General features: G+C 43.3%; 50 protein-coding genes (2 of these 50 only partly in view). 42 read left to right on the plus strand and 8 right to left on the minus strand.

Translation table 11 applies throughout. The annotated features are described in order from the left end of the window. From ABIE27_RS03640 to glsA, 6 genes are all read left to right on the plus strand, one after another. Window positions 1-739: the 3' portion of a sensor histidine kinase gene (locus ABIE27_RS03640; RefSeq protein ID WP_123062830.1), read on the plus strand. Its footprint begins 914 nt before the window's first position; only the last 739 of its 1,653 coding nucleotides appear in the window; the start codon falls outside the window, past its left edge; it ends in the stop codon at window positions 737-739. Between the two features lie 55 nt (window positions 740-794). Continuing rightward, window positions 795-1,706: a LytR/AlgR family response regulator transcription factor gene (locus ABIE27_RS03645; protein ID WP_123062829.1), complete on the plus strand. Its 912-nt coding sequence runs from the start codon at window positions 795-797 to the stop codon at window positions 1,704-1,706. 153 nt (window positions 1,707-1,859) lie between these two features. After that, the gene (locus ABIE27_RS03650) at window positions 1,860-3,164 is read left to right on the plus strand and encodes an L-lactate MFS transporter (protein WP_429349915.1); all 1,305 of its coding nucleotides are present in this window, start codon (window positions 1,860-1,862) and stop codon (window positions 3,162-3,164) included. 277 nt (window positions 3,165-3,441) lie between these two features. Then, complete coding sequence (locus ABIE27_RS03655) at window positions 3,442-3,924, plus strand: GNAT family N-acetyltransferase (protein WP_123062342.1); 483 nt, start codon at window positions 3,442-3,444, stop codon at window positions 3,922-3,924. 190 nt (window positions 3,925-4,114) lie between these two features. Further along, window positions 4,115-5,293 carry an LOG family protein gene (locus ABIE27_RS03660; RefSeq protein WP_123062341.1) on the plus strand — a complete coding sequence of 393 codons (1,179 nt, stop codon included), beginning with the start codon at window positions 4,115-4,117 and terminating at the stop codon, window positions 5,291-5,293. Window positions 5,294-5,562: 269 nt separating this feature from the next. Next, the gene (glsA, locus tag ABIE27_RS03665; protein ID WP_123062340.1) at window positions 5,563-6,504 is read left to right on the plus strand and encodes a glutaminase A; all 942 of its coding nucleotides are present in this window, start codon (window positions 5,563-5,565) and stop codon (window positions 6,502-6,504) included. A gap of 285 nt (window positions 6,505-6,789) precedes the next feature. Here the strand turns inward: glsA and ABIE27_RS03670 are convergent, their stop codons facing one another. Next, window positions 6,790-7,143, minus strand: coding sequence for a YolD-like family protein (locus ABIE27_RS03670; RefSeq protein ID WP_123062339.1), 354 nt, complete (start codon window positions 7,141-7,143; stop codon window positions 6,790-6,792). After that, entirely contained in the window at window positions 7,140-8,384 is a 1,245-nt protein-coding gene (locus tag ABIE27_RS03675) for a DNA polymerase IV (RefSeq protein WP_123062338.1), read from the minus strand. The genes ABIE27_RS03670 and ABIE27_RS03675 overlap by 4 nt, the downstream gene beginning before the upstream one ends. A gap of 588 nt (window positions 8,385-8,972) precedes the next feature. Between ABIE27_RS03675 and ABIE27_RS03680 the strand changes: the two genes are divergently transcribed. The 8 genes from ABIE27_RS03680 (at window position 8,973) to ABIE27_RS03715 (ending at window position 18,199) form a co-directional block, all read left to right on the plus strand. Then, window positions 8,973-9,212, plus strand: coding sequence for a hypothetical protein (locus ABIE27_RS03680; protein WP_429349916.1), 240 nt, complete (start codon window positions 8,973-8,975; stop codon window positions 9,210-9,212). A gap of 41 nt (window positions 9,213-9,253) precedes the next feature. Next, window positions 9,254-11,479 (plus strand): hypothetical protein, encoded by a 2,226-nt coding sequence (locus tag ABIE27_RS03685; protein WP_429349917.1) that lies wholly within the window; start codon window positions 9,254-9,256, stop codon window positions 11,477-11,479. A 103-nt stretch (window positions 11,480-11,582) separates the two neighbouring features. Continuing rightward, a complete protein-coding gene (locus ABIE27_RS03690) occupies window positions 11,583-12,797 on the plus strand; it encodes a HEAT repeat domain-containing protein (RefSeq protein WP_123062336.1) in 1,215 nt (404 codons plus the stop codon). Window positions 12,798-12,819: 22 nt separating this feature from the next. Then, window positions 12,820-14,220, plus strand: a complete 1,401-nt coding sequence (locus ABIE27_RS03695; protein ID WP_192895038.1) for a glycosyltransferase family 2 protein — start codon at window positions 12,820-12,822, stop codon at window positions 14,218-14,220. Window positions 14,221-14,496: 276 nt separating this feature from the next. Continuing rightward, window positions 14,497-15,300, plus strand: coding sequence for a response regulator transcription factor (locus ABIE27_RS03700; RefSeq protein WP_123062335.1), 804 nt, complete (start codon window positions 14,497-14,499; stop codon window positions 15,298-15,300). Window positions 15,301-15,407: 107 nt separating this feature from the next. Continuing rightward, a complete protein-coding gene (locus ABIE27_RS03705; protein ID WP_123062334.1) occupies window positions 15,408-16,775 on the plus strand; it encodes a nucleotide sugar dehydrogenase in 1,368 nt (455 codons plus the stop codon). 8 nt (window positions 16,776-16,783) lie between these two features. Continuing rightward, window positions 16,784-17,725 carry a hypothetical protein gene (locus ABIE27_RS03710; protein WP_123062333.1) on the plus strand — a complete coding sequence of 314 codons (942 nt, stop codon included), beginning with the start codon at window positions 16,784-16,786 and terminating at the stop codon, window positions 17,723-17,725. A gap of 129 nt (window positions 17,726-17,854) precedes the next feature. Further along, window positions 17,855-18,199, plus strand: coding sequence for a DUF3139 domain-containing protein (locus ABIE27_RS03715; protein ID WP_123062332.1), 345 nt, complete (start codon window positions 17,855-17,857; stop codon window positions 18,197-18,199). A gap of 74 nt (window positions 18,200-18,273) precedes the next feature. On the opposite strand, the gene ABIE27_RS03720 is transcribed toward ABIE27_RS03715, so the two are convergent. Both ABIE27_RS03720 and ABIE27_RS03725 read right to left on the minus strand, forming a co-directional pair. Next, window positions 18,274-18,747: a stalk domain-containing protein gene (locus ABIE27_RS03720; protein ID WP_161556825.1), complete on the minus strand. Its 474-nt coding sequence runs from the start codon at window positions 18,745-18,747 to the stop codon at window positions 18,274-18,276. A 298-nt stretch (window positions 18,748-19,045) separates the two neighbouring features. Next, window positions 19,046-19,930, minus strand: a complete 885-nt coding sequence (locus ABIE27_RS03725) for an AraC family transcriptional regulator (RefSeq protein WP_240036592.1) — start codon at window positions 19,928-19,930, stop codon at window positions 19,046-19,048. A gap of 493 nt (window positions 19,931-20,423) precedes the next feature. On the opposite strand from ABIE27_RS03725, the gene ABIE27_RS03730 reads away from it, so the two are divergent. From ABIE27_RS03730 to ABIE27_RS03755, 6 genes are all read left to right on the plus strand, one after another. Further along, window positions 20,424-21,635: an LLM class flavin-dependent oxidoreductase gene (locus ABIE27_RS03730; RefSeq protein WP_429349918.1), complete on the plus strand. Its 1,212-nt coding sequence runs from the start codon at window positions 20,424-20,426 to the stop codon at window positions 21,633-21,635. Between the two features lie 205 nt (window positions 21,636-21,840). Beyond that, the gene (locus ABIE27_RS03735) at window positions 21,841-23,115 is read left to right on the plus strand and encodes an ABC transporter substrate-binding protein (protein ID WP_123062329.1); all 1,275 of its coding nucleotides are present in this window, start codon (window positions 21,841-21,843) and stop codon (window positions 23,113-23,115) included. A 3-nt stretch (window positions 23,116-23,118) separates the two neighbouring features. Then, complete coding sequence (locus tag ABIE27_RS03740; protein WP_192895037.1) at window positions 23,119-23,991, plus strand: carbohydrate ABC transporter permease; 873 nt, start codon at window positions 23,119-23,121, stop codon at window positions 23,989-23,991. A 187-nt stretch (window positions 23,992-24,178) separates the two neighbouring features. After that, window positions 24,179-24,994, plus strand: coding sequence for a carbohydrate ABC transporter permease (locus tag ABIE27_RS03745; RefSeq protein ID WP_123062328.1), 816 nt, complete (start codon window positions 24,179-24,181; stop codon window positions 24,992-24,994). A 162-nt stretch (window positions 24,995-25,156) separates the two neighbouring features. Then, entirely contained in the window at window positions 25,157-26,374 is a 1,218-nt protein-coding gene (locus tag ABIE27_RS03750) for an MFS transporter (protein WP_123062327.1), read from the plus strand. 670 nt (window positions 26,375-27,044) lie between these two features. After that, window positions 27,045-27,671, plus strand: coding sequence for a cell wall hydrolase (locus ABIE27_RS03755; protein ID WP_123062824.1), 627 nt, complete (start codon window positions 27,045-27,047; stop codon window positions 27,669-27,671). A 183-nt stretch (window positions 27,672-27,854) separates the two neighbouring features. On the opposite strand, the gene ABIE27_RS03760 is transcribed toward ABIE27_RS03755, so the two are convergent. Beyond that, window positions 27,855-28,625 (minus strand): hypothetical protein, encoded by a 771-nt coding sequence (locus ABIE27_RS03760; protein WP_429349919.1) that lies wholly within the window; start codon window positions 28,623-28,625, stop codon window positions 27,855-27,857. Between the two features lie 420 nt (window positions 28,626-29,045). On the opposite strand from ABIE27_RS03760, the gene ABIE27_RS03765 reads away from it, so the two are divergent. The 14 genes from ABIE27_RS03765 to ABIE27_RS03830 all read left to right on the plus strand — a co-directional run bounded on the left by ABIE27_RS03765 (window position 29,046) and on the right by ABIE27_RS03830 (window position 43,880). Then, window positions 29,046-29,333, plus strand: coding sequence for a hypothetical protein (locus ABIE27_RS03765; protein ID WP_429349920.1), 288 nt, complete (start codon window positions 29,046-29,048; stop codon window positions 29,331-29,333). Window positions 29,334-29,441: 108 nt separating this feature from the next. After that, window positions 29,442-30,194 carry a peroxide stress protein YaaA gene (gene yaaA, locus ABIE27_RS03770; RefSeq protein ID WP_429349921.1) on the plus strand — a complete coding sequence of 251 codons (753 nt, stop codon included), beginning with the start codon at window positions 29,442-29,444 and terminating at the stop codon, window positions 30,192-30,194. A gap of 236 nt (window positions 30,195-30,430) precedes the next feature. Then, window positions 30,431-33,736, plus strand: a complete 3,306-nt coding sequence (locus ABIE27_RS03775) for a hypothetical protein (RefSeq protein ID WP_429349922.1) — start codon at window positions 30,431-30,433, stop codon at window positions 33,734-33,736. 48 nt (window positions 33,737-33,784) lie between these two features. Next, window positions 33,785-38,617, plus strand: coding sequence for an RHS repeat-associated core domain-containing protein (locus ABIE27_RS03780; protein ID WP_429349923.1), 4,833 nt, complete (start codon window positions 33,785-33,787; stop codon window positions 38,615-38,617). A 14-nt stretch (window positions 38,618-38,631) separates the two neighbouring features. Further along, a complete protein-coding gene (locus ABIE27_RS03785) occupies window positions 38,632-39,306 on the plus strand; it encodes a tetratricopeptide repeat protein (protein WP_429349924.1) in 675 nt (224 codons plus the stop codon). A 237-nt stretch (window positions 39,307-39,543) separates the two neighbouring features. After that, window positions 39,544-39,702, plus strand: a complete 159-nt coding sequence (locus ABIE27_RS03790) for a hypothetical protein (RefSeq protein WP_429349925.1) — start codon at window positions 39,544-39,546, stop codon at window positions 39,700-39,702. Further along, the gene (locus tag ABIE27_RS03795) at window positions 39,684-40,265 is read left to right on the plus strand and encodes a hypothetical protein (RefSeq protein ID WP_429349926.1); all 582 of its coding nucleotides are present in this window, start codon (window positions 39,684-39,686) and stop codon (window positions 40,263-40,265) included. Before ABIE27_RS03790 ends, ABIE27_RS03795 begins: the two co-directional genes overlap by 19 nt. 10 nt (window positions 40,266-40,275) lie before the next feature. Then, the gene (locus tag ABIE27_RS03800) at window positions 40,276-40,635 is read left to right on the plus strand and encodes a hypothetical protein (RefSeq protein WP_429349927.1); all 360 of its coding nucleotides are present in this window, start codon (window positions 40,276-40,278) and stop codon (window positions 40,633-40,635) included. 199 nt (window positions 40,636-40,834) lie between these two features. Then, the gene (locus ABIE27_RS03805; protein WP_429349928.1) at window positions 40,835-41,176 is read left to right on the plus strand and encodes a hypothetical protein; all 342 of its coding nucleotides are present in this window, start codon (window positions 40,835-40,837) and stop codon (window positions 41,174-41,176) included. A 313-nt stretch (window positions 41,177-41,489) separates the two neighbouring features. Further along, a complete protein-coding gene (locus ABIE27_RS03810; protein ID WP_429349929.1) occupies window positions 41,490-41,978 on the plus strand; it encodes a hypothetical protein in 489 nt (162 codons plus the stop codon). A gap of 37 nt (window positions 41,979-42,015) precedes the next feature. Continuing rightward, the gene (locus ABIE27_RS03815; RefSeq protein WP_429349930.1) at window positions 42,016-42,504 is read left to right on the plus strand and encodes a HEAT repeat domain-containing protein; all 489 of its coding nucleotides are present in this window, start codon (window positions 42,016-42,018) and stop codon (window positions 42,502-42,504) included. A gap of 18 nt (window positions 42,505-42,522) precedes the next feature. After that, entirely contained in the window at window positions 42,523-42,762 is a 240-nt protein-coding gene (locus ABIE27_RS03820; protein WP_429349931.1) for a DUF7674 family protein, read from the plus strand. Between the two features lie 65 nt (window positions 42,763-42,827). Next, window positions 42,828-43,199, plus strand: a complete 372-nt coding sequence (locus ABIE27_RS03825; RefSeq protein WP_429349932.1) for a DUF7674 family protein — start codon at window positions 42,828-42,830, stop codon at window positions 43,197-43,199. Window positions 43,200-43,250: 51 nt separating this feature from the next. Beyond that, a complete protein-coding gene (locus ABIE27_RS03830) occupies window positions 43,251-43,880 on the plus strand; it encodes a hypothetical protein (RefSeq protein WP_429349933.1) in 630 nt (209 codons plus the stop codon). Window positions 43,881-44,066: 186 nt separating this feature from the next. Here ABIE27_RS03830 and ABIE27_RS03835 read toward each other — a convergent pair whose 3' ends face one another. Together ABIE27_RS03835 and ABIE27_RS03840 are read right to left on the minus strand one after the other, a co-directional pair. Further along, the gene (locus tag ABIE27_RS03835; RefSeq protein WP_429349934.1) at window positions 44,067-44,513 is read right to left on the minus strand and encodes a DUF4879 domain-containing protein; all 447 of its coding nucleotides are present in this window, start codon (window positions 44,511-44,513) and stop codon (window positions 44,067-44,069) included. 784 nt (window positions 44,514-45,297) lie between these two features. Further along, entirely contained in the window at window positions 45,298-46,056 is a 759-nt protein-coding gene (locus ABIE27_RS03840; protein ID WP_244192743.1) for an SDR family NAD(P)-dependent oxidoreductase, read from the minus strand. Window positions 46,057-46,270: 214 nt separating this feature from the next. Between ABIE27_RS03840 and ABIE27_RS03845 the strand changes: the two genes are divergently transcribed. The 8 genes from ABIE27_RS03845 to ABIE27_RS03880 all read left to right on the plus strand — a co-directional run bounded on the left by ABIE27_RS03845 (window position 46,271) and on the right by ABIE27_RS03880 (window position 57,412). Further along, window positions 46,271-47,158: an AraC family transcriptional regulator N-terminal domain-containing protein gene (locus ABIE27_RS03845; protein WP_429349935.1), complete on the plus strand. Its 888-nt coding sequence runs from the start codon at window positions 46,271-46,273 to the stop codon at window positions 47,156-47,158. Window positions 47,159-47,348: 190 nt separating this feature from the next. Continuing rightward, window positions 47,349-48,635, plus strand: coding sequence for a WXG100 family type VII secretion target (locus tag ABIE27_RS03850; protein WP_429349936.1), 1,287 nt, complete (start codon window positions 47,349-47,351; stop codon window positions 48,633-48,635). Next, window positions 48,635-49,117 carry a hypothetical protein gene (locus tag ABIE27_RS03855; protein ID WP_429349937.1) on the plus strand — a complete coding sequence of 161 codons (483 nt, stop codon included), beginning with the start codon at window positions 48,635-48,637 and terminating at the stop codon, window positions 49,115-49,117. The genes ABIE27_RS03850 and ABIE27_RS03855 overlap by 1 nt, the downstream gene beginning before the upstream one ends. Before the next feature lie 334 nt (window positions 49,118-49,451). Continuing rightward, entirely contained in the window at window positions 49,452-49,940 is a 489-nt protein-coding gene (locus tag ABIE27_RS03860) for a hypothetical protein (protein ID WP_429349938.1), read from the plus strand. 399 nt (window positions 49,941-50,339) lie between these two features. Further along, entirely contained in the window at window positions 50,340-50,777 is a 438-nt protein-coding gene (locus ABIE27_RS03865; RefSeq protein ID WP_429349939.1) for a hypothetical protein, read from the plus strand. A gap of 789 nt (window positions 50,778-51,566) precedes the next feature. Continuing rightward, the gene (locus ABIE27_RS03870; RefSeq protein WP_429349940.1) at window positions 51,567-53,006 is read left to right on the plus strand and encodes an ATP-binding protein; all 1,440 of its coding nucleotides are present in this window, start codon (window positions 51,567-51,569) and stop codon (window positions 53,004-53,006) included. A 270-nt stretch (window positions 53,007-53,276) separates the two neighbouring features. Then, complete coding sequence (locus ABIE27_RS03875; protein ID WP_429349941.1) at window positions 53,277-57,020, plus strand: AAA domain-containing protein; 3,744 nt, start codon at window positions 53,277-53,279, stop codon at window positions 57,018-57,020. Window positions 57,021-57,130: 110 nt separating this feature from the next. Further along, on the plus strand, window positions 57,131-57,412 hold the full coding sequence (locus tag ABIE27_RS03880; RefSeq protein WP_123062311.1) for a DUF6809 family protein: 282 nt from the start codon (window positions 57,131-57,133) through the stop codon (window positions 57,410-57,412). Window positions 57,413-57,547: 135 nt separating this feature from the next. On the opposite strand, the gene ABIE27_RS03885 is transcribed toward ABIE27_RS03880, so the two are convergent. Beyond that, window positions 57,548-57,671: the end of a right-handed parallel beta-helix repeat-containing protein gene (locus tag ABIE27_RS03885; protein ID WP_429349985.1), read on the minus strand. It continues 1,109 nt past the right edge of the window; the window shows 124 of its 1,233 coding nt (coding positions 1,110-1,233); its start codon lies beyond the right edge, outside the window; its stop codon occupies window positions 57,548-57,550.

Below are 57,671 nucleotides of genomic sequence, written 5' to 3' on the forward strand. Positions count from 1 at the left end.
GACGGGCGCACTTAAAATTTATTATCGGAAAGCCTACAAAATAACGTATCCGCTGCAAACGATGGCTGTGGGACTTTCTCAGATTATCTCCACGCAGATGGAGGTTTCACGTGTAGAGGAGATTAAGGCAGCGGCGAACAAGGCTGAACTGCGCGCTTTGCAAACAACGATTCATCCTCATTTTTTGTTCAATGCGCTGAACGCTATCGCTTCGTCCATACGCACCAAGCCGGATCGTGCGCGCGAATTGATTGTTAACCTTTCAGGTTACATGCGTTACAACTTGGAGCTGTCGGATGAGTTAATTGATATTCATAAAGAGCTGGAGCAAGTCCGTAATTATGTGGAGATTGAAAAAGCGCGCTTTGGCAGCAGACTCACGGTGATCTATGAGATTGATGAAGTGGCGGTGCATATTCCAAGCCTGGTCATTCAGCCGCTCGTGGAAAACGCGATTATACACGGCATCCTGAAGGTTAAAGGCCCGGGAACCGTGAGAATTCGGGTACAGGATCATCTGGATTTTGTGCGAATCAGCGTTAGTGATACCGGGGCAGGCATCAGCGCGGATATTATTGAAAAAGTCTACCATGATCGCATGCCGGGCAATCAGATCGGGCTATATAACGTTCATCGGCGTGTGAAGTTGATTTACGGACAAGGCCTGACGATTAGAAGGCTAGAGCAAGGAACAGATATTTTATTTGATGTACCCAAAGGAGATGTCATACCAAGGTGATGAAGCGATGAGAGCGTTAGATGAAGGCATGTTGAACGGCTTAGACAAAAGAAGGATTAGAGCATTAATTGTAGAAGATGAAATTCCGGCAAGCGAGGAACTGAGTTATCTGATTCAGGAGCATAGCCGGATCGAGGTCGTAGATTGTTTGGAAGATGGCTTGGATGTGCTTAAGTTTTTGCAGGAGCAGGAAGTGGATGTTCTATTTCTCGATATTAACATTCCTTCGCTGGACGGTATGATGCTGGCACATCATATTGGCAAGTTTGCTCGAAAACCTTACATCGTATTTACGACAGCGTATAAGGAGCATGCGGCTGAGGCTTTTGAACTGGAAGCATTTGATTATATTTTGAAACCCTACGATGAGAAACGGATCGCAGCCATGCTGCACAAGCTGGAGCTGACCTTCAAGCGGGATCAGGAGCAAACGGAGAACATGGACAACCGAATGCAGATGGAGAATCAGGCATATCGACGTGCCGAGGGACATCTATCAGCCAATGATCATGGGGCTCAGCGAGGATATGACACAAGAGAAGATCAGGTTCGCTCTGGCACACGGCAGGCACAGCAAGGGCTGGAGCAACGAGCGGTATCTTCTAGTTCTCCAACCCACACTACGGATAATCTGACAGGAACACGGATCAACTTGCTGCGTAACGACAACATCATTGTTACCGATTCGGCAGATATCTATTATGCGGAGGCTCAGGAGAAGGTCACCAAGGTATATACCAAAAATGGAGAGTTCACCATGCCGGTGAGCATTTCCGATTTTCACAGCCGCTTGCCGCAAGATGCCTTCTTCCGGTGCCATCGTTCCTATCTCGTGAACCTTGCCCAAATTCGTGAGATTGTGCCTTGGTTTAATAATACGTATCTGCTTCGTTTGCGTGATCTGGAAGCCGAAGTGCCCGTCAGTCGTGGCAAAGTCAAAGAATTCAGGCAACTCATGCGCATATAACGGCATTTCATTCCGCTTCTGATGCAACTCATGCTCAAAACGGCTCTATGAATCCCCTTTCATGTATGATGGTCTTGTGAACGCATTCAAGTATGTTTGAATGGTACAGAGAATGTTCAACATGTCACAGACATCGGCAAAGGGGAGATTACGATGAAAGCAGCTATTTCATCCGCTTCATCAGCATCTAATTCAACAACGACATCATCTTTATCCATGAATCGCTGGCTTATTGTATTGGGTACGATTATTGTACAAATGGGGCTCGGCACCATTTACACTTGGAGTTTATTTAATCAACCATTGTCTGACCGTTTCGGATGGGACGTCAGCTCGGTCGCGATAACTTTTTCGATTACGAGTTTTGCTTTGGCATTTGCTACGTTGTTTGCAGGTCGCTTGCAGGAGCGCTGGGGTCTTCGGCGTTTAATCCGTGTAGCCGGGATTGTGCTGGGGCTTGGACTCATTCTGAGTTCTCAGGTGAGCTCGTTAACGCTGCTGTACCTATTGGCTGGGTTTGTGGTCGGTTTTGCGGACGGCACAGCGTATATCACTTCTCTATCCAATCTGATCAAATGGTTCCCTGAACGTAAAGGTCTGATTTCGGGTATTTCGGTAGGTGCTTTTGGTACCGGCAGTCTATTGTTCAAATATGTGAACTCCGTCCTGATTAGTGCGGTTGGCCCAGCCCAAGCCTTTATGTATTGGGGGATGATCGTTCTTGTGCTGGTTGTTGCCGGATCATTCCTAATCCGTGAAGCGGTGGTTCGTGAACAGTCTTCGGCGAGTGTCAAAGAGGGAGCGAAACCGGCAGAAGTTCGTTATGAATATACAGTTAAAGAAATGCTTCGTACTAAAGAGGCGTATATGCTTTTCGGTATTTTCTTCACAGCATGTATGAGCGGTCTGTATCTGATCGGCATTGTCAAAGACATTGGCGTACAGCTCGCAGGTCTTAACGTGACAACGGCTGCAAATGCGGTTGCGATGGTCGCTATTTTTAACACGGCAGGTCGTATTATTCTAGGTGCGTTGTCGGATAAAGTAGGGCGGATGAAGGTCATCGCCGGAGCGCTGCTTGTTACAGCCGTGGCTGTCATGACGCTCAGTCTGGTGCCGCTAAACTTTGGGATTTTCTTCGCTTGTGTGGCAGCGATTGCTTTCTGCTTTGGTGGTAACATTACCGTGTTCCCAGCGATTGTGGCCGATTACTTTGGTTTGAAAAATCAAAGCAAAAACTACGGCGTGATCTACCAAGGGTTCGGATTTGGTGCTCTGGCCGGATCATTCATCAGCGCGTTGCTGGGTGGTTTCCATCTTACCTTTATCGTCATTGCGGTACTCTGTGCAGTATCACTGCTGATGGCACTGATCATCACACCTCCAGGTACAAGCCTGCGGGCACGTGATTCCCATAAAAAACAGATGCAGTTCAACCCGTCTTCGCGGGCAAGTTAAGTTATCGTTATCCCGTCATATCAGATGAATGACAAGCGGTCTCGGATGAGGCCGTTTTTACCTTTTTCGAAAGCTTCACAAATCCCCCAAGCCTCGCTGCCGAGTGTAGTACATACCGTAACCATGCTAACGTGAATCCCGATATGTGCATTGATACCTTTGCTTCTGTTATACTCAAGGTGAATCAAAGGAAAACTGTACTCGATGACGCGATATAAAATGATATACGGATGCGACACGATGACATTGAAATGATCTATCCCAAGGAGGCATACTCATGAACTTTGTAAAATACACAGAACCGGACTTTGAACATTATTATGCACTCGTTTCCAATGAGGACGTCATGAAGCAGATTACCGAGCGTGCGATCCCCGAGGCGGAAGCGAGAACACAGTTCGATGCCATGCTGGATTACAATCTTCGTTCGATATGCGGGCACTACCTTGTGACCACGCAGGATGATGCAGGTGTGGCCTACGCCAAATTGATTCTGGATGAAGATAATCCAAGCCGGGCAGAGATGGGGTATATGATTCTGCCGGAGCATTGGGGCAAAGGTCAGGGTACAGCTATCGCGTCCCGCTTGATTATTCAGGCTCAAGCCGCAGGCATTGAGGTTCTATATGCCGTTATTGATCCTTCCAATGCGGCATCCCGTCAGATTTTGCTGAGACAAAACTTTGAATCGACGTGGACGGGAGATTACGACGGTTTGCCTGGGGAGATATTGGAGCTGAATCTGCGTCCCAACAGATAAAGACGTTAGATACACATGAAAGTACATGGTCAAACATGTGCTTGAAAATGATTTAACGGCTATTCTTAACCTTTACAGAGATAAAGTATATAGTTTCATTTAAATGCTGGAGCCGCTTATAAAGCGGCTTTTTTCTGTGCAATCTATATAAGATAGAGCGGTCCTAAATAACCTTTATAAGGAGAGCACAATGATCAAATCATTGGAATTCATTACACATCCTCCGTTTAACCCCATTCATGACAAGCTTTATACTCCGTTTGAGTTGCTTAAGGGTTTTAATGCGGATGATGCACGGAGTCTATTAGTCACGCCAGATTTCCGGTGTTTTACATATTTTCATCAACAAGGGGGTACAACCGTCTCAGATCCTTATGCTGCGATGATGGAGGCTGTACATGATACATCCGTTGTACGCGAAATGAACGGATTTCTGGCAACGGAGTTACAGGCAGGCCGTCGTCCTGTTGCAATTATGGGAGGACATCGGGAGAAACGTGGAAGCGAAACATATCGTAAAGTAGCACGAATTGCCCAGAAGCTATCAGAATCTGGTTTTATTGTCGTTAGCGGCGGTGGACCTGGTTGTATGGAAGCAACACATCTTGGTGCTCTTCACGCTGGACGGTCTGCAGAGTGCCTTGAATCTGCAATCAATCGTTTGGAAGAGGAACCGTTCGTTGAATTCCCGCAAAACATGAGCGATATTATCGGTAAAGATGGGCAGAGCTTTAATGAAGAATTGTTAAGTAAGCTCCATAAATGGATGCTTCCCGCATGGGAAATAGCAAATGAACTCAAGGATCAACTCAGCCCACTCAATTGCAGTTTGGCACTGCCGACCTGGCATTATGGCCACGAGCCGTTTACTCCGTTTGCTACCCACGTTGCGAAATACTTCCTCAACAGCATACGGGAAGATGTGCTTCTTACACTGGCTTCATGCGGTATCATTTTTTCGGAGGGGCGGGGAGGCACAATCCAGGAAGTATTCCAGGACGCTGCTCAAGTCTATTACCGTGAGAATGACGCGTATAATAAGGCTCCAATTACTTCAATGCTGTTTCTTGACAGCCAGTTCTGGACAAATTCAGAAACCCCGGATGGAAGGCTGCACATGCCGGTGATGGGTTTGCTTTATCAACTTTTTGTCGGTACGAAAAATATGACAGAAGAGGAATTCAAACGTTATATTCGCGTTGTCGATGATGCTGATGAAGCTGTAAACATCATTATTGAAAATGCACAATCCGCGAGTCAGGTCGTGCACAAACTGGCCAGAATTGGCATTAACAATATTGATTCGGAGCTTATGGCTGAAAGAGCAGAAGATTTTGTTAACCAGCGAGGAAATAAGACTGAAATATGATTTGGGAAAAGAGTATCCAAAAAAATCTGGGGATAACAGCGATTGTAAGGTTATTCTGTCATCGGAGTAGACTGTGTGAAATTTCTAGTCCAACTTACTCTAGCGACTTTTTTTTCGGTAGAAATTCGTGTAACTTCACGTGCCACAGGGTAATGCATAGGATAGAATAAGGAGTATAAAGTATTTTACATGAGTACAGCGTTGTGTAGTATTGCAAGCTGGTATCTCGTGCAAGATGCTTCCAAAGATAAACGTGGAGGAGACGATATATGAGTGATTCAACGATGGAACGACTGAATGCCCTGTTGCCCGAGTGGCTGGAGACCAGCCGACTGCATACGGGACAGGGGAAAGTAGCTTCCTATATTCCGGAGCTGGTCAAAGCATCGCAGGATGATCTGGGTATACATATTATGGACGCGGAGGGAAACCATGTGTCCGCCGGGGATTGCGGTGTTCCTTTTACGATGCAAAGTATCTCCAAAGTGTTCACCCTCATTCTGGCCCTGATGGATCACGGGGAAGAAGCGGTCTTCTTTAACGTAGGAAAAGAACCAACTGGTGATGATTACGACTCCATGATCAAGCTGGAACTGGTTGAACCAGGTATTCCGTTTAATCCTCTTATTAATGCGGGTGCGATTACCGTATCCTCTCTTGTAGGTGGGGACTGTAAGGAAGAGAAGTCCCGCCGTATTCTCGAATTTTTCCGCAAGTTGTCTCAAAATGAACGACTGGGTTATAACGAGGACGTTTTTCGTTCCGAATCGGAAAGTGGCCATCTGAACCGCTCTCTCGCCTATTTTCTCAAACATAACGGTGTGATCAAAGATGATGTAGAAGATGTGCTGGCTGTTTATTTCCGTCATTGTTCTATTGAAGTCACCTGTGCTGACCTAGCTCGCATGGCGCTTGTTCTCGCTCATGATGGGACCGATCCAATTACTGGCGAAGAACTCATTCCCCGTCGTTATGTGCAGATTGCCAAGACCTTTATGACTACCTGCGGGATGTACAATGCTTCTGGTGAATTTGCCATCGAGGTCGGTTTGCCCGCCAAAAGTGGTGTTTCCGGTGGAATACTGACGCTGGTTCCGGGACAGTTCGGCATCGGTGTAGTTGGCCCGGCACTTAATCGTAAAGGCAACAGCTTGGCTGGTGTACATTTGCTTGAGCGTCTGTCCAAGGAGTTTGACTGGAGTTTCTTCTAAGTTCAACTTATATAAATGCTAGTGTTTTATTATTGTGCAAATCGGGCTTGAAAAGCCAACATCATATTTATCCTTGCATGCAGTGGATGACTCGGATTCCGGGCATTTTGCTTCTTTCGAACGAGGCAGGATGCATGGACATCGGTTTTATCGACTGCTTTTTTAATGATATTAAAATATTGTAGGGATACAGTCCTGCACAACGTGAAGCTGCTACATCTATCAAGGAGTTCTCACCATGTCCATATGTGAAGAAATGCTCATTTTGCTATACGACTCACATTTCTATTCATCCATCCATTCACCTGCTGGAGTCACGCCTGTAATGAGATTCATCTGAAGATCCCGATTCCCGTCATCGGTTCGCAGTCTGAGTGTACGGGCAGGGAGATCCAATCTGAGCACACGTCCGGTATAAGAAACGTCATCATGCTCGTGGAACAGCGTAATCGTAATGCGGTCGCCAAGTACCATGGAGTTGCTCAGCAAACGGGACATTTCATCTGCGGCCTGGGCATCCAGGGAGGGACGAGTGCGAGGGGAGAGCTGTTCCTGATGAAGAATATAGGCCTCCCGATGTTCGGGAAGCATCATGCGTGAGGATTCAAAAAGTCCGTTTTGCTGCAATTTTTTACTCATTTATAGTGACCTCCAATTTTATGAGAACGATCCTGCGCCTGAGCGGACGAGCAAAGGGACGATGCACGCATAATGGCGGTATCTCCGAACTTGCGCTTGATATCATCCGTGGCTCGCTCCAGTTCTCTCTTGCGTTCGCGGTCGTCAAACCAGGACAGTTGTACTTCTGAATCGGGTACAAGTCCGCTCAGCGACACATGGATGCGCCTTATGGGTAATCCGTCCCAATGGCGCAGGAACAGAGCTGCCGCCGCATCATATACTTCATCTGTGATATTGGTCGGTTCATTCACCTTCATCTGACGGGAGAAACCGGTTGGCCGGTCGTAATCCTGTCCTCGACACCCGACCGAAACGACATGCCCCATGAGTGATTTGTCCCGGGAACGTCGGCTGACTAGTTCTGCAAGCTCCAGCAACACAACCTTAATCTCTTCCCAAGTCTCGTAATCCCGTGGTAGCGTCATCTGATGTCCGATGCCCTGTTGCTGGTGCGTGTAGGTTCCGGGTTTTACCGGAGAATCATCTATGCCACGGGCGATACGCCATAACACTTCACCATTTATACCCCAGCGCTCCTTGAGCCGGGATAGCGGTGTATTCGCCAAATCCCCAATCGTATGAACGCCCATTTTGTAGAGATGCTGTGCCATGCGTGAACCAACCATGAACATATCGCGTACAGGTTTTTCCCAGATCGTGGAGGGCATATCCTTACGTGGCAGGGTGTAAATGCCTCCGGGAACCTTTTTGGCATACAGGTCACAAGCCATTTTGCTGACGACCTTGGTATCGCTAATGCCGATCCGGATGTAAACGCCTGTTTCTTCCATCACTTTGGATTGAATGCTGCGTGCAATCGTTTCGGGACTGCCGAACAGATCGAGGCTTCCCGTGACATCGAGAAATTGCTCGTCGATGCTGTAGGGCTCCACCAGATCGGTATAGGACTGAAGAATACGTGTAATATGAAGGGATACGCGGATGTATTCGGCCATTCTTGGGCGAATAACGACAACATCTGGACATTTGGCAAGCGCCTCTCCCAGTCGTTCTGCAGTTGTAATACCATAGGACTTGGCGAGAGGACACGCTGCCAGAATGATACCCGAGCGCCTCGCCGGATCACCAGCTACAACGAGAGGGCGATCCTTGTACTCGGGATGTGCAGACTTCTCCACACTGGCATAGAATGACTGGCAGTCTGCCAGCATGATGACGCGTCTGTCTTGGCGGGGCATGATGTTTCCTCTCCTTATCTGCAATTCTTGATGTTGCTCCTGTCGTCTAATCCGTGCAGAGAGCTGTTTATTTACAGTTTATTTACAGTATGGAACAAGTGTTCTTGTTTTATAAGCATAAAGGACAATTCAAAATGCGGCAACCGGAATTATTTTGCAAATTGGACACAATTATACGCTGGGCAGACTAGAGGCTTGAAATAGGAAATAAGATGTGGCTTTTTACATTTAATGTGAGAGATCTGTGACCTCCGGGTGATGACCGGTAGTTCATTTTGATTTTTGTAAAAGGGTCGTTAATGGACAGAGTCCTAGATAGGGGGACTGATGTCCTTTTTTCATTTTCAGCACTTTTCAGAAAACCTTGATAGGACGCGGATTGTCAGTGATGCGTTATCGGACTATAGTATCAATTTTGTAATCTTTATGGTTAATACTGTAAAAAACGCGCAACTTTAAAATGTTACTCGCGTTTAATGGGGTATATGTTTTTCGGGGGAAGAGTGCCTGCATCCGCGTTGCACATAACAATATTACGTGAAGATGTGCAGGATAAGCAGTGCATTCATCTGTGCTTTTCGGCAGATCATGAACGTAAAAAGACCGCAAACGGAATCGTTGCCTTGGTGTGCTGGCGGATGGCGCAACTGGCTGAGTATGGGCAGAACGTTCCATATCATGTTTGCTTCCATCAGCCTAGTTACAATGCAGAGGCTTAGCGCTATAGTGAGAACTACACCGCTGACATCTCTACCAAGCGGACATCCGAAGCGGAATGATCGTATGTTTCCTGTATGGGTTTGTGCAGTGCATGAACCTGATCTATAGGGAAGCAGGATGCATACTAGAGAGGTGAGCAATCAGAAGTCATGAGCAGACAACGACGAAGACGCTGGTTACTGACAGCTTTGACAGGCGCTTTGGTGGTGACTGGCGGAATATTTGCCGGATGGCATTACATGCAGCCAAAGCTTGTTACGTATACAGCGGAGAACGGCACAGAAATGAAATTTAAGACCGATGGAGAGCGGTTCATGCAATACGGGCCAGATGGAACATGGAAGGAAATGTTCGTCAAAGGGGTGAACCTGGGGGCAACTTCGCCGGGACATTATCCCGGAGAGTTTCCGCTCACGGAGGAGGATTACCTGCGCTGGTTTGAGCAGATTCAGGATTTGGGCGCGAATGTGATTCGGGTCTATACCGTCCACCAGCCCATTTTTTACTCCGCACTGGTCGATTATAATCGTGGCCGGGAGCAACCGTTATATTTTATACAAGGCATATGGTCACCTGAGGAAGAATTGATTGAGAAGCAGGATGCCTATGCCGATCATATTGAACAGAGGTTCAAGCAGGAGATTGAAAAAGCGGTATCCGCCGTATATGGCGATGCAGACATTCCTGCCAAGAATGGGGAGTCCAGCGGCAAGTACAGAACCAATGCCGGGAAATACTTGATGGCTTGGCATGTAGGTACCGAGTGGGATCCGGGGATGGTGGATAACACCAACAAGGTGCATGCGGACGTGCCGCAGTACAAAGGCGTTCACTTTTCCGGGAGTGCAGAAGCATCACCGTTTGAAAATTGGTTAGCAGAGCTGCTGGACTACACGGCGGTTCAGGAGAAAAAGTATGGATGGGAACATCCAATGACGTTTACCAACTGGGTCACAACCGATGTGCTGGATCATCCAGGCGAGCCGCTCTATGAAGAGGATCTGGTTAGTGTGGATGCACGGCATATTAAGCCGGAAGCATGGGATGGAGGTTATTTTGCTGCCTACCACGTGTACCCGTATTACCCGGATCTGTTCCACATTGATAAGACACTGCAAACCATCAAGGATGAAAAGGGCGAGTACAACACGTACAAAAGCTATCTGCAAAAGCTAAAAGCCGAGTTTTCCGATATGCCTGTAATGATTACAGAGTATGGTGTGCCGTCCTCGCTTGGTATTTCTCATCTGGGCATGGGCGGTCGAAATCAAGGCGGGCATAACGAGGTACAGCAGGGGGACATCGATGCTTCGCTTACGCAGGATATCTATGATGAAGGCTACGCAGGAGCAATTCTGTTTATGTGGCAGGATGAGTGGTTTAAAAAGACCTGGAACACGATGCCGCTGGAAATTCCGGCCGATCGCCGAGCCTACTGGCTAAACGTGTTAACCAACGAAAAGATGTTTGGTTTGCTAGCCATGGATCCAGGGAAACAGGAACAGCTGACGATTGATGGCAAGCTGGATGATTGGGACAAGCTGCAGGATGAAGAAGTCACGGTCTGGCAGGGACAAGTGAATGGTATTCAGGAGATGAAGATGACCCATGATGAAGCTTATCTGTATGTAGGACTGACGCTGGATCAGCCATTTGACCCGGAAAAGACTGTACTTCGCTTTGGAACAGATACCCTTGCCGGAGGCAGTCAACCAAGCAGCATGTTGCCAGGAAAAACGCTAAGTGATGGACTGGAAACGGTCATCACATTGGGTAAGGATAACGAGTCCCAGGTACGGATTGCCAAGGATTATGATTTTAACCAGCGTCTGTACGGCAAGGACGGATATAACATGATTCCAGAGGAGCAACTCAAGTCGACCGATCCGTTCCATCCGTGGGAACTGGCTGTCAGTCTGAAGATGACCCCGCCGGATACCCGCTCAGCGCATCCATTCATGGCTGAGAACGTGGGAACGTTAAAGCGAGGCACGACAGCTCCAGGACAGGCAGACAGCGATTCGTTAACAGCTTGGCAGTATAACGGCAATCAGGTGGAGATGCGAATTCCGTGGATGTTGCTTGGTTTCGGCGATCCGAGCTCCTTGCAGGCGATCGAATACGGACCACTGAAAAACGGCAGGAAGTTTTCTACAACTACCGTTGAAGGTATCACGCTGGTTCCGTGGTTGACGGATCGTTCCACGAAACAGATATCCTGGCCTGGAGGCGAGCAATCCACGCTGGATTTGAAAACTTTACCCGTCTACCGCTGGAAACCTTGGGAGCAGGTCGAATATAGCGAAAGACTAAAGTTAAGTTATGAGAAAATGCGGCAGAGTTACGAAAAAATGCCTAGTTTTCAGATTGAATAAATAAGATTTAGCAAGGGATATAGGTGGGCTAAATTAGCCAATCCCTTGATGGAACCAACAGCATAGAACATCATAAGCGAGTATAAAAGGAGGACTTTTTCACATGTTCCAGAGTTTAGCTTTGGCCTATTGGTTTTTGATCGCCTGCATTGCACTTGTGATTGTAGGCGTCATCGTTCTGTTTGCCATGAAAATGTCCCACAACGGCAAACGACGCAAAACCGCTATGTATGAAATGAAGCAACGAGACTATTTCACGTATTTGCAGACCGCGTTGACGGAGAATAGTCCGCTCAAGCTGCCGCCAGGCAAGTTGGCCCCGCTAGAACGCCGGGTTGTTCAGGACAAGCTGATTGAATGGATTGACCAGTTCAAGGGAGAGTATCGTGACAAGCTGATCGAACTGTGCCGCGAGGCCGGATTCGTCGAACACGATCTGAAAGAGCTGGGCCGTCTGCGTTACGGACGTCAGATCGATGCAGCATATCGCCTCGGAGGCATGCGCTGTCCCGAAGCGGTTCCGGGTTTAATGGAACTTCTAAAGGATGAGAAGCCGGGACCGATGGCCATCATGATTGGCCGTTCGATTGCGAGATGCACAACCCGGCATGGCGAGCTGAAAGACATGCTTGCACTGCTTTTGACCAAAGGAAAATCGATTCATCATCTGGCCGCGGATATTCTGCTGGAAGCTAATCTGGATACAAGCCGCATTCTGCTTGAGCTGCTGGAGGATCGCAATCCTGATTTTGTCAAAGTCGGACTTGTGGCGATGTGGGGACAAGCGGTGCCAGAAGTCATGCCTGCACTCCATAGACTTGTTGGAGCAGAGCATCAGGATGTACGTGCCGAAGCGGTGAAGCTGTATCTCAGTGCAAGTCCGGCGCTCAAGGATGAGACGATTCTGAAGCTGATTCAGGATACCGATCCGGAAGTCCGGGCGGAAGTGGTACAAGCGCTTGGCTCGAAGCATGCATCTGGTAGCATTCCGTTGCTGCGTAAGGCACTCCGTGACGAAGACTGGAGAGTCCGCTACAACAGTGCAGAAAGCTTGAGTAAGCTGGGCGAACCCGGTTTTGAAGCTTTGTGCCAAGCAGCGGTGCAAGGAACGGGTGCAGAGCGCGAGATTGCCATGCAGCAGATTGAGAGCACGATGCAGCAATCGAGAGCTGACGACAAGGCGGTAGAGCAGATGATTGCGCATAACAAAAAAAGACTGCTGTACGAACGTTATTTTGGCCCGGTTCACGGCGGCGAAAACCGTACAACCAAGAAACGCACAGGCGTTGCAACAGTAGGAGGGGATTACACTGCTTAGAGATTTATTACTCATCTACGGTATGGTCGCCATCTATTATGTGGTTTTTGTTAATACGCTTTATTTTTCCATACTGGCCTTATCATTTCGTAACATCTGGACGATCTTCCGGAGGTCACATTACTCCAAGTACAACACGTTATCCGGCTCTGAACTGGTTCCTTCGGTTTCCCTGCTGGTGCCCGCGTACAATGAGGAATTGACGATTATTGAAAATGTAAACTGTCTCATGACACTGAACTATCCAACATATGAAGTCATTGTCATTAATGATGGTTCGAGCGACTCCACCTTGAAGGTGTTATTGGAAGAATACCGGCTGAAGCCGGTGCCGAATACGCAGATTCGCGGAAAAATCTCCTGTCAGAAGATTCGCGGCATCTATCATAACCCGGATTTCCCAGATCTTTATGTCATCGACAAGGAAAATGGGGGTAAGGCCGATTCCCTCAATGCAGGGATCAATTTGTCCCACTATCCACTGATCTCTTCCATTGATGCGGATTCACTTTTGGAGAAAGACGCTTTGATCCGCATGGCACGCATGTATATGGAGAATCCGGAAGAGACTGTTGCGATTGGTGGGGATGTGCGGATTGCCAACGGCTGCAAAATCGAAAACGGTGCGGTCCAGGACGTATCTTTGCCGCGCAAGATTTGGCCGATGTTCCAATCTATCGAGTATTTGAAAGCTTTCCTCGGCGGGCGGATCGGCTGGAGCCACATGAACGGTCTGATTATCGTCTCAGGCGCATTCGGTATGTTCCGTAAGGATGCGGTCATTGCGGTAGGTGGATACCGCGATGGTTATCCAGGTGAGGATATGAACATCATTATCAAACTTCACCGTTATATGTTAGAAAATAAACTCAAATACCGCGTCGCCTTCTGTCCTGAAGCGGTGTGCTGGACGCAAGCACCAGATTCCTACCGCATTTTGTCCAGTCAGCGCAAGCGCTGGGGCCGCGGGAATCTGAAAAACATGCTGGAGAATCGCGGCATGCTGTTCAACCCGAAATATAAGGTGATGGGTATGATTACCATGCCGTATAACGTCATTTTTGAAGCACTGAATCCGTACTTCCGCATTACCGGACTGATCGCTTTGGCTGGTTATGTGTTTCTGGACATGACCCAGTGGCCGATCCTCGTTCTCTTTGGATTGCTGAACTTTGTGAGTGGATATTTGCTGAGTGTAGGGGCATTGATTCTAGAGGAGATTGCGTTCAAACGGTATAACAAGCTGTCCGATTTAGTCAAAATGCTTGTCTACTCTGTCCTGAAATTTGTGGGATATCATCAACTCGGCGTGCTGTGGAGATTGCAGGGACACATTCAGTTTTTGCAAAACAACAATTCATGGGGCACGATGACCCGCCAAAGCTGGTCTGAGGAGTCCAAGGACACGAGCAAAGCGGCTTAAGTAGTACAGTAAAAACAGTATAGATGTTCAACTCCATTTTTACACGATGACGGAGAGGACAGAAATAATCTGAAAAAGCGAAGCTAAAAGCTTTCTGAAAGAAAGCTGCATCGGAAGCATAATCTTCACCTTTATCACCGGATTTTCCCCTTGAGAAAAGGGGATCAAAAAAATCCGGGGATAACAGTGATTGGAAGATTGTTCTGTCACCTTAGCATTCGTGTAAACGACTTGTTGAACTTGTATAGATCATGAAGGAGAAGGGTGGAAAAGAACATGCCAAATACGGCGACATTGCAGCGTGAGGCTGCCGTTAATGTGTACCGCAATGTAGAACAGGGATTGAAGGAAACGGGTGCCGAAGCTTGTGGCTTAATGTTCATTCACTGTGCAGGTCAGGTTCAGCCGGAGCAACAGGTCAGGACACATCTGGAGCAGGCGGGATATACGTCGTTCCAGGTATGGCAAGATAGTCATACACAGACCATTGCTGTCCTGCTTCCAGGACTTACGCTCGATGAGGTTCACTATGAAGGACTTCGCATCAAGCATGAGTTGCAAGAGCGTGCTCCTGGTGCTGATCCGCAGATCACACTGGCCAGTTTCCCACCAGGGGAGCGCCCTTCGAAGGCAACGATTCAGCATATGGCCGAATCTTCGAAGCTTGTGGATTCATCAGAAATTCATATCTATACGCTGGAACACACAGCGGATGACCCGGAACGGATTTTGATCGTAGATAATGATCCGACGGTTCGTGAATTTTTGCAGCTGCGTTTAAAAATGCAAGGATACGAAACCTACGAAGCGGTGGATGGACTCGCTGCACTAGACCTAATCGAGAAAGTGACACCTGACCTGGTGCTGACCGAGCTGAATCTGTATGGCATCGATGGGCTCCCATTCATTCACCACATCCAGAAGTTGGAGATGGAGCAGCCGCCTAAAATCGTCGTGTTGACGGAACAGCGGGTGGAGCAGACGATCAGCCAATGCTTTAGCAGCGGGGTAGACGACTATATGACCAAGCCGTTCTCTCCTGTGGAGCTGGACGCCCGGATCAGACGCTGCCTGCACTAACAGATGAGCAGAATTAAAGTAACAACGAGTACAGTTACAACCACATCTATATGATTTGGACTATTTTTTACACTTAAACATCAAATATATTGCGCGGAGGGAATATCATGGAGAATCAACAATTTCACACTTTACTGAACGCGATCGAAAATAAAGAAGCAGTACTGGGCGTTGTCGGCCTCGGTTACGTCGGCCTTCCCCTTGCGGTGGAGATGGTCAACCAAGGGTTTACCGTCATTGGCATCGACCTGGATGCTTCCAAAGTCGACAGCATCTACAATGGAGATTCCTATATTCACGATATTTCGTCCGACGAATTGAAAAAAGTGATGCAAAGCGGCCGTTTTCAGCCAACAACAGACTACAGCATGCTGCGTGTCATTGATGCACTGAGTATTTGCGTACCGACGCCGCTCAGCGAAAACCAGGACCCGGATACCTCTTACATCGAGACGGTTGTTGATCAGATTAAGCTGCATATGAAACCAGGCATGTTAATCACACTGGAAAGCACGACGTATCCAGGTACAACGGAAGAGTTAATCGAGCAAGAGCTGGACAAGATTGGGCATGAAGCGGGCAAAGACTATTTCCTGTGCTTCTCACCTGAGCGAGTGGACCCATCCAACGGTCGTTTCACTACATTTAATACACCGAAAGTCATCGGCGGTACAACTGAAGCTTGTCTGAAACTAGGCACGGCGCTGTACAGCAAATATGTAGAGACTGTAGTTCCGGTATCTTCACCTAAAGTAGCGGAAATGTCCAAATTGCTGGAAAACACATTCCGCAGTGTCAACATTGCCTTCGTGAATGAAATGGCAATGATGTGTGACCGCATGGGCATCGATATTTGGGAGGTTATTGACGCGGCTGCAACAAAACCGTTTGGCTTCATGCCATTCTATCCAGGACCAGGCATTGGCGGACACTGCATCCCGCTCGACCCGATGTATCTGTCGTGGAAGGCCAAAGGATTCCGTTTTTACAGCAAATTTATTGAACTGGCGCAATCCACCAATGACAATATGCCGTACTATGTACTGAATAAAACGTCAACGATCCTGAATGAATACGCAAAGTCTGTTCGCAAATCAAACATTCTCCTGCTCGGCATGTCGTACAAACCGAACATTGCTGATCTGCGTGAATCACCAGGACTGGAAGTATACGAGCTGTTCAAGGAAAGCGGCGCCAACGTTAACTATTATGACCCGCATGCCGAATCCTTCAAGGACAAACATGGCGTAACTGTGCATAGCCAAGCCTTTAACCTGGAGCAGTTCAAAACGTATGATTGCATCGTGCTGATCACCAACCACAGCGACTTGCCTTATTATGATATTGCGGAACTGGGTGTACCGATTCTGGATACACGTAATGCATTCCGTACGTACAATCACTCCCACATCTACAAGATCGGTCATTCGGTACAGCATCCCGTGCTGGAGCCAAGTGAAGCGGTTCTCGTCTGAGGCGACTGATGAGGATACAGGGCAAGTGGGCAGGTAAGGCTAAATGGGCTATTGTGGCTGTGGTGTTCTGCCTGCTGCTCCTGTCCTGGCTGTTCAAATGGTTTTCGCATGAGGAACACAAGGCGACCTGGCTGTGGGATACGTCGATCATTACGAAGCAGACACCTGAGATTATCGCGTTCTCCAAGGAACAGGGCGTGGATACCATTTTCCTGCAAGTTCAGGATGAGGTGCCCGATGCGGCTTATCGCAAGTTCATTGCGGCTGCGACCAATGCCGAGATCGAAGTACACGCGCTGAATGGTCATGCCGACTGGGCGTATCGGGAAAAGCGGGCAGAAGGACTTGCTTTTATTGAACGCGTGCGGACATACAATTCTTCCTCGGCGAAGAATGAACGTTTTACGGGCATTCAGCTCGATGTCGAGCCATACCAGTTAAAACGCTGGGAGAACGAGGAGAGTAGTGTCATTGCCGAATGGCAGAACAATATGGAGGTCTGGACGGAAGCCGGAAAGGCTGCAGGACTGTATATGAGTGCAGCGATTCCATTCTGGCTGGATGCCCGGCAGTCTGCTGGAGGCAAGGAGACGTTCAGTCGCTGGGTCATCTCCCGTTTTGATGCGGTGGCCATTATGGCATATCGGGACAGCGGGCAGCAGATGTACGATCTGTCCAAGGAAGAGCTGGCTGAAGCCGATGATCTGGGCAAGAAGGTCTGGATTGGAGCAGAACTCGCGGATACACACGAGGGAGATCACCTGACCTTTTTCCGCAAACCAATCAGCAACATGGACGAAGAGATGCAGAAGGTGTTTGAACTCGGTGCCTCACATTCATCGTTTGCAGGTGTGGCTGTGCACCATTATGAGGCGTGGTATGCGAAGCAAAACGGCATTCCGCTTGCCCGCAAGACCGAGGAGAAGAAAGAGGAATCACATACGAAATAGTACAAGTTTCAACGTTAAGTTAATGATCCCTTCTGAGCAAAGCAGCAGGCTTTGGTTCCTGCTGCTTTGCAGCTCAGAAGGGATTTTTATATTACATACAGAATGTAGAAGTGTAATGGAGGTTGTTTTATGACAAAAAAAGTAAAAATCAGTTTGTTTTCTATCCTTGCGCTTGTTGTAATCCTATCAGGATGGGGCTACTTGAGTTTATTTGGTAATCCGATCAAAATGAATGATGCTGAAGAGAAAGTAAGGGCCTACTTAATTCAACAAAAAGGGTATTCACCTGAGGAAATTATAGATATAACAGGTAACTATTCCTTCACAAGCTCAGAGGCTCCTTACGGTGCTTCCGTAACATTCGCTGACCAGCCTAATGATAAGTATCATTACGGTCTTTTCAAGGGCGGGCACATTGAACAGTACAGTTACACGAGCGATAATCCTATACATCTGGAGTCTCCGATTAGATAAAAGGAGTCTCCACTTGTTCCCGTTGTTCTCGTATTGGCAATATCCTACCTTTCTAAAAAAGGTTTAGTCTGCCTCTATTCTTTACTAACTTGAACCGTTTTCGTCTGCGAGTCATAAGAAACGTTAATGTCGTAAATCGAAACGATATCTTTTAGCGGAAAATAAATGCGGTTTTGAATCAAAAGAACAGAGCTGTTCATTTGAAACGGCTCGTCATTGTGCTGGAACGTATCACTTCCAACTTTGAACTGCAATAGTGGGGTAGGAATTGCAAAATCTTCATTGAGAACTCTGAACGTTTTAGTCTCCGATTGGAAAGATAACGCTTTGGAATTGATCTGGAACGGAAGGCAACTCACAAATCCGTCGAGATCAACGTAGGTGTGCCCTTTAATAATCAGACCTGTAAATGATTTTTCATCCAACACATTGGATTTGATGTTCACAGTTGAGCCTGAGGCGGGGGAAGAAGCAGCGTTTATGGAGGAACCAAAACCAGCCATAGCCAAAGTTAGTACAGTCACCACTAGAAACTTGGAAAGACGCATGATCAACCACTCCTTTGATATATTCATTAGGATTAACGTAAGAACCGGTACATAAGTTACATATGTTGGGAGTAAGTTTTAAGAAGCGCAAGATCTTTTTTTTGGTACTTTAACTTGTGATATATGAAAAAAATTCGATTCGTCAGAGACAGCAGATGCTGATTCTAACTCATTTAATATGGAAACCTGAATAAGGCAAGTCCCGTTCGCTGAGCGAGGGGCTTGCCTTATTCAGGTTATTTTAGTGCTTGAGAACAGGAAAGCGCTTCGTTAGCGCCGGTTCTCTTAACCAGCTCAATTAATCTCTCTTCTGTTCCGTTGATGTTGTTCGGTAACGGTTGGGAGGTAGACCGACTTGCTTTTTAAAAGCTTTGGAGAACGAAAATAAATCCGGATAACCTACGGAATGAGCCACCTCCGTTAAGCTGAGCGTGGTCTGCACGAGCAGAAGCTTGGCTTGATTCATTTTGAGTTGCTGAATATATTGCACTGGGGACAAGCCGTAGGCTTTGCGAAACTGTTTGGCAAAGTGGGTTCGATCCACGCCTGCATGGGCAGACACACCCTCCACCGAAATGCCGCCTGCGAAATGAAGTTCAATGTACTCTTTACCTTTCTGAAGCCAGGGGGTGGCTACATCCGGTTGCAAGTCTTTGGTCGCCGGAGAACGCGCAATGCGGTCGAAAAGGCCGAGAAACCGGATCAGTCGCCCCAAATCACTGGCACTGTCCTGCGGTTTACGAACGTCTTCCATAAATGAACGCATGTTGCTAGCTGTTTCGGGTGTGAGTACACCTGAACGGTACGGGTTGTCAGAACTTAAGCCAATTCGGGAGAGCAGTTCAGCGGCATATGCTCCGTCAAAGGCAATAAATATTTTTTGCAATGGTTGCTCTGGATCAGTCCAGTACTCATGCGTCACATGCGGAAACAAACAGAAGGCATCTCTGGCTCGCAGGGAATACCGCTGTCCGTTCTGAATGAAGGTACCCTCACCCTCCAGTACAAATAACAAATAATGATAAGGCGTAGTACGAGGACCAATGTGATAGTTACTTTTAGCAATGTTACGACCAATGCGTAACGGCCAGGCACCGCTGGCTCTCTCAAATTCAGACGGAGTGAAGAATAGAATATCCAAAAACTCGTGGTGGTCCTCCTTCATGCGCTCAAGCTCGGTCACCAGGAACACCTCTTTATTATATAAGTATCGTCGATGGCATCTAAAAGGTTCATTTATAACCTATTATACAGGTGGGTTTTATATAAATTCAAGATCAGGTAAACCTGAATTCGAAAAACGACCACAAAATGATAAAAATAAATTGCCGCGAAATGACATTGATCACAGACAAATCAATTGATATGATGTCCATACCTATTAAACCAAGTTAATTAATCGGCATTTGGATGTATACTTTACAAAATAATTAGAAATTAGGCGCACTTTAAAAGTGGGGTTTAACGAGTGCGAACGTAGTGGAGGGGACGAAATCGATTCTGAAGAAACGTAGTGTTCGCCTTTATCTCCGGATTTTCCCTTTGGAAAAGGGAATCAAAAAAAATCTGGAGATAACAGCGGGCGAAAGAACGATTCGCACCCAGAACGGCCATGTTGCACGACACCAATCTTATTTTTAACATGAGACTTTATTTATCCATAGAAGGGAATGACGATGGTGAGCGAACAAGAAGACATGAAGTTTGGATGGTTTTTACCAACGGCTGGAGATGGGAAGTATGTAGGTGTAGAGCCGGAACGTGAGCCAAGTCTGGATTATCTGGTGCAGGTGGCACAGACGGCAGAGACGGCCGGATTCGAATTTGTACTGATTCCGACAGGGGGAGCCTGTCTGGACGCATGGGTGGTCGGCTCGGCGGTAATGAGTCACACCAAGACATTGCGTCCCCTTGTAGCGATTCGCCCAGGTCTGGTGACACCCGTACTCGCGGCTCGCATGGGTGCGGCACTGGATCAGCTCTCTGGTGGTCGTGCCATGATTAACGTAGTTACAGGCAGTTCGGTTCGAGATCTGGAAGAACTCGGTGATCCGCTGGCACATGCGCATGATGAACGGTATGTTCGCGCAAGCGAGTATATGGAAGTCATGAAGCGTTCGTGGACACAGTCGACAGGCTTGAATCTGACGGAATTCGCCGGAAGTGGTGCACAATCAGGTGCAGATGCATCCAGCGAATCGAATCCCGAATTCAACGGCCAATATTACAACTTCAAAGGTCCGGTAGGTATGCCTGAGACGGTACAGAAGCCATATCCACCATTCTATCTTGGAGGAAGTTCTCCGATTGCGAAGCGAGTGGCGGTTGAACATGCGGATACGTTCCTGATGTGGGGTGAGCCGCATGACTGGATTCAGGAGCAGATCGAAGAGATCGAAGTCATTCGGGAGCAGGTGAAAGAGGAGACGGGACAAGATCGTCAGCTCCGTTATGGCATGCGTGCACAGGTGCTCATTCGGGATACCGAAGAAGAGGCATGGGCTGCAGCATGGGAGATCATCAGCAAAGTGCCGCCAGAAGCGATTGAAAAGGCCAAAGTTGCATTTGCCGAGACGGATGCCACCAACCAGCGCAGACAGAATGAGCTCCGTGAATTGTCCGAGAAACAGCAGTTTGTGGTTGGGCCGAACCTGTGGACAGGTTTGTCGGTCGTACGCTCCGGGGGAGCCATCCTCATCGTGGGTACAGCAGAGCAGGTGGCAGAACGGTTGATGGAATACGGAGACCTGGGCGTAACGACTTTCATTTTGTCCGGTTATCCGCACTTGGAAGAGGCCGAAATCTTCGGCAAAACGGTAATGCCGATCATCCGCGAAAAATGGAAAACAAGACAGAAACAGCATTCAATTTTACTGCCCACTAAATAAGTTAAACGTGTTTTTACACGATAACGAAGTATTCAAAACAAATCTGGAAAAGCGTAGCGCTCGCCTTTATCCCCGGATTTCTCCTTATATTAAAATTGAAAAAATCCGGGGGTAACAGCGATTGGAAGATTGTTATGAATACGTAGTGTTCAGTGTAAATTTAGTCGTTTAACTTACGTTTATTATCCTTAGGAGGTCGTCTTTCATGAGAAAAAGTAAAAAAATGATCCTGCCGCTTGTCAGTATGCTGGTGATGTCCATCCTGCTGTCCGCTTGCGGCGGTGGAGATAGCGCATCATCCGGCGAGAACGGCTCCTCAGGTTCAGGTAAAGTGACCATTAGCTTCATGCACTGGCGCGGCGAGGATTCCGAAGCATTCAACAAGACGATTGACGCATTTGAAAAAGAAAATCCGAACATTCATGTGGAGATGCAGACGCTCCCATCGGATCAATACCAATCCACCGTGCAATCCAAAATCAGCGACGGCTCCACAGGGGATGTGTTTGCGTCTTTCCCGGGTGCTCAGTTCCAAGCGTTCAGCAAAGCTGGATTGTTTACCGATCTGACGGGATCATCGTTCCTGTCGGCCTACAATCCGAAGCTGATCGAAGCTGGGCAGCATGATGGCAAACAATATGCCATTCCGTACCAACTCGTATATAACGATCCAATCTATAACGTCAAACTGTTTGAAAAGTACGGTCTGACACCACCGAAGGATTGGGAAGGCTTCCTGGCATTGTGCCAGAAGCTGAAAGATAATGGCATCATTCCGATTGCCTTTGCCGGTGCGGACATTGGTCCGGGCCAATTCATGAATACGATGGTAATGAACAATGCGCCGAGTGACGACATTTTTACCAAAGTCGAAGCGGGCGAAGCCAAACTGACAGATGAATTCTGGGTGAAAACGTTGACGCAAATCAAGGAACTGAACGATAAAGGGTACTTCCAGCAAGATGCACTGGGTACGAAAGACCCGGCAGCAGGCGCACTGTTTATTCAGGAAAAAGCAGCGATGCTTGCAAGTGGATCGTATCAACTTGCTCAGAACAAACAGCAAAACCCGAATCTGGAGCAAAAGTTGCTCGCACCGATTACGGTAAGTGCGGACCAAGCCAAGTATGAAGGGGTGCACACGACCACATTCATGCTTGCGGTAAACAGCAAATCGAAACACCCGGAAGAAGCGAAGAAATTCCTTGAATTCCTGAGCAAACCGGATGTAGCTGGCGCATACGCCAACCAGACAGGACAAAATGTAACGGTGAATGACGTGAAGTATGATACACCTGAGCTTCAGGTTGCGGGAGAATGGGCGAACAAAAAGACCGTGTTCCAGCCACGGTTCACCATCCTGAACGGAGACAACCAGAAGGCGGTAACCAACTCCATTCAGGCCGTGCTAAGCGGTACTTCTCCAGAAGAAGCCGCACAGCAAGCACAAGCGATCATTGATCAGCATATCGGGAAATAAACGATGAAAAACCGTATTCAGCTATCCCTGTTTCTGTTACCTGGATTGCTGCTGTACGTTGGATTGTTCGTATTTCCTACATTGACGGGGCTGTTCTACTCCTTTACGGATTGGGACGGGGTATCCCCGTCGTATGCATTTGTAGGGCTGGATAATTACAAGGACAGTCTCAGCAGCATCGTATTTCGCAAAGCTTTTGGGAACAACGTGGAGTTTATGTTAACGGTTGTCATCGCACAAACCTTTATTTCACTTGTTCTAGCTCTGCTTTTGGTTCGTAATACCAAGACCAAAGTGGTGCTTCGCGCGTTGTATTTCCTGCCCGCGATTCTGTCGTCGGTATCCGTTGGTCTGATCTGGGCGTTCATGTATGACCCGTCCATTGGACTGATCAATTACGGATTAAACGAGGCGGGCATGGGCAGTATTGCTCGTAATTGGATCGGTGATCCGAAGATTGCGATCTTCTCCATCGCTGCGGTGCAGGTTTGGGCTCACGCAGGACAGATGATGATTGTGTTTATCGCCGGTCTGCAAGGCATTCCAGTAGAACTGTACGAAGCGGCACGCATGGACGGCGGCAGCAAATGGCAGGTATTCCGTACCGTGACCTGGCCGCTGCTGGCTCCATCCGCAACGATTGTGGTAGCCTATACGACTATACAGTCGTTCAAGGCCTTTGACCTCATTTTCACGATGACGGACGGAGGCCCGAACTACGCCACTGAAATTTTGACCACCTATATTTATCATACGGCTTTCGGCAGTTATTCATTTGGTCTGGCATCTGCGGGTTCGATGATCTTCCTGGTGCTGCTCGCGCTGCTGACGCTATTACAGTTCAAGGCGCTACGTGCCGACCGGGTGAGCTATTAACGGATAGATGATGGCTTCTTTTCGTAATCGTTAGCGGCGAGAATGGCAAGTCAAGAATGTATACAAGAGTATGAGAAAGAGTCACGGTTAAGTATCGAGAGCGTGTTCGAGGAATGCGAAGTAATTTGATTTTTGAATGTGAAGGATGAATTTTAAGTGTGAGGTTGAGAGGAAGGAGGGAAATTATATGGTTTTCAAATGGTTCAATCGGCTGATTCTGTTTGTGTACGCACTGCTGATCCTCGTGCCGCTGTATTTTGTATTTGTATCTTCGTTCAAAACAAGCAGCAACTTCTTCACCAGTCCATTCAGCTGGCCGGACCCGTTTACGTGGGATAATGTGACGGGTTTGTTCCGTAATCAGCCGATGTGGCAATACTTCGGAAACAGTCTGATTGTGACACTGGGTACAGTAGCGATTGAGCTGCTGCTCAGCAGCATGATTGCTTATGCCATTGTCCGCTGGGGCGGCAGCGTAGGCAAAATTGTGTTTGCCCTATTTGTAGCAGGTTTGATCGTGCCGTCTCAGGTCAGCATGTTGCCGATCTATTCCCTCACACGTACGCTCGGATGGTCGGATAGTCTGACGGGTTTGATTATCGTATCAGCTGCGATGTTGATGCCGGTCTCCGTGTTTATGCTGACGGGTTTCATGCGTATGTTGAATTCGGAAATTTTGGAAGCAGGTAGTATGGATGGGGCAAACGAGTGGAGACTCTTTACCCGGATCGCTCTGCCTCTGGCGGCACCTTCACTGGCGGCAACCGCAACGTTCCTGCTGGTGATGGTGTGGAATGACTTGCTCATTCCGATGCTTATGCTTACCAGTAAGTCCAAACTGACCTTGCCACTTGCCCTGATGCAATTCCGCGGGGAGTACGTGACGAATTATCCGATGATGCTGACCGGCGTTCTTGTGACAGCGATCCCGATGATTGTGCTGTTCTTGTTGCTTCAGCGTTATTTTGTCGCAGGTCTAACCGCAGGTTCGCTTAAGGGTTGAGGGGCGAGAAGGAGACTGAAAGATTGTTCGCAAAATCGAATTCGTTTTATATTCGTTGTAAATTGACGTCACCTCGTATTTTACATTGATTTCTGGTTCATTCTGCATAATAATGGTTTAGTGTCAGGATGACTACATAGAGATCAAGGGAGCTATAATCTGATGAGTAAATTGGAAGTGTTGCGGAATCCCAAGCAGCGCAAGCTGCTGTTCAGTGCCGGTATGAGCTGGCTGTTTGATGCAATGGAGGTCGGCATGATCTCATTCATCGTAGCTGCACTCGCGAAGGAGTGGAGTCTTAGTCCCGGACAAGTCGGTGTGCTGACGAGTATAAACTCGATCGGTATGGCCCTCGGTGCCTTGCTCGCAGGTGCACTTGCAGACCGTTTTGGACGAAAAGCTATTCTGATGTGGACACTGTTGATCTTCACCATTGCAAGCGGTCTATCTGCACTCGCTACCGGGTTTGCGGTATTGTGTGCACTGCGTCTGGTTGCGGGTATTGGTCTTGGCGGTGAGTTGCCCGTGGCATCTACGCTGGTATCGGAATCGATGCCTACAGCGGAACGTGGACGTGCAGTTGTTTTGTTAGAAAGCTTCTGGGCAGGGGGCTGGATCGTATCGGCGCTCATTGCCAATTTTGTTATCCCCGAGTATGGGTGGAGAATTGCCTTTGCGATCGGTGCGCTTCCGGCGTTCTACGCGCTGTATCTACGTCGTGCCATTCAAGATCCTCCAAGGTATAAGAACCACACGAAATTGCAAAAAATCACGTTCCGCGAGAAGGTTGCCACGGTCTGGTCTGCACCGCATCGCCGAACAACATTAATGCTGTGGATTTTGTGGTTTACCGTTATTTTCTCTTATTATGGTATGTTCTTGTGGCTGCCTTCGGTTGTGATGGCGAAAGGTTTTACATTGGTGAAAAGCTTTCAATACGTGCTAATCATGACGATTGCACAGCTGCCAGGTTACTTCACCGCGGCGTATTTCATTGAACGCTTTGGCCGGAAGTTCGTACTTGTCGTATATCTGACACTGACCGCGATTAGCGCGATCGCCTTTGGACTGGCTACGACGGAAGCAACGATTTTGGCTGCCGGAATCTGCCTATCGTTCTTCAATCTGGGCGCGTGGGGCGGACTCTACGCGTACAGCCCGGAATTGTATCCAACATCCGTGCGTTCCACAGGCGTTGGACTGGCTACATCGGTAGGCCGGATCGGCGGCGTACTTGCACCATTTATGGTAGGTATGCTTGTTCAGAAGGCAGTTCCAATCAGCCTGATTTTCACCATTTTCTTCGTGACAATTCTCATTGGAGCAGCTGCTGTGCTGTTCTGGGGCCGGGAAACGAAAGGGCAGGAACTCGCCGAGTAATGGTGAGAAAATTTTAGCGCAACTTTTGTGCGGGTCTGTTTGCCTACGGAAGTGGAGGCTGAATTAGCGGTACAAGGTTGATATAAGAAGAGGTGTGACCCTGATACGACCATGGGCTCATGCCTCTTTTTGATATGTGCAGGACTCATTTTTTCATGCTCCATCGGTCCGATAGACGGGCAATTTTTGATATCCTATAATGACACTCGGGATGTCCATCCGAGAGGATTCAGGGGGAAGCCGTATAACTGGATTCAGAAAAATGGAGGTTAAGGAAATGACGAATAAGAAGAATACAATGAGCGAAATGCATATGACGAGTGAACAGCATAGCGTGTACGAAATGGTGCGAGTTGATGAAGAGGCAGGGATAAGAGAGGTGCACAACAGTTATAATGGCAACGTGAAAGTGAGTGAGATGGAACGTGCTTACGGTGGATGGAGCGTGATCGATCTTACTCCTGCAAAAGAGAGGCAAGATGTATATGAACTTAAGATGACAAGCGCCATCGGCATCTCCGATAAAGAAGCTAAGTTGGAGATCAATGGAAGAAAGGTTGAACTTCATGATCAGCGCCCGAGTGCAGAAGATATGGAGCCTATCACCGTGAGTCGTAAAGTCACCCATCGCAGGGGCAGAAAAAATGGCAAGAGAGCAGGACGAGTGAGTATGCTTCTTGGCGCCTGTGCAATGACGCTTGGACTTACTGTTGCCGCGCCTTCGGCTGGAGCCCAGAAGCTGGAGCAGGGCATTCGCAGTGAACACGTGGTGCAATTGCAGGAGCAATTAAGTGAGCTCGGGTATTTTGACGCTGGAGTAACAGGTTATTATGGTTCGATTACCCAAAGCGCTGTTCGCGAGTTCCAACAAGCGCAGGGGCTGAGCGCCGATGGTGTAGCAGGGCCTGTGACGCTGAACAGGCTGAACCAAAAGGTTAAAGCCGAAGGTGAAACGCTGCGTCAACTGGCGAAGTTGATCCATGGGGAAGCGCGCGGGGAATCTTTTGAAGGACAGGTCGCTGTAGGGGCAGTTGTCTTAAATCGGGTGCAATCGGGAGAATTCCCGTCATCCATCTCCGAAGTCATTTTCCAAAAAGGTCAGTTCACAGCTGTAGACGATGGTCAGTTTAATCTGAAGCCAACCGCAACCTCGTTCAAGGCTGCCCGTCAAGCTCTCAATGGTGCCGACCCAACGCATGGTGCGCTATTTTATTACAATCCGAAGATTGCCACGTCCGAGTGGAGTAAGAGCAGGCCCACACTGCTGACCATTGGGCAGCATGATTTTACGAGATGAGGTAGGATTGCAAGAAGCCAGCTAATTAGGCGGAAAGAGTGGTAACTAATTTTTTGATCCAACAACAAACCCTGGTTGAACGCTGCAGATGATTCGCAGATATTTCACCGGGGCTTGTTTTATTTATATGTTGTTATTGCGGATAAGGAATATATGGAGTAGTGGGACAGCGCAGATTCAATGTTAATCTTTAGTTTCGAATGGGATCGTCAATGAAGTCGGCTCTACAATTGTTTTTCCCGTGTCATAGTCATAGATCTTGTTAAAAACCAGTTCGATGGATTCCAGTTTGTCGGGATCACCAGTGTACACGAAACCAGCCGCTATATTATCCATGACTACACCATTATATTGATGATAGATATAAGGTTTCCTCATGAAATTACGATCTGCTGAAGTAGGGTTGCCCGTGTTCAGATGAACAGAATTCAGACCGTAAAATCCGATATTTTGATCCGTTGTATTTTCGACACTGTATAGGATTTTGATATAAGTCATTTTAGAAGCGATATCCTGTTGATTGAGAACCGAAATGTTTTTGCGGGTGTCCTCGGGAATATCATTAGCCTCTAGTAATTGGACATCCATCAGATGAATAGTTAATGGTCCAACTGCAATACTTTGATCTAGAGAAACTGTTTTTAACAATTTCAGCTGTCCACCGTATTCGAATATGCCCGTATCCCCAGCTTTAGATAAGATCGGTGATGATGTGTTTTCCAAAAGTTTATCACTAAGATTGCTCGCGGCCTGCTCGAATGCATTGTAATCTGGCTTAAGATCTTTGTATGTTAATTCCGACCGGAAAGGCTTCAAACCGGATTCTAATACAAGTTCAGGCGAAGCAGTTCGCGTGTGTAATGATGTGTTCTCTAGGTTTGTAGATGAGGCATAATCTGCATTACCTGAACCACTCAAAAGTACGAGCGTAACCAGTAATTGAATAATAAACATGAAGAAGCGACACCCTTTCTCTTGATCCATTGATGTAAATACTTTTATTAATCATCATAACAAAACAATTTAGGGAGACCATGAGAATATCGGACTAAATTCAGATAATAACATATTGACGAGTGATTGATTCGGATTGGTAGCAAAGACCCATTGATATAAAGTCTGGTGTTCCGGATTGCTAAAGTTGAGTTCGAGGCATACTGTGTGCTACAAATATGTTTAATATCAATGGCATGCATTTGAATCAGGTCCATAGACGGATAGTTGAAATGGTTCTTTCCGGTAAAATATATTCCATGTGTTTTGTATCAGCGAGCGGTAAGGATTAATGGAATCCGTACAGATTATATGATCGCTTTGAAATGGATGAATTCGAGAATTAAAAGAAGAAAAATTAAGAGAGTCGGGTGAATAGAGATGAAATTACTAAAGACCTCATTGGTTCTAGTAACACTCGTGATCATTGCTTCTTTGGCATGGTATGGGTCCTATAAGAGTGATATGAAGCAACTTGAGGATGAGTTGAGGACGTATTTAACGGTTGAAAAAGGAATAGATGAGCATACGATTATAGATATCACAGCTCGTCGCAGCAAGATGCCGATGTATCCTGTTGTTGTCCGATTTAAGGACAATCCGGAGGAACATATCTACTACTATAGAGAAGATGAATGGATTCAGCTGGCGCCTGATCCGAATTCGTAAACTTTTGTGAAGACGTAAGCTTAATATGCCTCACGATTGGATTCATCTGCCTAATCCTGTACAATGAATAACGACATAACAACGGTAGATTAAGGATGGATTAGAACGATGAGGATTATTATATCACCAGCCAAGAAGATGAAGGTCGACACCGATCTGATGGCTAGCGCCGCGATACCGCAATTTATAAATGAATCAGAACAGTTATTAAGTCTGCTTCAAACCTTATCCTATGACGAGCTTAAAGCGCTCTGGAAGTGTAACGATGCCATTGCCGAACAGAATGTGCAGCGGATTCAGAACATGAATATAAAGAATAATCTGACGCCAGCCATCTATTCGTATGAAGGCATTCAGTATCAATATATGGCGCCTGGCGTTTTTCAGCAGGAAGAGCTGGCGTATCTGGAGCAACATTTGCGCATATTATCCGGGTTTTATGGCATGTTACGTCCTTTGGACGGCGTTACCCCTTATCGGTTGGAGATGCAGGGCAAGTTGCAAGGTCCGGGATTCAAATCCCTTTATCAGTTCTGGGGCAGCAAGCTGGCCGATCAGCTTCAATCCGAAAGCAACTGCATTCTGAATCTGGCTTCCAAAGAATATAGCAAGAACATTACTCCTTTTCTGAAAGAGGAAACTCGCTTTATTACATGTGTATTTGGACAGATGGTTAACGGAAAGCTGGTGGAGAAGGCAACCCGCGCGAAAATGGCCAGAGGTGAGATGGTACGTTATATGGCAGAACGGAAGATTTCAGATGTGGAGGACATTAAAGGATTTGATCGGTTAGCGTTTGTTTTCTCGGAAGAGCTGTCGGATGAGAGTACTTATGTGTTTGTTTATTCGGAAGAAAAGTAGTAGTGAACCTAATTTAATATGTAAGAGAGTAACAATCTGTTTTATCTTATTCAAGAGTCGCCATCTGGCGGCTTTTTTGTTTTATCCACACCCTTAAAAGGAAAAAAGTCCCTAAAATAAAGGACTAATTAACTATTACCTAAATTAAGGAAAATGACGATACTTATAATTCGACCATCTTTATCTCTTTTAAGGGATGAACTGGAAGATGAATATAAAGGAGGAAAAGAAATTTCATGAATTTACGAAGAGGCTTTATTATTTTTCTAGTTTTCTGGCTTGCTATTGGAACCATGCTTCCAACTAGCGGTTATGCACTTTCAGATCCATCAGCTTCAATAATAACGTCCGAAAGCACGGGTGTTGATGTTAACCGTTCTGCGGAGGATGCAGTGCTGATAGGGCAGGTGGATGTAGAGGGTTGGGACCCTGATTTCTATGAAGAACCTGAGAATGTAAATGAAGGTGAAGAACATATGAAGGAATCAGACCCGTTTACGGTGACGGATGATACATACGGAGAGCACATGTTCACTACCCAAGCAGCGGCTTTGGCGAACGAAACACTAGTCATGAATCCGGGAGAATCATATACATTCACCAATACCGGGACCGTTGCCAGGAGTTTAAGTATCAATGCATCAACCTCAAGAGGCAGTGCATATGATTATGCCAATTATAGACCGGACGGAAGTATTTCAGGTGATAATTTAGACTTTACCGGAAGTATAACGGTAAATTCAGGCTACACGATCGTCATTACATCAAGCGGGGAAAATCCTTTCACCGTTACGGTTCGACCGGAGTTTTCCTATGGTGTGTCCACAAACCCTGCGATGCACCGTGTGACTTTATCCAAAGGAGAAAGTTACCGCTTCTTCAATGAAGGATCACAGTCAAGAGTTTTAAGTGCGGGTACTTCCACAGCTCAAGATAAGAAGATAGACTATGCTGTTTACAAAGAGGATGGGAGTCTTGTAAGTTCAAATTTCCAAACTACAGGCAAGCCTTCAGTTGCTGGAGGAAATGAAGTTATTATTACAGGTGCAGGTTCACAGCCTGTTAGTGTTGGTTTTCCCTATGAAGTATACACGGGTGACTGGAGTGACGAGCCGGCGTATACACGAGTAACTTTGAATCAAGGAGAGAGTTATCAGTTTACGAATATTAGTTCCAAATCGGATGCGCTTCAGAGTGATGGAACCTCTAAAGATAAACATGATTACGTTGTTTATCTTCCCGATGGTACAGAAAGTACGACCGGGACCAATTCAACCACAAAGCCGACTATCGCTGCGGGTAGAACAGCTGTGGTGACACTGGTAACCTCAACACCTGTGACATACGGTGTGCCATACAGAACTTTCGATGTTCAGAAAGCTGGCGGGGATGCGATAACAAGAGTGACTGTATATCCTGGAGAATCCGTTATTTTTCGGAATAATGGATCATTAGCCAACCCAATTAAAAACAATGCGAGCAGCGCCAACGGAGCTGTTTTTGATTACACCTTGTATACCTCGGAAAATGTTGTGCATTCTGACGGCTTTAACAAAAATGTCAATCCGATGATCCGATCCCAAGGTTACGCCATTGTATCCGTTGTAGGGCAAGTTCCGATTGAATTTAGTTACACGGATGATTTTTCCTTTGAATACAGCATGGAACCTTCCCATCACCGTGTAACCTTGAACCAAGGAGAGAGTGTGACTTTCTGGAACTATGGTAGCAGTCGAGAATATCTCGACAGTGATGCTTCATCGACTAACAAAGCTCGTTTATTTGATTATGTAACCTATTACCCGGATGGTACAGAACGCAGTACTAAAAAATCAACAGCGACTGCTCCAGTTGTGTATTACGGAAATAAAGCTGTAATTACAAGCGTATCTGCACAACCTGTTACGATGGGGGCTATCTATACCATTTTTGATGTAGAGGATCGACCTAATGAAGCCTTGAGTAAAATTACTGTTGAACCGGGACAATCCGTGAAATTTCAAAACGGAGGTTCACTTTGGAATCCAATTCGGAGTAATGCGAAATCGGTAGGTTCACTTTATGACGTAGTTGTATATAAATCAGATGGCAAAGCATATAGTGACAAATTCAATAATAATGGTAGTCTCGCTAATATTCCATCTGGCGGTGAAGCCATTGTTACTGTAGTAGGAAGCACACCTATCCTGTTTGAATACACAGATGATTTTTCTGTAGTAGATAGCAAGGAACCGGCATATCTGCGTGTAACGTTAAACAAAGGAGAGAGTTATGCCTTTACAAATATAAGCTCCGATTCCAAGAGAATCAGGACGGATGCCTCTAGTAATCAACAGAAATTTTTTGATTATATCATCTTCAATTCAGATGGAACGGAATCATCCAAGAGAACGGCAGTAGCATTTGATCCACTTGTCTTGGGGAGTAAAAAAATTGTCGTTACGAATATTTCCGAGCAAGCGATAACGTATGGAGGAATTTATCGTATTTTCCGTGGACAAGACGACGAAGTCCCATCACCTGAAACGGAAATTACGGTGAAGCAGGGACAGAGTGCAGTCTTCACGAATCCGGGTGCAACAACGGCTCTAATCAATCGGGTAGGAACAAACAGTTCCATTGTTGATTTTGTAGTTTACGAAGGAACCGATAAATTCTTGCATCTAACGGCAGGTTCAGACTTGGATGCTTGGGAAATACCTGCTGGCGGAACACTCGTTATGACTGCAATATCTGCTGAGCCGGTAACGATTCAATATAGTGCACCTGTGACAGCTAGCCCTAGTCAGGAGCCTGCACTCCTTAAACGAAATTTGGAGCCGAACACCACGGCGATATTCTCTAATACATCTTCTTTCTCATCCGTGCTCTTTACATCTCAAGTAGAAGGATTGGTCTACGATTACGTAATCCGTAATCAGAACCAAGTCATTGTTAAGGAAGGGAAAGATGCAGTAGGACCGCAACATGTACCTGGAAGATCTGATATTCAGGTGCATAATGTGTCAGACCAAACGTTGAAATTCGTAGCTCCATACCGTAATTTTACGGTCAAACAAGTGGAAGTTGAGTTTTTGACGTTGTATGAGAATACGGAAACCGAACTTCCGAAAGAGCAAAAAGGTAATATCTACTACCGTTTCAGTCCCTATAGCTCTGATAAATATCGAATTGCGATCAAAGAATCAGGAGATTTTTCCATCGAACCTCGAATGGAGTTGTATGAAGACAAGGAACTCAGTATGCCTCTGGTGTCTTCCGTAGATCAGGAGCAGGTGTACGGCGAGCAATATACCGTGCTTGAATGGGATCTGCAGGGTGGAAAAACGTACTATCTCAAACTGAGTGAAAAGGAAGGCAAACCGATAAAAGGAGCCATTAAAGCGGCCTGGATGAACATTCGCAACGATAACAGCTACGAATACGGTTATGCCAATCAATTGCTTAAAGTAGTGCTGTATACAGGAGATCAGATTGTTTTTGAGTATGACCGTAACGGTAATTTAACGAAAAGAACAAAGAAAATTTTCCCATTTAATTAATGATTGTTAAAACTAGGTTGAGGTGATGAAGTGTTTAGGAAAATAACATTGATATGGTTATGTGCGATATTAGTTTTTAGTGGGCTTGGCTCTTTTGCGTATGAAGGGCAGGCTGCGGCGGCATCGTCGTCAGAAGGAAGAGATTCTCTTCCTTCTGCTACCTATATTACAATTCATAGTTTACAAGAGCAGTTTGGTATTCAAGAGAAATGGATCAGAGCGAAACTCGATCAAGGTTACTCCTTGTATCAGTTGTATAAGGCATTACAGACAGATCGCTCAGGCGGTGCGGCTGCTGAGAACTGGCTTCAAACCCAGGAAATCAGCGAACCGATTACAATGGAGGGGCTACGCCCTTCCTCATCCACACCGTCTGATTCATCTCAGCTCAAACCCTTTTCAATCCTTGCAGCTGACGATGAAGTTCCAGGTACAGGAACAACCGTGGATCAAACAGGGCTTGATCATGTCGATCTTCGGGATGAAGCATCCCGGTATATGACGTCTTATGGAGCTGAGTCCATCTCAACTGCTACAGGAGAGATGACGATTCAAAGTGCCGACCTGTCACTTCCGGGTTTGATTCCCTTCGATCTGACACGTATTTATGATACAGCTAGAGCCAATGGACAACTTGGTGTGGAGTATGACGAAGCGACTCAAACGTATTCTAATGCGGTAACACCGCGTAAAGAAACAGCTGCAGGCCTTGGACAGGGCTGGCGTTGGGATCTACCTTTTATGGAACAACGTGGAGAGAACCAGTACATTTATGTTCCAGGTGTGGGTTATTATCGTTTAAACGCAAATTTGGAACTAGAAGGTTATGTATGGAATGATATTTCACTTAAAAAAGATGCAACTGTAACGGTGGATGGAGCAGCCAGCAGTTATCGTTTGTCCATCCGCAACGGGTACGAGTATTTGTTTACACAAACAGGAGAATTGTTGCAGATTACGGATGCCTACCGAAACGCGGTGAATTTCAAATATACGAATTCAAATGGTAACCGTGTTATCTCTCGGATTGAAAACAGCGAAGGTCAAGCGCTGACATTTACGTATAGCGATCTGAAAATGACTGTTCAGCTTGCTGGAACGGATCGGAAAGTGACCTATACTCAGCGTGAGGACGGAGATATTCGTATTCTGAGAGAGTTTACGGATGCGCTGGATCGAACAACGACCTATACGTATTATTATCCAGAATCCAAATTCAACTTTTTACCAGAGCTTCAACAAAATCAGAGTGCACATGGTGTGATGCATACGGCTTTGCTGTCGCGTATTACAAGCCCATCCTCAGCGATAACAGATTATGCCTACATACCGGCTTTGAAACAGGTTGGAACGTCTTCCGTACATTTTGTATACAAAGTCAGAGAGCGTAAAAGTCATTTTAGTTCAACAGATGCCGAAGGTAATCTGGACAAAGTTAATTTCGAATACTCTGGAGAGGATCTGGAGTCATACGGTCAATCCGCTTCATGGACGACCAAAGTGAAATCAGGAAATACAGTGGATACGTGGAAGTTCTCCAAATCATTCGGTGCAGCTGCACAGCCGGATTTAATCCGGGTGGATAAGCATGAATTAAGTGGAGATGGTGTCGTCTATAACACGGAGTACAAGTACGATAGCCAAAATAAACGGAATCTGCCTACAGAACAATCCGAATGGACTAGTGAGAACGGTCGCACAGGAGATAAACTGACCACTACGGTGATCTATGATACGAATGGAATGGTTACTTCCGAGAAGCAAAGTACGGGACAAGAATCCACTTATGCCTATGAAACCGGGAAGTCTCCGTACTTTTGGATCCAACCCATTCGTACAACGACTAAGATTAATGACAGGTTAGAAAGATACACAGAAACGACTTATAATGGACAAGGATCTGTATTACGAAGTGTAACCAAAAACGGATACGGAGGACAGATATTATCTGACTCCGAAATCAAACTCGACGCGAAAGGCAGAGTTGTCACGACAACGGATAAAGGCGGTTATCTGGCTAAAGACCGTGTGGTGACGCTGAGTTATGATGCAAATGCAGGACATTTGGTTCAATCGAAAACAACCATTGTCAATGATATTGCCGGGAAGGCAACTCCTTACGTTGATTCATACGAATATAATGGTGCTAGTGAACTGAAAAAAGTAACCGATGCTTCCGGTGAAGAAGAAACGTATCAGTATGACCAAGCCGGACGGGTTCTTCAAGTCACCCATGCGGATGGCACCAAATCAATCACTGCATATGATGATGTAAAAAATATAATTACCAACACCGCCCCGGACGGTATGGTTACCAAAGAGCGGTATAATCCGTTAGGTCTTTTGGCAGAAGAACAGACGGCAGAGGCTACCTATAAGTATGCCTACGATGGTGAAGGGAATGTCACTGCGGTTGAAGATGCTGAAGGAAATGTAACCCGTTTTGTCGTAGATGCGTTGGGCCGAACGACAAAGACTCAATACCCTGATACGACTACAGCCAACACAGCTTATAGCGCTGTAGATCGTACGGTAACATATGAAGATGCCGCTGGCAACAAAACCCGAGAAAAAAGAGATGTATTGGGTCGCGTGACATTGTTAGAGGAATATAAGAACGGTTCTTACGTTCCATTGCAGCAGAAGGAGTATGATCTGGATGGCAATGTGACGGCATCTATTGATGGTAACGGCGAACGGACAACGTATACGTATGATACTATTGGTCAGATTGCAACGGCCACCACACCGAAGCAAGAGACAAGCCGTTATTTCTACAGCTATCAAGGTCAGGTGACTCAGGTCGTATCAGCGAACGGCCAGACGGTAACCAAACAATATGATGAACTTGGCAGGCTGATTAAACAGACACCACCTATTCAGGATGGCTCGGCAACCAGCTACTACTATGATCAACGAAGCAATCTGATCAAAAAGCAGGATCGACTTGGAAAAGTCACCGAATATGCGTACAACAGTGACGACATGCTTACAAGCATGAAGGCACCAGATACGAGCGTATCGTATACGTATGATGCTGTTGGGCGTAGAACCTCCATGACCGACGACCATGGCAAAACGACGTACAGCTACCAACAATCAGATGGAATGTTGGACGGATTAACATTTCCAGATGGAACACAGTTGAGTTATGAAAATAATACACAGCAACGTCTGGGATACACGTTTACAGATGTAAAGGGACAAGCCCTTCGTATTCACGGCGAGCTCGATGCGATGAATCGGGTCACTTCCATGGATATTACCTCGGGTACAGGAGGAGCTTCTGCTCTTGCTTCATCGGGAACAACACCGGTAGATCGTATGACGTTCAGTTACAAACCGAATAGCTTACTGGAAAAACTATCATTTGGTAAAGGGATTAGTACCAGCTACCAGTATAACGGATATGACCTGTCGGGGGTTACAGTCTCTCAAGGAGCTTCCGCAGTTCAACAGTTTAGCTATGAGTACGACGGTAACAAAAACATGACGACCCGTACCCAAAACGGAAAAACGGATCAATACACGTACGATGAATTGAGCCGGATTCAGACTGAAACGGGCACGCAAAAAGAAACGTACACCTATGACCAGAACGGTAACCGATACAGTACCGGAAGCGGAAAGATATACGGTCTGAAGGATGCACAGTATACGTATGACAGTCAGAATCGTATGGTTAAAGCTACTGGAGAAGGTAAGACCGTAAGCTATAGCTATAACGGCGATGGATTGTTGTACGAACGTACCGAAGGCGAGCAAACGATCCGTTATTACTATGACGAAGAAGCTAAATTGATGGCTGAGGCTATAGTAACATCAGGAAAAGCAGAGCTTACTTACGTTTATATCTATGACTTGTATGGGCAGCTATGGGCCCGGCAGGATAAAAAGACGGGCAAACTGGAGTACTACCAGTTGAACGGACATGGAGATGTCGTAGGTCTTGTAGACGATGCAGGCGAAGTTCTGAACAGTTACACGTACGATATCTGGGGCGGACCGTTAACCAAAGAAGAATCGGTTCCGAATGTACTTCGCTACGCAGGAGAATATTGGGATGACACGGTAGGTCTGCAATATTTGAGAGCTCGCTGGTACGACCCAGGCATGGCCCGTTTCATCGGTGAAGATACGTATGAAGGTGAACTCAACGATCCACTGAGTTTGAATCTGTATTCTTATGTTCATAACAATCCGTTGAAATATGTGGATCCGAGTGGGCATAGTAAAACCTCAACATATTATGAAATTGAAAAAATGTTGGATGCAGCAATGAAAGGGGATAACTCTGTTAAACCGAGCCTAAGTAAAGTTTTTACGAAGGTTTATAATGACAAAGGTGTGAAATTCAATAATTTATATGGGCAGCTAACACAAACCAGTGGCGCACTTATTAATTCACCTTCCTATGCTATTCTAGCTAAAAGCCAATTATTAGATGCATACGAAGGTGGACAAAACCTTTATGAAATGAAAGTATTTTGGGCCACAGTAGGCGGAAGTTTACTTACTGGAAAAGCTTCCTCCGTATTAGGAGCTAAGAAAGGCCAAGGAGGAGCGATAAGTCCAACAGCAAAAATTAGTTTCAAATCAGATTTATTTAAGCGCTATGAAGTCCATATGTTTTCTCAAGACCATATTAAAAACGGGATTATGAAATTAGGAAAAGATAGATTGTCTATTTTTAATAGTGTAACGAGTAAGATTGGAGGAGTTGATCCTAGTAAAATTAAAACAGGTTCAAATCAAATGTTCGCAAAAATCAATGGTCATGATTTAACAATTAGGTTTTTTGCTGACAAGAACGGTATGATTATCAATGTGGATGCATTTATGGGTAAGGCAACTCGCCCACTTGGTAACATAATCAATTAGAAAGAAGGATGCTGATGAATGATGTAAACATTCAGAACATTGTTAGAGAGCTAGTAAATCAGTCGACTGTAGACTCCCTAGAAGAAGCAGAAAAGCTAATGATCGAATACTTGGATAAGTATCCTCAGGATGTAGATGCATGGGCAAGAATAGTTATACTACAAACATTACCTCCTTTTGGAGATTATCAAAGAGCTGTATCATTACTTGAGACGGCCATTGAATATCATGGAAATATTGCGTCTTTTAAGATTCTTTTAAGTTTTTTTAGAGAATTTTTTTTGGGTGGAATGGATGAATGTCAAATTGAAAATCTAATGCATACAAAGAAAAAGTCCAATGATATACAATTGAAAGCCATTATATTGTATTTGATGGCTTGGCATTACGAATCTACAGACAAAAATAAATTTGTTAACATTTTAGAGGAATCAATTTACACATGTAACCAACTTGTAACGAACTTGGTTGATTTAGGGACGCACTTTCTTCGTTATGGTGAGGTGGATAAGGGGAAACAATTAATCCAGAATGGACTGGCTAATGTTAAACTGATTTATAAGGAAGATGAATGCTACAAAGATTATGATGCACTAGATGTAATAAGGTTTATTAATGAACGAATTACTGGTGTATTTATGACAGAGGGAAGACATTCCTCAATTGTTGATTTGTTAAAGAGAAATTAGTATTAGAACATAGTCGGTTAATTTGTGTGTAATAGAAGCCTTTGGGCAGATTTCTTAATTTCAAACAACTCAATAGAATCGAAATGGTCTACTATCTTCCTAATGAAGACAGCAACTGAGTAAACTCTATGAAAACTTGGGGGATCTTTGTCCCTCAAGTTTTTTTGATGAGATTAAAAGATTAAAGCTACTGGAGAAGATAAAACCGTAAACTATAGCTATAACGGCGATGGATTGTTGTACGAACGTACCGAAGGGGAGCAAACCATTCGGTATTACTATGACGAAGAAGCCAAACTGATGGCTGAGGCTATAGTAACGTCTGGAAAAGCAGAGCTTACTTACGTTTATATCTATGACTTTATGAAATTGAAAAAATGTTGGATGCAGCAATGAAAGGGGATAAATCTTACAAGTCTAGCCTAAACAAAGTCTTTACTAAGGTCTATGGTGATAAAGGTGTTAAATTTGCCAATCTCTATGCACAATTAACTCAAACTAGCGGTGCGTTTATTAATTCTCCATTTTATGCGAATATGGCTAAAGGACAGTTGTTGTCAGCTTATGAAAGCGGACAAGATAGTTATGATGTTAAGGTGGCATGGACCGCAGTAGCCGGTAGTTTTTTGTCTGGACGAGTAGATAGCTCACTTGGGATCAGCGGATCATCTTCATTACTTCTTCCCTCATCTCGTTGGATAGCAAGGCCTACCTTTGATGCTCTAAGAAAACTAGGTTTAAATCAGCAGTTCGCTAGAGCAATGCAAAAAGGGTTGGCTAATGCTAGATTTGGAGATAACGGTATTATCCTCCTATCAAAGGCTGAGCAGATAACTCATAAGGGAAATTTATACATTTTTAAATTAAAAGTGGCTAAAGCTCCAAATCACGTTAGAGTATACGGCAGAATGGATGAAAAAGGAAGTCTGATCTTTGATTACCTCAAAACTGGAAAATAGGAGGGGTTATATGGACCTAAATGATCTACAAAAATATTTCAATGAGGCGTATCATTTTGAAAAACTAAAGGAAAATTCAATTATATTCTTCAAAGAAATGATTGATAATTGTCAAAATAATTATTTAAAAGAAGAAGATGATCAATTACCTGATGGCCTAAAATTAAAAGATCTTATCGTGGAGTACAAATGTATTGAGTTAATAATCAATGACCGAAATAGACTTTATCCTTTCTTTAGAGTTTGTCTTGAATTACTTCACCCTAAGACAGAGATCGCGGAATATTATTATGACATTGAGTACACCATTGAAGGGGAACTATCTGACGAATATTTTGGAAATAAGTTTCCAAGAATAGCTAAAAGCTAGAACAAAGAAATATTAAACAAACTAATTTAGCCACAAGTGAGATTATAAACTCCTTGTGGCTCTTTTGACACATAACTTTATATAGAAATTAAAGAAATGAATTCCTGTTCACCATCTATAAGTTGAATTACGACCATCTTGTAGATTGATTAGGAGATATCTGAAGTGCCTACCCAACAAGAAATTAGGAGGTATATTATTGTATAAGTTTAATAAAGTAAAGTTTTATGAAAGTAATAAAAGTAGCGCTATTCATACATTGATTTCCTTTATAGATATTGAGGTTGAGGAATACTCAATTCAAGATATAGTTAACTTTCTAACTCATTCTCTCGTTGGAGATAAGTTAGAATTAACTGATCATTTTATAATTAAAGAAAGTGAATTTGAAGTGGTTATATTAAATGAAACCAATGAAATGTTCGTAAAGAATCCAGAAAACTATAGAGCAAAAGTAGAAATTGAATCTTTAATTTATCTGATGAATGAAAAAATGTTGTACGGATTGAGTAAGGTTAAATCGACCATGAAAATTAAGTGAAGATGTGAAAAGAAATTAAAAAAAGTCGCAATTTTTGTGGCTTTTTTTGATATTTTACACTTATTAGTATGGAGTCCCCTTAGAGGTTAGTGTATGTCTTTGGATCGAATCAAAAATACAATTAGGGATAATTACTTGGGCGATATTTTTCTAACAGGATTTATAGATTCAGAGAACAGCAGACATGTTTTTAAAGGTAATATCAGTTAGAATCATATTCAAGAGCTTCATATTAGCAACTATTTTACATTTGGATTACATAATAGATTCCATTTTGAAATTGAAATAGAGATTCTGAAAGGAGGATACTTTTTTGAAAAAAGCATTACTCATCGGTATGTTTTTGATCGCTGCAACAATAGGTTGGATATGGTATTCAATGAATGACCTTACACCTATATCATCAACCACGCACATAGTTTCAGTTGAACTACAGGGTGATTCATCATGTAAGGTAACTGTTAGTAATCCGTCAAAAGGGCACAACAGAACGAAGACAGAAACCTTTGAAAGTCCATCATGCAGCAAATTAAAAGAAGGGGATGAGATAACCTATCGATATTTTAACGAGGGAAAGTATCTATACATCGTTTCAATTAATAAAAAATCGACAAAAGATCCTCTGACAGGAGTGATCGCTAAAATGATTGAACATGATGGTTACTTTTATATTCACGTTATATCTCCTGCTTTTGGAAAAGAAACCTTTCCGATTGATAAAAAGGATTGGAAAAAGTTAAATATCAGATCCAATATTACCTTTTGTTTAGACCATTGGAAACATAACATTGAACTACTATAAATGGATTCGATTCGTAATAGAATTTATATAAGGGAGGTTGTATCCAATACACGCTACCATCAAGAAGTTATTAGCTGAAGAGAGCTTCGAGGAAGCAATGACCCGGATTGCTGAGCTGGGAGAAAAAAGAGATCGATCTTCAGTAGAGTTTCTAATTGATATTTTGACCGAAACCCAGAATACTTTTGTCAGAAATGAAGTGGCGATCGCACTAAAAGACATTGGAGACAATAGAGCGGTTTATCCGCTAATTGAGGCTCTGTCTAACGCTCAGTTGAGAAGGAGCAGGGGCACTCTGCTATACGCAATGGAAGAAATGCATTATGAGCCTTATATCGAGATCATTGTAGCATTGATTGGAGATGCCAATTTGGAAGTAAGGCTGCAGTCATTTCTATTATTTGAAAAGGTGGCGGACAAATTAAGCGAGCAGCAGAAGCAGGTTTGCAAAAATGTTATATTGCAGTGCAAAGCTGTAAGTGCAAATGAGATGTTTGATGAGGCGTTGGCTTTGTTAAAGAAGTAACTTAGAGGAGAAAATGAGATGGCGCACAAAAGTGAAATATCTAGATTGTTTCTAGAAGTGTTCCCCGAGTTTGAAGTGGTCTATCAAGAACATATCTCAGAATACAATGAGGAGCTAGCCCATGTTTTTTTCGGGGATGATGTCACTAGTGAAGTAATTAATCAATTGAAGTTGGAAGCATTCAACAGTAAGGCTGTTAAATATTTTGCGTTTTTCGAGGATATAGCGAACGAACCAGACAATTATCGGATGAAGTAGAGTCATTGATTGGAAGGAATGATACTACTAGATGAGACAAAATGTATAAGTAAGGAGAATGGTGAATGGAGAAAGACATCTTAATAAGTCAATTTCTAAAACTGTTTCCGGAATTCAATGATCGATATATCGAACATATGGAATTCAATCAAGAGTTTCTAGGACATGTATTCTTCGGAAATGAAGTGTCTACTCATGTGGAAAGATTGCTTCAGGAGCATAGTGACATTGAACAAATAGAAAAGTTCTTCCGTTTTTTTGAATGGATGGCACTACACTCGGACCTTTATATCGTACAAGTGCTATCTACAACTGTATTGTACAATTTTGGAGGGAACATTGCTGTTTTACATAAGGCGTACCGATATATGGGGCCCCATACTAAAAGGCTCTCAGTAGAAATAGAAGATTTACATACAGGAAAGCATTTTTCATGAGAGTGAAGCGAAAGAAAAGGATGGGATTTTGCAGAATTTGGAGGTGAGTGGGTGTCGAAGTGGATCAAATGGATTTGGGGTACAACGGTTCTCGTTAATCTAGCCGTATTTATTTGGTTTCTAGTTGGTGCTACTTCTAATTTTCAAAGATCACTCGATTTGGTCGGTATGCCGATCATGCTTTTTTGTGGTATTCCATCGCTCATAATTAATATGATATCAATAGTCGTTTTAATAAGAAAATGGAACTCTTCGTTAAGTATAAGTACTATGATCTATGGAGTTATATTCATCTTTATATTAATTTTCTGTACTCCAGCTTTTATAAATGCATTAGAACATACGGTGAAACCAGAGCAAGTGGAAAGTGAACCTGTCCGCCGCACATCGGATCAGAAGTACGAGTATAATCTCGAGATAATCAACATGTCCCAGCGAAATAGTCAGGTGAATTTAATTGTAAAAGAGGTCTCTGATCAAGCTGTTAAGAAAACGATCCCGCTAGATCTGGATGCGAAAGAGATCGTGGCCATCACGACGGGCCCAGGATCTGATTGGCAGTGGACTGTCTTAGAGCCTACAGAAAAACCTGAAATATACAAGCTAACCACTACCGAAAGATTAGGCATGCATAAGGTCTATAGGATTAATATTACAGAGGGGATATCCCAAGAAATGTAGTGAGTGTGAAACGAAAGTGTACAATGCAAATGAGATATGATTGGAGAGTGAGGAAGACGATAAACAATGTCATAGGCTTTGATTAGGTGAAGTACACTGTACCCTGTAAAGTAGACGTTTTAAAAATGTCTCTTTACGGGGTACAGCTTTATTAATTTGGTGCTGCTTTGTGTTGGGCTTTAGAACTTAACGAACATTAATCCAAGCGGTCCACTGTGTTGGAATATTAATGGAATAGACGGTTCCTACAAATTGCCCGCCAGAACTAGGAGCCTCATAAACCCAAGAATAAGCCCAGGCATCTACAACACGATCACCGTCCAGATCAATAGCCTCAGACCAATTGTTTGTCATTTTATTTCCTGCGAGTGTGCCGAAGTGAGAGCTGTCATAACCGATCTGGAACGTAACACACTGAATCCAGTCCCCCCCGTGATCATTGGCAGTGGAGAGCGGGTTGTTATTGAAACCGTAAATTTCTTGACCACCATTAGGGGAAGCGACAGCGTATACATTAATGTGAGATACCTTTGGCGCAGGTGCGTGCAGCACAGGACCGCTATTTTCTTGCTGCGCTTTAAACTCGGCTTTGGCTGCCTCTACAGCTTCGCGGAACTCTTTTGAATTTACCACTTCTTCTTTCGTTAAAGGTTTGGGTTGAGCAGGCTGAGCTTCGGCAAAGACAGCTGCATTAAACGAGAAGACTAAAACAAAGAATAAGAGCCAAGCTAAATAACTTTTTCATAGAGATCAATTCCACCTTTCTTGTTATGGATGTGCTGGCAGATAAAGATACATACGCTTACGTAACAAAGATGAACTTGCAGATGGAAACCTACGTATCCTCCTTTCGTTGTGAGAATGATCCTTCCCATAATATCTGTTCCTGTTCCTGTTTCTATTGATAGTACGAAGAGGGAAGAAAGCTGCAGGCTGGAGCGCTCTAGCAGGTTCAGAATTATATATTAGGTAAAGCCTGATAATTGATTTTAGAATTAGAGATTTATGTATTTTAAAAAGATGATCTGAGTAAGATATGCTTCGAAATGCTATGGGACACAGCACATCCTTAATTATTGTTAAAATTGAAATATATTCCATTTATATAATCATATATTACTTCTTGTTTCTGAATAAAGTCAAGTGTATTCATAAACAACATTAGATGTTAAATTTTCATAGTAAAAAGGCAGTATAACCTGTAATCGTACAATCAAAGGATAGCCAACAGGATATGCATATATTGGGGGACGTAGAGTTTTTCAGACATTAGTGCGTTTATGAGTAAATCTGCAAGTGCAGATGAACAGAAGAAGGTTATATTGAAAAGCCATTGGCTAATCCATATCTGGTTAGGGGTCAGTGCTCAGCATCTGTCATTTCTTTAAGCTACCGACCCCCATGTTGTACTCACACCTTAGAGCAAATGTCCGCCAGACACTTCGATGTCTTGGGCAGTGACCCAGCCGAAGTCATCGGACAATACGTTCACAATGACCTTCGCAAGATCTTCTGGTTGGCCTATTCTGCCAAATACAGATTGCTCAGCCAGTGGCTTGATGAATTCGGGATGTTTATCGAATACGCCATCGCCGAAATTGCTGTGCGTAGGGCCGGGAGAAACGGCGTTGACCCGAATGTTGCGAGGTGCAAGTTCTTTGGCGATATAACGAGTCCATGTGGAGAAGGCTGCTTTTAACGAGCCGTAGGCAGAGTAACCTGGGAATGATTGGTTCTTGGAAGAACTCGTAGTATTAACGATGGCTCCATGATCATCCATAAATCGCACAAGGTGTTGTGTTAAAAAAACGGGTCCTTTAAAGTTCGTATTAAGAATGTTGTCGAAGTATTCTTCGGTCATCTCATTGAACATCATAGGTCCGCCAATACCACCATTATTAACTAAGTAATCAAAAGTCGTTCTGTCCCAGATATCGTTCAGGTACTGTTTGACTTCTAAGGCGAAACCTTCGAATGTTGATATTTGGGTCAGATTTAACTTCAGTGCTACAGCCCGAACTCCTGTATTTTGCTCCACTTCCTTAACGACCGCTTCTGCTCTGTCCTTATAGGAATTGTATGTGAGAATCACGCTAATTCCGCGCTTGCCTAGCTCCAGGGCCGTCGCTTTTCCAATGCCATTACTTCCACCTGTTACGATTGCAATTTTCATCATATCCACCCTTTCTTGTGATCGATCTGGACTTTATTTTAGTCTTCTCTGCGGAAATTATATAGATCTAATCACACCTTTAAATTGCCTAAAACCACCACATGTAATTGTAATGAGCAGAGAATATCGTTATTTTATAACATCAGAAGAGCCTAAAAATGCTGCTTCATTTCAGAGCTGTGTTGAGGGATGCAGATTCATTTGATAAGATAGGTGCATGAATAAAATTATGGATGAAATTATCGAATTAATGAAATGTGCAGGTACTCGACCAGTTGAAACGGAAGTACCGGGGCTGAGTATGATTAAGGGTGATATTCCCGCACATCAGCTTGCAGCACTCTACGAGCCGATGATTGGTTTTACGGTTCAAGGAACAAAGATGCTTTCAATCGGGGAGCGCAGAACTACACTGGGAAGCCCCTCATATTATGTTCTGCCGGTACATGTTCCTGCAACGGCGAGTGTGCATCCAGATAGGAATGGCGGCCCTTACATGTCTCTTGGTCTTGCGATAAATCAGAATGTTCTTCAACGCTTATTAAGAGATCTGCCTGAAAATCTAATCCCAACTTCTTCCGCGCAGTTCGCAGCTTGTGAGATGGAGCTTGAATTCATGGAGGCATGGCTACGCTTATTGCGATTAACTAAGTCAACCAGAGATATTCCGGCTCTTGCACCGGCTTATGAACGTGAAATCCTTTATCGCGTTCTGATGGGACCGCAAGGATGGTATCTGAAACAACTGGGTATGAGGGAAAGTAACTTTGCCAAGATTTCTCAAATTGTAAAATGGTTTCGCGATAATTTTATGAGGCCCATAGACATCGGTGAGATAGCATCTAAATCGGGTATGGCTGTAAATACCTTTCATCGTCAGTTTAAAAGTGCAACGGGATTAAGTCCTATTCAATTTCAAAAGCAATTAAGGCTTTTGGAGGCTAGAAATCTCATTGCTTTTGAGGGTTATGCAGTAGCCAGTGCTGCATATCAGGTTGGCTATCAGAGTGCTTCGCAGTTTAATCGCGAATATTCCCGCTTCTTCGGTTTATCTCCAGCTCGAGATACGGAGAAACTAAGACGAATCGAACGTGCAAGGGACTAGACAAGCCGGGGAACATTAGCATTAATCTGGACGGAAACAATGTTCCCATTAAACTGTAGGTCCATAGTATGGAAGCTCAACATTGAGAGAGTGGATTCATGAATTGAAATCAGGAGGTTAGCCGGATGAAATTGCCATTAAACTTCTGCTAACATAGTTATATCCTACATAAAATAAGCGGTGAAAACGGATGAGTACAATCAAAGTGACTCCTGAACAGTTACATCACGTATCAAGTCAGGTGGATCAGGCGAGGCAACAATTGGAGCATATCCAAGATAATCTCTCCAGGCAGATGATGTTCCTTCAAGCCATGTGGATGGGTGTGACGCAGGAGCGTTTTTATGATGATTTTGCAAGGTCACGACCCGTACTGCAAAAGGCATTGGAAAGCATGGTGTATACTTCGAAAGAGTTAAAGGATATCGCGATTCGGTTTGAGAATGCAGATGCGGAGAAAGTGAGTCTGGGTAGTGTTATTGGTGCTGTTGGTGCGGCAGCAATGATGAAGAGCACAGGGAGTGATGCGGGTTCGGGTGATAAGGGCTACCGGATGAAGAAAGTCAATGTCTATGGTAGGCTGATGTGGATGCCTGTAAACGAAAATGGTGTTCCCGATCAGGCATCTCTGCAGGCTTATGAGAAGGATCAGGGGCATTTGGATATCAATCGGATGCAAGCAGCAGGTCATGTGGAAGAGCCGGGGGAAGATATCAATGCGTTGCAGATTAAAGCTTTTGAAAATCGAATCCATCCCTTCACAGGCGAGCCTGTATCCGATAAGTATGCTCAGATAATGCTGACTTCTCTGAAATTCAGCCAGATCGTTATGGCTTTCCAGATGGTTCGCGGAAGTATGCCAGGTCGCAAAGGGCCATTTCGCTTGCCCGCTTCTGATCCGGCTGTGACGAAGATTAAAAAGAATGTGGAAGCGGGTGAAGCGAGAAAAGGTAGTAACATAAAGGAGGCGGGGCAAGCTCCTAATATAGGCAGTGTAATTAAGGACGGAAGCAAAACGAAGTACACAAACCTTGCGGGCTATGAACTGACTTGGGTAGATCAACATCCGAAAAATATTAATCGTGATATTGATAGTTTCTTAAATAGTTTAGACGTTGGGAAGGCTACTGAAGCAAAAGTTGCTGATTTTATAAGAAAAGATCAAGAAGTCACGGGTTTCGGGCAAAAAGTTCTTAAAAAAAATGGCGAAGCAGCTGGAGATTTAGATGTAGTTACGAAAAATGCAATAATTGAGGTCAAAGCATCCATTAAGGCTGTAAAAGAAGACCAGTTTAACAAATTGATGAATGTAAACCACGATTTCTTCTTGAATCCAGAGCGAAAGAAAGTAATTCTTTACATTGACAAGCCGTTGACAAACTTGAGATTAGAGCATGGTAAAATGTTAGAAGAGATTAAGAAGCAAGGAGTAACAATTGCAAATTCATTGGAAGAGCTAAAGGAGGTATTAAATTAATGGGAACTCCAGCATACATCTTAATGGATCACAAGAAATATACAACTGAAAAATTATTGTCAGATTCAATAGTTGCAGCATTTTATGCCGATGCGATGCTCAACTTTCACAACAGTAAAAATTATTCAATGGATGGAAAGTTTCTCTCTACAACATTGAACATTAGCGATAAGTTGGTAAGGCAAAATGGCTGTTCGTTTATATACTACGTAGATGCAACAGATAATCCGGGTATAGAATTTTACGATAATGAGGAGGTTGGATTAGATCCAAATAGAAAGTTTTGTAAAGTGGGTTATATTGAAGAAATATACGGTGCTCAAGAACTTATTTTTTGTTTTATTTATGAATATCTTAAGCTAAACCCCGACGATTACTTTTGGGTCGCAGATTATGATTGGGTCTATAGTTGGGAGGATATGCAAAAATTAAAATCGTTACCGTATGACCCAGATTGGTGCTATAAGAATCCTAAAAACTAACTTGTGAGGGTTTACATCTGATCGTACAATACAACCAATAATGCCACAATGCGAGCTAGCCGCCGTGTCGTGGTTTTATTTTTATGCGTTGTTATATGCTAAAAAATTAAAAGTGTAAAATCTTCACAATTTAATAGAACTATTAGTAATTCATTCAGGAGTAGTTCAACATGGAATGCAAAGAAAGATACATTTGATGTTGTTCCAGAAAAAAATGCACATGATAAAGCAGATGTAACAGACCCCAATCCCCCATCTTTTCCTGGTTATGATGCTTCTAAGGATTTTAATAAACATTTTGATAAAGATATCGAATACTAATGAGGTGAACGAAATGTATCTTGAGAGTGCGAAATTAAAAATAAATAACATACATTGGGATAAGATAGGAACGACTGTGACTGATGAAGATTCTAAATTAGGTTATGAGTTTTTAAGAAGATTAGCTGTTTTTTTAAAAGAGGAACAGCTAAAACCACTACCACCAGCTTTTACGAATATAGCAAAATTGCTGGGTGACGTTGAGGATGAAATAGAGATTTCAATGTATTGTAGTCCAGAAGCAGTAAAGTTTTTAAACGAAAATTTGTATGTACAAAGAATATTTGAGTATTATTTACAGCTGGCTAAGTATGCAGACAAGTCACCAGTTGCCCATAAATACTTGAATATTTATGAACTTTTAATAAAAGTTTTTGAAAGAGGTGGCTCATTTTCTATTAAACCGCTTGCATTAGATATAACAAATGTTGCTCATTTCCCTTTGAATGAATGGTATACTAGGTTTTTGGAAAAAGAACCGATTGACATTAAAGACCTGTAGTCTTGGATAACTTAAATAATATGCAATGAAGCAAATTTAAATTTACCACGTACTGGACAAGTTCCAATGAATGATTTAAATATTTCAACGCTCCAGCAAGACAGCGGCAAGTTGTGGGGAGTCTATAGCACACATATGGCTGACTAATCAACGCATTGATTATGAAAATTTATCAAACCAGGAGTTACAGTGATTGAAGCGTTGTCTGTGATTAAAGCAAACCGTCCTGATTGGTATAAGATGTATTCAGAATTGTATTATCAATCATAGGTTAAAGACAGCCCTAAAGACCATCCTTTAGGGTTTCTTTGTTGTGAAGCAACCGATGCTGTATCAGTATTTTAAGGAATTCTAGGAGTTCAACCTTGTAGTTTTAAAAATTAGGAAGGAGTACTTACTGTGTTAAAAATAAAAAATGTAAAGCAGTCAGATGCAGGATTTTATACGGAATCTTCTTATACCCCATCTGTACAAACATATAATATATTGACAGAACATATGTCAGATGACTGTATCCCAATTCAAATTGAATGTGGTGGATGTATTTGGTTGGATAATGAAGGGGCTCTGGGAGAAATTGAGTTTATTTATCCCAAGACAGTTGAGAGTCCTTTACTTCACAATGTGGGACGAAATATTATGGGAACTCCGCATTTTGAAGTAACAGACTCCATATATGAAAGTCCATACGTTCAGGTTTTTGAAGGTGGTTTTGTAATTTGGCTAAAAGAAGTAACCCATATTGAATTAGGTATATCAGATGGAGAAATTATCTACTTAATCTCCAACGACGAACTATGTGGAATATTAGCAACAAAGACAGTAATAAATGAGTGAAATCTCAACCCATACAGGCATAAAGAGTGAGCCTTAAAAACTGTTACATCAAATAGGTTGATTATGGTTGGCTACCACGATGATTGACCTGTTGGGTGATCTTCGTTTTCTACCGGCGGTGTTGGTAGATAACAAAGGACGAAAATCTACGATGCAATGGATAATTTTAATTGGTAATGAGGTCTTTAATCTTAACCTAATTCGTAATCTACAACATTACGGTGAAAATAAATCTACTGATCTTTCTTAGAATAGAATTGTGGTAGATTAGGTCACGATCATATTTTTTATGAAAGTGCGGAAGAGATCGTGAATGATTAAGAGGAAGATCATAAAACGAATCCCTTTTACAAACCCTCAATTTATAATAATGACGTATACAAATGAAAAATTGATGAAACAATTATTATCTCAAGAAAATTTTCCTTGTGGTATCTATATTGATAATGATGACAATGAGAATATAACGCCGATAGAAAATTTTATTGTGTTTTAAGTATTAGTTCAACTCGACCTTGATTGGTTTCGTACCTTCAAGTTTTTTTTGGTTTCTATAAGTTAAAATCTTGGATTCTAATTAGACTATAATTGTAATTTAACCATCCTAAACTAGCGCCTTAAAAAGGGGAATATTTACAGGGAAGTGTCTGTTGAATTAAAATCAAAGTAGTATCAAATATGTTGGAGAATGGGCGACGAAAATGATCATAAGTTCATTTTGTTATTTTTCTTGAAGTTAACTGTCATTTGTAATGAAAACTATAAGTATATCTAAGGAGGAGAATAGCAGTGGAATTTGCACGTCAATTTGACTTGAACATTGAAAAAGTATTAGAACATTGGACACCAGCCTATGCTTTGCGAGAGCTAATTGCTAATGCTTTTGATGAGCATCTATTATCGAAAACATCTGTCCCGGAGATTTATAAAGATGAACAAGGAGCATGGCACATTCGAGATTATGGCCGTGGTTTACGATATGAGCACTTCACACAAAATGAAAATAAAGAAAAGTTAGATAACCCCGAGAAGGTAATTGGGAAATTTGGTGTAGGATTGAAAGATGCAATGGCTACTTTTGATCGTCAGAATATCCGTATCTTAATTCGTTCTTCTCATGCAGATATATCTATGGATAAAAGTCATAAGCATGGATTTGAGGATATCGTTACTCTGCATGCGGTGATTCAGCCACCATCTGATAATACTCTTGTGGGTACAGATGTGACTTTATATGGGGTCAGAGATGAGGATATGGAACAAGCGAAAGATTTTTTTCTTTATTTCTCTGGGGATGAAGTATTAGAAAAGACTACTTACGGATCTGTTTTAAATCCAAATAAGCAGAATAAAGCAAGAATTTATGTGAACGGATTGTGTGTAGCTGAAGAAGAAAATTTCCTGTTTAGCTATAATATTACCTCTTTAAATGCGGCTTTACGCAAAGCACTTAATCGAGAACGGACGAACGTTGGGCGGAGTGCTTACACGGACAGAGTAAAATCTATATTACTTGCGTGTACCGATTCAGGAGTGGCTAATGAAATGGCAGCGGATTTGAAAAATTTTGAAACCGGTTATATTCATGACGAACTGCAATGGACTGATGTGCAACTTCATGCATGTAAAATCTTGAACGCTAACGAAAATGTAATTTTTCTCACGCCTGATCAAATGAGGAATGGGGGTTCTTTGGTCACTTATGCCCAAGGTGATGGATATAGAGTGGTAGTTGTGCCAGATTCCATTGCTAATAGACTTACAAAACTCCAAGATATTGAAGGGAAACCAATTCGAGATTTAGAAGGTTATCGAGAAGAGTTTAATACAAGTTTTCAGTTCATATACATACCTATCTCTTCTTTGTCGAAAGAAGAACAAAAAGTTTTTGCTATCAAAGATTTGATCTTAACATGGCTGCCAAAGAGTCAGACAAAGAACATAAAAGAAATCTGCATTTCGGAGACGATGAGAGCAGATTATTCTGGTTTTGAAGCACTTGGTTTATGGGAACCTTTTGAACAAAGGATTACTATCAAAAGAAGTCAGTTACGGAATGTAATCGATTTTTCTGGTACTTTGTTACATGAAATTACTCATGCGTTTACTGGTGCGGATGATGAATCTTTAGAATTTGAAAACGGATTAACGCAAATGCTTGGTCAACTAACATCGTATGCTATTAAAAATGAATCACCAAAGAAATTTTTAGGTTTATTCAAGTTGTGAAATGGATTTCTTTTATAATACTAGTTTAATTAAAGATATTTGAGTTTTTTAGGTAAAATATTACTTGTGTAGGTACAAATACGACGGTATGGCCCAGCTTATGCTGGGTCTAATTTATGTAACTTGACGATTTATAGTCTCAAATTTAAAACTTTTGTCAGTGTCTCGCTTATGATTACACGCAGATATTTTGTTATACTTGGTGTTTATTCAGTTTTCTTGTGTAATAATATCATACGATATAATTTCTGTTTTAAGGACGTGAAAGTATTGAAAGATCAGTTAGTGCACATGCGTGACAAGTTAAACAACATCAATAAACGGAATCGTTCCATTCGGTTATTAAAGATTTATCAGAAATGGAGCTTTGATCTATCTGCAATAGATTTTGTGGAAACGGAATCAATCCTAAAGGCGATTTTAGAACAGAGGATTAAAGAGAAAATTACCTTACTGAAGCCATCAATCAATAATGAGAAATCAATGAGTTTATCCAAAAAACTTACAGATCTTTATCGTCAAATTAAAGCGACAGAAGATGAATCAGGTGTTCACGATTTATACGTAGGGTATCCATTTTTATCAGGAACGCTTTTAGATGGTACCTTTATTCAAGCCCCTCTTTTTTTGTTCCCAATCCGATTAGAGAAAGACAACACTAAGCTGCAAAAGTGGGTAATACAACTCGAAGAGGGTGGCCCACAGCTTAATAGAACGCTTTTTCTGGCCTTGAAGAAGTTAAATCAACTTAATTTTTCAGAAGAGGTTTTTGAAGAGGCTGTTTCAGTTGCAAGTTCTATGGATTTTAATGAAGTTATTAATTTCTTGGAAAAGCAACAGCTAAAGGTAGAATATACAAAAACGGGGCTAAGTCGCTTAAAAGAGTACATGTCTAATGACATTCCAGAAGTAGCAAATATGAGATTGCTGGAAAATGCGGTAATAGGAGATTTTCCGCAAGGAGGATCAGCTATTGTTCGTGATTTTGATGAATTAATCCATTTAAATGAGACCAGCTCCCTTGCATTAGTGGGAGAAATGATTAATTTTAATATTAATCATTTAAGGGATGAAGGATTATTGGCTAATCCAGTGAAATTTGATGAACGAGTTGATATTAAAGGTGATATTTTAAATGTGTTGCAAAGTGATGGTTCACAAGAAGAAATTATTCGAGAAGCTCGTTTTCAAAAAGGTCTAGTCGTCCACGGACCTCCAGGAACAGGTAAATCCCAAGTTATCGTAAATTTAATTACGGATGCTCTACATAGAAATAAAAAAATTCTGGTAGTATGTCAAAAACGAGCTGCATTAGATGTGGTTTATCAACGGATGAATACATTGGGGCTAAGTGATCATATTGCTCTGGTACACGATGAAAATGTTGATCGAAAATCACTTTATCAAAAGATAACGACAATATTAGAGCATAACGATTTGCAGTTTGCTGAAGCTTTAGAACAATTAATAAACGTTACCTCAAGGCTGAATGAGCAAGAAGAATTACTTAATACAATTGCAAGAGCACTTTACGAAAAGCAACCGTTTGGTTACAGATTGTATGAACTTTATGGCCTATCCAATCCTATTATTGATTCAAACAAAATCATCTCGCTGCAAAACGTTTCTGATCAGTTGTCGAAGGATTCTTTTCCTAAAATGACGGAAGCTATATTCACGTATGGAGAATGGTATGAGTTGTATGGAAAAGAGCATTATCCGCTTCGTGATCGTAAAAGTTTTGCTCACTTTGATATAAAAAAGAAACTGGATACGATTAAAAAATTGGAAGACTTAATCGATAAAGCAAAAATAGCCATGGTTATTATCGAAAAGCTAGGTCGGATAAAATTCACTCCTGCTTATGCTTGGGAAGTACAACAAAAGATAAACAAAATATATCCGGAACTTGATGGAGATCAAAAGCGTCCTTTTGCAGGGCTACGCTTATTCTGGTGGACCAAGATTACAGGCAAATCCATCATTGACCAGATTACGAATGGAGAGGTATTTAAAGGAACAAATTCAACCGAGTGGGTAAAAATTAAAAAGATTTTAAAGTACACGTATGAATTAGGCAAGATAACTTTGACAATAACTGAAGATTTGAATGCATTACGTTCACTAGTCAAGGAAGAAGATGTAGTGAGGTTACAGGAGCGAGTAGCGGACGGGGAAATTCCTTTACAAGAATTAATCTTGTTTTTAGAATATTTCCAGCAAGATTTTGATGATTTGAAATCAATGGATACGTTCTGGAAGCAGTCCAGCAGTGAAATAAAAAGTATTATTTTAGCCTTGCAGGAAAAGGAAGTCGATTATGAGCAGTCCCTCAATAAGTCTTGGGTCGACATTTTTAAAAATTCTGCATATGTACACTGGATTGATCAAATTGAAGCGAAATATCCCGATGTTCAGAAGATTTCTACAAACGAATTTAGGAGAATACGCCAATCATTTGCACAATTATTAGAAAAAAAACGGGAATTATCCGCAAAATATCTAATTCACGAATTAAGAAATCATGTTAATCTTTTGCAACTTAATAAAGGACAATTAACAAAAGAGCTAAAACATCAAACGAGTAAAAAGAGAATGATTTGGCCTCTTCGAAAGTTAGTAAACCAATTTAGCGATAACGTATTAGCAGATATTTTACCCGTTTGGTTGTCTTCGCCAGATGTGGTTTCTTCAATTTTCCCTCTTCAAGAGGGAATGTTCGACATTGTTATTTTTGACGAAGCTTCACAATTAACGGTTGAAAGCAGTATGCCTTCTGTATACCGTGGTAAGCAAATTATTGTAGCTGGGGATGAAAAGCAACTTCAACCATCTAACTTGTTTAGATCCGGCTATGCAGATGACGAAGACGATAATGAAGCGAAGTATGATGTGGACGAGTCTGTAAGCCTACTGAATTTAGCGAAAAGACGCTTTCCAGAAAAGATTCTACAGTGGCATTATCGGTCCAAATCTGAAGAGCTAATTAACTTTTCTAACCATGCTTTTTATAATGGTTATGTCCAAATTGCGCCAAATGTTACTCCGTTTAAAATCCCGCCTGCAATTGTCTGGAAGAAGGTAAACGGCAGATGGTTGAATCAGTCGAACGAAGTTGAAGCTTTGGAAGTTGTGATGCAGTTGAAAAAGATATTAATAGAACAAGATCAAAAATCGGTTGGTATTATTACATTCAACGCGAAACAACAGTCTAAAATTCTTGACGTAATTGATAAAACAGTTTCAGAAGATGAAGAGTTCAGGGTACTTTATACGGAACAAATGGTTCGTGACTTAGATGAAAGGCTATTTGTTAAGAATATTGAGAATGTTCAGGGTGACGAGCGAGATATCATTATTTTCTCTATCGGATACGCTAAAAATGAAGAAGGAAAAGTGTATAGCCGTTTTGGAACACTCAATCAAAAGAATGGTGAAAATCGACTTAATGTGGCGATTACACGTGCTAAGGAAAGTATAACAGTGGTTTCCAGCATTGAGCCCGAGGATTTGAATGTAGCCAATGCGTCAGAACCAGGTCCTAGATTATTTAAAAGTTACCTAAAATATGCTAGATCTGTTTCTGGAAATAAAATTGAAGATATCAAGTCGGTGATTCAAGAGATCAATGAAACAATAAGCACCCATACAGTTCAGCAATCCCTACAATTTGATTCTCCATTTGAAGAACAAGTGTATCAGCAACTCCGTAACTTGGGATATGAGCTGACTACTCAGGTAGGTATGTCAGGATATCGAATTGATATGGCAGTTGTCCATCCGAATGATTCTTCCAGGTATATTCTAGGTATAGAATGTGATGGAGCTATGTATCACAGTTCGCCGAGTGCTAGAGAACGTGATGTCTACAGACAACGATATCTGGAATCAAGAGGGTGGATCATTGAGCGAATTTGGAGTAGAAATTGGTGGAAGAATCCTGCCAATGAAATAGAGAAAATAGATCAACGAATTAAAGAATTAATTCAAAAAGGAGAAAGCAATTTCTATTAAGAGTTTAAAATTCTTTTATGAATGAACTAAAGACAGAATTAGCGAATTTTCCGCTAAATCCTCATCTCACCTCATCTCTTGATGTAAAATCTTTCTGAGGTGACCTTACCATGAAGGATAACATGTCAAACCTGATCGAAGATTTGTTTCACGGTAACCTAAGATTGGACGAGTTGATTCATCCTGAACAGGCCGAGTATTACGAAATTAACAGCCAAATATCGGACATCATGCAAAACTACAAAACAAAGCTCCCAGATACAGAATATGATGCCTTGGAGCGACTGATCGACTTGATTGGACAATCTACATCTATGTACGTGGAAGCGGCGTTTGAGCAGGGTTTTCGTACAGGCGGCAGACTGATAATTGAGGTTTTAGCCAAACCGTGAGTATCTATCTACCTTATGAGCCAGTAGACAATACAAAGCAATTTTAAAATTCCCTTCTCCATTACTACCGATCAGGCTGGCATGGGGAAGGGGACTTTGCTTTATAAATTATTCTTTTATCTCACCGACCTATACCTACCGCGCTCCAATATTTTTCCCCGCTGGCGTACCAGACCCAATCAGGTCACTGCCACCTGCAAGCTTCAGGAAATTACCCAATATAGGTGTGCCGTCTGCGGCACGGGTTACCGAAGGCATA

Origin of the sequence: Paenibacillus sp. 4624, from assembly GCF_050435065.1 — a bacterium.
GTDB classification, from domain to species: Bacteria; Bacillota; Bacilli; order Paenibacillales; family Paenibacillaceae; genus Paenibacillus; species Paenibacillus amylolyticus_D.

Excerpts from the sequence above, each read along its gene's own strand:
- ABIE27_RS03730 (WP_429349918.1), top strand. The coding sequence starts at position 20,424 with ATGGTGAGCGAACAAGAAGACATGAAGTTTGGATGGTTTTTACCAACG.
- ABIE27_RS03745 (WP_123062328.1), top strand. The coding sequence starts at position 24,179 with ATGGTTTTCAAATGGTTCAATCGGCTGATTCTGTTTGTGTACGCACTG.
- ABIE27_RS03660 (WP_123062341.1), top strand. The coding sequence starts at position 4,115 with ATGATCAAATCATTGGAATTCATTACACATCCTCCGTTTAACCCCATT.
- ABIE27_RS03675 (WP_123062338.1), bottom strand. The coding sequence starts at position 8,384 with ATGCCCCGCCAAGACAGACGCGTCATCATGCTGGCAGACTGCCAGTCA.
- ABIE27_RS03855 (WP_429349937.1), top strand. The coding sequence starts at position 48,635 with ATGGGAACTCCAGCATACATCTTAATGGATCACAAGAAATATACAACT.
- ABIE27_RS03840 (WP_244192743.1), bottom strand. The coding sequence starts at position 46,056 with ATGATGAAAATTGCAATCGTAACAGGTGGAAGTAATGGCATTGGAAAA.
- ABIE27_RS03685 (WP_429349917.1), top strand. The coding sequence starts at position 9,254 with ATGAGCAGACAACGACGAAGACGCTGGTTACTGACAGCTTTGACAGGC.
- ABIE27_RS03775 (WP_429349922.1), top strand. The coding sequence starts at position 30,431 with ATGAATTTACGAAGAGGCTTTATTATTTTTCTAGTTTTCTGGCTTGCT.
- ABIE27_RS03735 (WP_123062329.1), top strand. The coding sequence starts at position 21,841 with ATGAGAAAAAGTAAAAAAATGATCCTGCCGCTTGTCAGTATGCTGGTG.
- ABIE27_RS03760 (WP_429349919.1), bottom strand. The coding sequence starts at position 28,625 with ATGTTTATTATTCAATTACTGGTTACGCTCGTACTTTTGAGTGGTTCA.
- glsA (WP_123062340.1), top strand. The coding sequence starts at position 5,563 with ATGAGTGATTCAACGATGGAACGACTGAATGCCCTGTTGCCCGAGTGG.
- ABIE27_RS03700 (WP_123062335.1), top strand. The coding sequence starts at position 14,497 with ATGCCAAATACGGCGACATTGCAGCGTGAGGCTGCCGTTAATGTGTAC.
- ABIE27_RS03655 (WP_123062342.1), top strand. The coding sequence starts at position 3,442 with ATGAACTTTGTAAAATACACAGAACCGGACTTTGAACATTATTATGCA.
- ABIE27_RS03785 (WP_429349924.1), top strand. The coding sequence starts at position 38,632 with ATGAATGATGTAAACATTCAGAACATTGTTAGAGAGCTAGTAAATCAG.
- ABIE27_RS03650 (WP_429349915.1), top strand. The coding sequence starts at position 1,860 with ATGAAAGCAGCTATTTCATCCGCTTCATCAGCATCTAATTCAACAACG.
- ABIE27_RS03740 (WP_192895037.1), top strand. The coding sequence starts at position 23,119 with ATGAAAAACCGTATTCAGCTATCCCTGTTTCTGTTACCTGGATTGCTG.
- ABIE27_RS03825 (WP_429349932.1), top strand. The coding sequence starts at position 42,828 with ATGGAGAAAGACATCTTAATAAGTCAATTTCTAAAACTGTTTCCGGAA.
- ABIE27_RS03850 (WP_429349936.1), top strand. The coding sequence starts at position 47,349 with ATGAGTACAATCAAAGTGACTCCTGAACAGTTACATCACGTATCAAGT.
- ABIE27_RS03690 (WP_123062336.1), top strand. The coding sequence starts at position 11,583 with ATGTTCCAGAGTTTAGCTTTGGCCTATTGGTTTTTGATCGCCTGCATT.
- ABIE27_RS03845 (WP_429349935.1), top strand. The coding sequence starts at position 46,271 with ATGAATAAAATTATGGATGAAATTATCGAATTAATGAAATGTGCAGGT.
- ABIE27_RS03720 (WP_161556825.1), bottom strand. The coding sequence starts at position 18,747 with ATGCGTCTTTCCAAGTTTCTAGTGGTGACTGTACTAACTTTGGCTATG.
- ABIE27_RS03860 (WP_429349938.1), top strand. The coding sequence starts at position 49,452 with ATGTATCTTGAGAGTGCGAAATTAAAAATAAATAACATACATTGGGAT.
- ABIE27_RS03795 (WP_429349926.1), top strand. The coding sequence starts at position 39,684 with ATGTTGGATGCAGCAATGAAAGGGGATAAATCTTACAAGTCTAGCCTA.
- ABIE27_RS03680 (WP_429349916.1), top strand. The coding sequence starts at position 8,973 with ATGAACGTAAAAAGACCGCAAACGGAATCGTTGCCTTGGTGTGCTGGC.
- ABIE27_RS03820 (WP_429349931.1), top strand. The coding sequence starts at position 42,523 with ATGGCGCACAAAAGTGAAATATCTAGATTGTTTCTAGAAGTGTTCCCC.
- ABIE27_RS03710 (WP_123062333.1), top strand. The coding sequence starts at position 16,784 with ATGAGGATACAGGGCAAGTGGGCAGGTAAGGCTAAATGGGCTATTGTG.
- ABIE27_RS03750 (WP_123062327.1), top strand. The coding sequence starts at position 25,157 with ATGAGTAAATTGGAAGTGTTGCGGAATCCCAAGCAGCGCAAGCTGCTG.
- ABIE27_RS03695 (WP_192895038.1), top strand. The coding sequence starts at position 12,820 with ATGGTCGCCATCTATTATGTGGTTTTTGTTAATACGCTTTATTTTTCC.
- yaaA (WP_429349921.1), top strand. The coding sequence starts at position 29,442 with ATGAGGATTATTATATCACCAGCCAAGAAGATGAAGGTCGACACCGAT.
- ABIE27_RS03800 (WP_429349927.1), top strand. The coding sequence starts at position 40,276 with ATGGACCTAAATGATCTACAAAAATATTTCAATGAGGCGTATCATTTT.
- ABIE27_RS03705 (WP_123062334.1), top strand. The coding sequence starts at position 15,408 with ATGGAGAATCAACAATTTCACACTTTACTGAACGCGATCGAAAATAAA.
- ABIE27_RS03755 (WP_123062824.1), top strand. The coding sequence starts at position 27,045 with ATGCTTCTTGGCGCCTGTGCAATGACGCTTGGACTTACTGTTGCCGCG.
- ABIE27_RS03880 (WP_123062311.1), top strand. The coding sequence starts at position 57,131 with ATGAAGGATAACATGTCAAACCTGATCGAAGATTTGTTTCACGGTAAC.
- ABIE27_RS03670 (WP_123062339.1), bottom strand. The coding sequence starts at position 7,143 with ATGAGTAAAAAATTGCAGCAAAACGGACTTTTTGAATCCTCACGCATG.
- ABIE27_RS03715 (WP_123062332.1), top strand. The coding sequence starts at position 17,855 with ATGACAAAAAAAGTAAAAATCAGTTTGTTTTCTATCCTTGCGCTTGTT.
- ABIE27_RS03765 (WP_429349920.1), top strand. The coding sequence starts at position 29,046 with ATGAAATTACTAAAGACCTCATTGGTTCTAGTAACACTCGTGATCATT.